This window comes from Nocardia sp. NPDC051463 (assembly GCF_040681975.1).
Lineage (GTDB): Bacteria > Actinomycetota > Actinomycetes > Mycobacteriales > Mycobacteriaceae > Nocardia.
On the sequence record NZ_JBFBAB010000002.1, the window covers coordinates 1 to 55888 of the forward strand.

The 55888-nt window shown below is 63.8% G+C and carries 61 protein-coding genes and 1 tRNA gene (1 of these 62 cut by a window edge); 29 read left to right on the forward strand and 33 right to left on the reverse strand.

Annotated features, from left to right (window positions below; all coding sequences use genetic code 11):
• Window positions 1-96 precede the first annotated feature (96 nt).
• The gene (locus tag AB0M74_RS05555; protein ID WP_364902013.1) at window positions 97-1059 is read right to left on the reverse strand and encodes a threonine/serine dehydratase; all 963 of its coding nucleotides are present in this window, start codon (window positions 1057-1059) and stop codon (window positions 97-99) included.
• Between the two features lie 69 nt (window positions 1060-1128).
• Window positions 1129-1941: a dienelactone hydrolase family protein gene (locus tag AB0M74_RS05560; protein WP_364902015.1), complete on the reverse strand. Its 813-nt coding sequence runs from the start codon at window positions 1939-1941 to the stop codon at window positions 1129-1131.
• Window positions 1942-2213: 272 nt separating this feature from the next.
• Here AB0M74_RS05560 and AB0M74_RS05565 point away from each other — a divergent pair, with 272 nt between their 5' ends.
• Window positions 2214-2702: a hypothetical protein gene (locus tag AB0M74_RS05565; protein WP_364902017.1), complete on the forward strand. Its 489-nt coding sequence runs from the start codon at window positions 2214-2216 to the stop codon at window positions 2700-2702.
• Window positions 2703-2812: 110 nt separating this feature from the next.
• Window positions 2813-3526: a DUF6597 domain-containing transcriptional factor gene (locus AB0M74_RS05570; RefSeq protein WP_364902019.1), complete on the forward strand. Its 714-nt coding sequence runs from the start codon at window positions 2813-2815 to the stop codon at window positions 3524-3526.
• On the opposite strand, the gene AB0M74_RS05575 is transcribed toward AB0M74_RS05570, so the two are convergent.
• The 3 genes from AB0M74_RS05575 to AB0M74_RS05585 form a co-directional block, all read right to left on the reverse strand.
• On the reverse strand, window positions 3516-3917 hold the full coding sequence (locus AB0M74_RS05575) for a VOC family protein (protein WP_364902021.1): 402 nt from the start codon (window positions 3915-3917) through the stop codon (window positions 3516-3518). The genes AB0M74_RS05570 and AB0M74_RS05575 overlap by 11 nt on opposite strands.
• 70 nt (window positions 3918-3987) lie before the next feature.
• A complete protein-coding gene (locus AB0M74_RS05580; RefSeq protein WP_364902023.1) occupies window positions 3988-4401 on the reverse strand; it encodes an arsenate reductase ArsC in 414 nt (137 codons plus the stop codon).
• Between the two features lie 303 nt (window positions 4402-4704).
• Window positions 4705-5616: an oxygenase MpaB family protein gene (locus AB0M74_RS05585; protein ID WP_364902025.1), complete on the reverse strand. Its 912-nt coding sequence runs from the start codon at window positions 5614-5616 to the stop codon at window positions 4705-4707.
• Window positions 5617-5830: 214 nt separating this feature from the next.
• Between AB0M74_RS05585 and AB0M74_RS05590 the strand changes: the two genes are divergently transcribed.
• Complete coding sequence (locus AB0M74_RS05590) at window positions 5831-6577, forward strand: Sir2 family NAD-dependent protein deacetylase (protein ID WP_364902027.1); 747 nt, start codon at window positions 5831-5833, stop codon at window positions 6575-6577.
• Between the two features lie 14 nt (window positions 6578-6591).
• On the opposite strand, the gene AB0M74_RS05595 is transcribed toward AB0M74_RS05590, so the two are convergent.
• Complete coding sequence (locus AB0M74_RS05595) at window positions 6592-7890, reverse strand: D-arabinono-1,4-lactone oxidase (RefSeq protein WP_364902029.1); 1299 nt, start codon at window positions 7888-7890, stop codon at window positions 6592-6594.
• Between the two features lie 57 nt (window positions 7891-7947).
• The gene (locus AB0M74_RS05600; RefSeq protein ID WP_364902031.1) at window positions 7948-8622 is read right to left on the reverse strand and encodes a TetR/AcrR family transcriptional regulator; all 675 of its coding nucleotides are present in this window, start codon (window positions 8620-8622) and stop codon (window positions 7948-7950) included.
• A gap of 117 nt (window positions 8623-8739) precedes the next feature.
• Here AB0M74_RS05600 and AB0M74_RS05605 point away from each other — a divergent pair, with 117 nt between their 5' ends.
• Window positions 8740-10239, forward strand: coding sequence for an MFS transporter (locus AB0M74_RS05605; protein WP_364902032.1), 1500 nt, complete (start codon window positions 8740-8742; stop codon window positions 10237-10239).
• A gap of 67 nt (window positions 10240-10306) precedes the next feature.
• Here the strand turns inward: AB0M74_RS05605 and AB0M74_RS05610 are convergent, their stop codons facing one another.
• Window positions 10307-11413 (reverse strand): lipase family protein, encoded by a 1107-nt coding sequence (locus tag AB0M74_RS05610; RefSeq protein ID WP_364902678.1) that lies wholly within the window; start codon window positions 11411-11413, stop codon window positions 10307-10309.
• A gap of 417 nt (window positions 11414-11830) precedes the next feature.
• On the opposite strand from AB0M74_RS05610, the gene crcB (AB0M74_RS05615) reads away from it, so the two are divergent.
• From crcB (AB0M74_RS05615) to AB0M74_RS05645, 7 genes are all read left to right on the forward strand, one after another.
• Window positions 11831-12220: a fluoride efflux transporter CrcB gene (gene crcB / locus AB0M74_RS05615; RefSeq protein WP_364902034.1), complete on the forward strand. Its 390-nt coding sequence runs from the start codon at window positions 11831-11833 to the stop codon at window positions 12218-12220.
• Window positions 12221-12248: 28 nt separating this feature from the next.
• Window positions 12249-12623: a DUF190 domain-containing protein gene (locus AB0M74_RS05620; protein ID WP_364902036.1), complete on the forward strand. Its 375-nt coding sequence runs from the start codon at window positions 12249-12251 to the stop codon at window positions 12621-12623.
• Window positions 12620-12982, forward strand: coding sequence for a fluoride efflux transporter CrcB (crcB, locus tag AB0M74_RS05625; RefSeq protein ID WP_364902038.1), 363 nt, complete (start codon window positions 12620-12622; stop codon window positions 12980-12982). The genes AB0M74_RS05620 and crcB (AB0M74_RS05625) overlap by 4 nt, the downstream gene beginning before the upstream one ends.
• Window positions 12983-13029: 47 nt before the next feature.
• Window positions 13030-14670 (forward strand): phosphoglucomutase (alpha-D-glucose-1,6-bisphosphate-dependent), encoded by a 1641-nt coding sequence (gene pgm / locus AB0M74_RS05630; protein WP_364902040.1) that lies wholly within the window; start codon window positions 13030-13032, stop codon window positions 14668-14670.
• The gene (locus AB0M74_RS05635) at window positions 14663-15997 is read left to right on the forward strand and encodes an MFS transporter (protein ID WP_364902042.1); all 1335 of its coding nucleotides are present in this window, start codon (window positions 14663-14665) and stop codon (window positions 15995-15997) included. The genes pgm and AB0M74_RS05635 overlap by 8 nt, the downstream gene beginning before the upstream one ends.
• Before the next feature lie 75 nt (window positions 15998-16072).
• Complete coding sequence (locus AB0M74_RS05640; RefSeq protein WP_364902044.1) at window positions 16073-16810, forward strand: thioredoxin domain-containing protein; 738 nt, start codon at window positions 16073-16075, stop codon at window positions 16808-16810.
• Between the two features lie 27 nt (window positions 16811-16837).
• On the forward strand, window positions 16838-17227 hold the full coding sequence (locus AB0M74_RS05645) for an MmcQ/YjbR family DNA-binding protein (protein ID WP_364902046.1): 390 nt from the start codon (window positions 16838-16840) through the stop codon (window positions 17225-17227).
• A gap of 61 nt (window positions 17228-17288) precedes the next feature.
• On the opposite strand, the gene AB0M74_RS05650 is transcribed toward AB0M74_RS05645, so the two are convergent.
• Together AB0M74_RS05650 and AB0M74_RS05655 are read right to left on the reverse strand one after the other, a co-directional pair.
• Window positions 17289-19223: an MFS transporter gene (locus tag AB0M74_RS05650; protein ID WP_364902048.1), complete on the reverse strand. Its 1935-nt coding sequence runs from the start codon at window positions 19221-19223 to the stop codon at window positions 17289-17291.
• A 245-nt stretch (window positions 19224-19468) separates the two neighbouring features.
• Window positions 19469-20965: a DUF222 domain-containing protein gene (locus AB0M74_RS05655; protein WP_364902050.1), complete on the reverse strand. Its 1497-nt coding sequence runs from the start codon at window positions 20963-20965 to the stop codon at window positions 19469-19471.
• A 121-nt stretch (window positions 20966-21086) separates the two neighbouring features.
• Here AB0M74_RS05655 and AB0M74_RS05660 point away from each other — a divergent pair.
• Window positions 21087-21159 (forward strand) — tRNA-Ala (locus AB0M74_RS05660).
• A gap of 236 nt (window positions 21160-21395) precedes the next feature.
• A complete protein-coding gene (locus AB0M74_RS05665) occupies window positions 21396-21575 on the forward strand; it encodes a hypothetical protein (protein WP_364902052.1) in 180 nt (59 codons plus the stop codon).
• Window positions 21576-21605: 30 nt separating this feature from the next.
• Here the strand turns inward: AB0M74_RS05665 and AB0M74_RS05670 are convergent, their stop codons facing one another.
• Entirely contained in the window at window positions 21606-23066 is a 1461-nt protein-coding gene (locus AB0M74_RS05670; RefSeq protein ID WP_364902054.1) for a hypothetical protein, read from the reverse strand.
• Window positions 23059-24051 (reverse strand): hypothetical protein, encoded by a 993-nt coding sequence (locus AB0M74_RS05675; protein WP_364902056.1) that lies wholly within the window; start codon window positions 24049-24051, stop codon window positions 23059-23061. The genes AB0M74_RS05670 and AB0M74_RS05675 overlap by 8 nt, the downstream gene beginning before the upstream one ends.
• Before the next feature lie 864 nt (window positions 24052-24915).
• Here AB0M74_RS05675 and AB0M74_RS05680 point away from each other — a divergent pair.
• Window positions 24916-26709, forward strand: a complete 1794-nt coding sequence (locus AB0M74_RS05680) for a TerD family protein (protein WP_364902058.1) — start codon at window positions 24916-24918, stop codon at window positions 26707-26709.
• Between the two features lie 118 nt (window positions 26710-26827).
• Here AB0M74_RS05680 and AB0M74_RS05685 read toward each other — a convergent pair whose 3' ends face one another.
• Window positions 26828-27130 (reverse strand): hypothetical protein, encoded by a 303-nt coding sequence (locus AB0M74_RS05685; protein ID WP_364902060.1) that lies wholly within the window; start codon window positions 27128-27130, stop codon window positions 26828-26830.
• On the opposite strand from AB0M74_RS05685, the gene AB0M74_RS05690 reads away from it, so the two are divergent.
• Complete coding sequence (locus tag AB0M74_RS05690) at window positions 27120-27365, forward strand: hypothetical protein (RefSeq protein ID WP_364902062.1); 246 nt, start codon at window positions 27120-27122, stop codon at window positions 27363-27365. The genes AB0M74_RS05685 and AB0M74_RS05690 overlap by 11 nt on opposite strands.
• Before the next feature lie 74 nt (window positions 27366-27439).
• On the opposite strand, the gene AB0M74_RS05695 is transcribed toward AB0M74_RS05690, so the two are convergent.
• Window positions 27440-27625 carry a hypothetical protein gene (locus tag AB0M74_RS05695; protein ID WP_364902064.1) on the reverse strand — a complete coding sequence of 62 codons (186 nt, stop codon included), beginning with the start codon at window positions 27623-27625 and terminating at the stop codon, window positions 27440-27442.
• Between the two features lie 65 nt (window positions 27626-27690).
• Complete coding sequence (locus tag AB0M74_RS05700) at window positions 27691-28782, reverse strand: hypothetical protein (protein ID WP_364902065.1); 1092 nt, start codon at window positions 28780-28782, stop codon at window positions 27691-27693.
• A gap of 413 nt (window positions 28783-29195) precedes the next feature.
• On the opposite strand from AB0M74_RS05700, the gene AB0M74_RS05705 reads away from it, so the two are divergent.
• Both AB0M74_RS05705 and AB0M74_RS05710 read left to right on the forward strand, forming a co-directional pair.
• Window positions 29196-30356 (forward strand): ImmA/IrrE family metallo-endopeptidase, encoded by a 1161-nt coding sequence (locus AB0M74_RS05705; RefSeq protein ID WP_364902067.1) that lies wholly within the window; start codon window positions 29196-29198, stop codon window positions 30354-30356.
• A complete protein-coding gene (locus AB0M74_RS05710) occupies window positions 30353-31564 on the forward strand; it encodes a hypothetical protein (protein WP_364902069.1) in 1212 nt (403 codons plus the stop codon). The genes AB0M74_RS05705 and AB0M74_RS05710 overlap by 4 nt, the downstream gene beginning before the upstream one ends.
• Here the strand turns inward: AB0M74_RS05710 and AB0M74_RS05715 are convergent.
• The 3 genes from AB0M74_RS05715 to AB0M74_RS05725 all read right to left on the reverse strand — a co-directional run bounded on the left by AB0M74_RS05715 (window position 31539) and on the right by AB0M74_RS05725 (window position 32943).
• Window positions 31539-32174, reverse strand: coding sequence for a hypothetical protein (locus AB0M74_RS05715; RefSeq protein ID WP_364902070.1), 636 nt, complete (start codon window positions 32172-32174; stop codon window positions 31539-31541). The genes AB0M74_RS05710 and AB0M74_RS05715 overlap by 26 nt on opposite strands.
• On the reverse strand, window positions 32171-32491 hold the full coding sequence (locus tag AB0M74_RS05720; protein ID WP_364902072.1) for a hypothetical protein: 321 nt from the start codon (window positions 32489-32491) through the stop codon (window positions 32171-32173). Before AB0M74_RS05720 ends, AB0M74_RS05715 begins: the two co-directional genes overlap by 4 nt.
• Window positions 32492-32691: 200 nt before the next feature.
• Complete coding sequence (locus tag AB0M74_RS05725; RefSeq protein WP_364902074.1) at window positions 32692-32943, reverse strand: hypothetical protein; 252 nt, start codon at window positions 32941-32943, stop codon at window positions 32692-32694.
• On the opposite strand from AB0M74_RS05725, the gene AB0M74_RS05730 reads away from it, so the two are divergent.
• Both AB0M74_RS05730 and AB0M74_RS05735 read left to right on the forward strand, forming a co-directional pair.
• Window positions 32942-33280 carry a hypothetical protein gene (locus tag AB0M74_RS05730; protein ID WP_364902076.1) on the forward strand — a complete coding sequence of 113 codons (339 nt, stop codon included), beginning with the start codon at window positions 32942-32944 and terminating at the stop codon, window positions 33278-33280. The genes AB0M74_RS05725 and AB0M74_RS05730 overlap by 2 nt on opposite strands.
• 29 nt (window positions 33281-33309) lie before the next feature.
• Window positions 33310-34287: a DUF4272 domain-containing protein gene (locus tag AB0M74_RS05735; RefSeq protein ID WP_364902077.1), complete on the forward strand. Its 978-nt coding sequence runs from the start codon at window positions 33310-33312 to the stop codon at window positions 34285-34287.
• A 457-nt stretch (window positions 34288-34744) separates the two neighbouring features.
• Here the strand turns inward: AB0M74_RS05735 and AB0M74_RS05740 are convergent, their stop codons facing one another.
• From AB0M74_RS05740 to AB0M74_RS05780, 9 genes are all read right to left on the reverse strand, one after another.
• On the reverse strand, window positions 34745-35683 hold the full coding sequence (locus tag AB0M74_RS05740; RefSeq protein WP_364902079.1) for a phosphotransferase: 939 nt from the start codon (window positions 35681-35683) through the stop codon (window positions 34745-34747).
• Window positions 35684-35796: 113 nt separating this feature from the next.
• On the reverse strand, window positions 35797-36258 hold the full coding sequence (locus AB0M74_RS05745; RefSeq protein WP_364902081.1) for a GFA family protein: 462 nt from the start codon (window positions 36256-36258) through the stop codon (window positions 35797-35799).
• A 349-nt stretch (window positions 36259-36607) separates the two neighbouring features.
• Window positions 36608-36874 (reverse strand): hypothetical protein, encoded by a 267-nt coding sequence (locus tag AB0M74_RS05750; protein WP_364902082.1) that lies wholly within the window; start codon window positions 36872-36874, stop codon window positions 36608-36610.
• A 105-nt stretch (window positions 36875-36979) separates the two neighbouring features.
• Complete coding sequence (locus AB0M74_RS05755) at window positions 36980-38359, reverse strand: EndoU domain-containing protein (RefSeq protein WP_364902084.1); 1380 nt, start codon at window positions 38357-38359, stop codon at window positions 36980-36982.
• Between the two features lie 6 nt (window positions 38360-38365).
• Window positions 38366-38659, reverse strand: coding sequence for a WXG100 family type VII secretion target (locus tag AB0M74_RS05760; RefSeq protein ID WP_364902086.1), 294 nt, complete (start codon window positions 38657-38659; stop codon window positions 38366-38368).
• A gap of 53 nt (window positions 38660-38712) precedes the next feature.
• Window positions 38713-39039 (reverse strand): WXG100 family type VII secretion target, encoded by a 327-nt coding sequence (locus AB0M74_RS05765; RefSeq protein WP_364902087.1) that lies wholly within the window; start codon window positions 39037-39039, stop codon window positions 38713-38715.
• Between the two features lie 1694 nt (window positions 39040-40733).
• Window positions 40734-40889 (reverse strand): hypothetical protein, encoded by a 156-nt coding sequence (locus tag AB0M74_RS05770; RefSeq protein WP_364902089.1) that lies wholly within the window; start codon window positions 40887-40889, stop codon window positions 40734-40736.
• A gap of 72 nt (window positions 40890-40961) precedes the next feature.
• On the reverse strand, window positions 40962-41795 hold the full coding sequence (locus AB0M74_RS05775; protein WP_364902091.1) for an ABC transporter permease: 834 nt from the start codon (window positions 41793-41795) through the stop codon (window positions 40962-40964).
• Window positions 41792-42400 (reverse strand): ABC transporter ATP-binding protein, encoded by a 609-nt coding sequence (locus AB0M74_RS05780; RefSeq protein ID WP_364902093.1) that lies wholly within the window; start codon window positions 42398-42400, stop codon window positions 41792-41794. Before AB0M74_RS05780 ends, AB0M74_RS05775 begins: the two co-directional genes overlap by 4 nt.
• 543 nt (window positions 42401-42943) lie before the next feature.
• Here AB0M74_RS05780 and AB0M74_RS05785 point away from each other — a divergent pair.
• The 3 genes from AB0M74_RS05785 (at window position 42944) to AB0M74_RS05795 (ending at window position 45085) form a co-directional block, all read left to right on the forward strand.
• On the forward strand, window positions 42944-43159 hold the full coding sequence (locus tag AB0M74_RS05785; protein WP_364902095.1) for a polyprenyl synthetase family protein: 216 nt from the start codon (window positions 42944-42946) through the stop codon (window positions 43157-43159).
• A gap of 177 nt (window positions 43160-43336) precedes the next feature.
• A complete protein-coding gene (gene uppS, locus AB0M74_RS05790; RefSeq protein WP_364902097.1) occupies window positions 43337-44050 on the forward strand; it encodes a polyprenyl diphosphate synthase in 714 nt (237 codons plus the stop codon).
• Window positions 44051-44095: 45 nt separating this feature from the next.
• Window positions 44096-45085: a terpene synthase family protein gene (locus AB0M74_RS05795; protein ID WP_364902099.1), complete on the forward strand. Its 990-nt coding sequence runs from the start codon at window positions 44096-44098 to the stop codon at window positions 45083-45085.
• Window positions 45086-45295: 210 nt separating this feature from the next.
• Here the strand turns inward: AB0M74_RS05795 and AB0M74_RS05800 are convergent, their stop codons facing one another.
• Window positions 45296-46495, reverse strand: coding sequence for a hypothetical protein (locus AB0M74_RS05800; protein WP_364902101.1), 1200 nt, complete (start codon window positions 46493-46495; stop codon window positions 45296-45298).
• Window positions 46496-46502: 7 nt separating this feature from the next.
• Here AB0M74_RS05800 and AB0M74_RS05805 point away from each other — a divergent pair, with 7 nt between their 5' ends.
• On the forward strand, window positions 46503-46790 hold the full coding sequence (locus tag AB0M74_RS05805; protein WP_364902103.1) for a flavoprotein: 288 nt from the start codon (window positions 46503-46505) through the stop codon (window positions 46788-46790).
• Window positions 46791-46940: 150 nt separating this feature from the next.
• On the opposite strand, the gene AB0M74_RS05810 is transcribed toward AB0M74_RS05805, so the two are convergent.
• Window positions 46941-47531 carry a hypothetical protein gene (locus AB0M74_RS05810; RefSeq protein WP_364902105.1) on the reverse strand — a complete coding sequence of 197 codons (591 nt, stop codon included), beginning with the start codon at window positions 47529-47531 and terminating at the stop codon, window positions 46941-46943.
• A 392-nt stretch (window positions 47532-47923) separates the two neighbouring features.
• On the opposite strand from AB0M74_RS05810, the gene AB0M74_RS05815 reads away from it, so the two are divergent.
• Window positions 47924-48394, forward strand: a complete 471-nt coding sequence (locus AB0M74_RS05815) for a hypothetical protein (protein WP_364902107.1) — start codon at window positions 47924-47926, stop codon at window positions 48392-48394.
• Between the two features lie 61 nt (window positions 48395-48455).
• Here the strand turns inward: AB0M74_RS05815 and AB0M74_RS05820 are convergent, their stop codons facing one another.
• Window positions 48456-48929, reverse strand: coding sequence for a GNAT family N-acetyltransferase (locus AB0M74_RS05820; RefSeq protein ID WP_364902108.1), 474 nt, complete (start codon window positions 48927-48929; stop codon window positions 48456-48458).
• 508 nt (window positions 48930-49437) lie between these two features.
• Here AB0M74_RS05820 and AB0M74_RS05825 point away from each other — a divergent pair.
• The 4 genes from AB0M74_RS05825 to AB0M74_RS05840 all read left to right on the forward strand — a co-directional run bounded on the left by AB0M74_RS05825 (window position 49438) and on the right by AB0M74_RS05840 (window position 52631).
• Window positions 49438-49860, forward strand: coding sequence for a hypothetical protein (locus AB0M74_RS05825; RefSeq protein ID WP_364902110.1), 423 nt, complete (start codon window positions 49438-49440; stop codon window positions 49858-49860).
• A gap of 618 nt (window positions 49861-50478) precedes the next feature.
• Complete coding sequence (locus AB0M74_RS05830; protein ID WP_364902112.1) at window positions 50479-51336, forward strand: helix-turn-helix domain-containing protein; 858 nt, start codon at window positions 50479-50481, stop codon at window positions 51334-51336.
• A 180-nt stretch (window positions 51337-51516) separates the two neighbouring features.
• Entirely contained in the window at window positions 51517-51870 is a 354-nt protein-coding gene (locus AB0M74_RS05835) for a serine hydrolase domain-containing protein (protein WP_364902114.1), read from the forward strand.
• 80 nt (window positions 51871-51950) lie between these two features.
• On the forward strand, window positions 51951-52631 hold the full coding sequence (locus tag AB0M74_RS05840) for a DUF998 domain-containing protein (RefSeq protein ID WP_364902116.1): 681 nt from the start codon (window positions 51951-51953) through the stop codon (window positions 52629-52631).
• Between the two features lie 160 nt (window positions 52632-52791).
• On the opposite strand, the gene AB0M74_RS05845 is transcribed toward AB0M74_RS05840, so the two are convergent.
• The 3 genes from AB0M74_RS05845 to AB0M74_RS05855 form a co-directional block, all read right to left on the reverse strand.
• Window positions 52792-53412: a hypothetical protein gene (locus tag AB0M74_RS05845; RefSeq protein WP_364902118.1), complete on the reverse strand. Its 621-nt coding sequence runs from the start codon at window positions 53410-53412 to the stop codon at window positions 52792-52794.
• Window positions 53413-53772: 360 nt separating this feature from the next.
• On the reverse strand, window positions 53773-54387 hold the full coding sequence (locus AB0M74_RS05850) for a class I SAM-dependent methyltransferase (protein ID WP_364902120.1): 615 nt from the start codon (window positions 54385-54387) through the stop codon (window positions 53773-53775).
• A gap of 300 nt (window positions 54388-54687) precedes the next feature.
• Window positions 54688-55020 carry a hypothetical protein gene (locus AB0M74_RS05855; protein WP_364902122.1) on the reverse strand — a complete coding sequence of 111 codons (333 nt, stop codon included), beginning with the start codon at window positions 55018-55020 and terminating at the stop codon, window positions 54688-54690.
• A 723-nt stretch (window positions 55021-55743) separates the two neighbouring features.
• Between AB0M74_RS05855 and AB0M74_RS05860 the strand changes: the two genes are divergently transcribed.
• Window positions 55744-55888, forward strand: partial view of a hypothetical protein gene (locus tag AB0M74_RS05860; RefSeq protein WP_364902124.1) — the 5' end (the start) only. The gene runs 158 nt beyond the window's last position; 145 of the gene's 303 nt are visible here — the first part of the coding sequence; it begins with the start codon at window positions 55744-55746; its stop codon lies beyond the right edge, outside the window.

The following is a 55888-nucleotide window of genomic DNA, read 5'->3' on the forward strand; positions in this document are numbered from 1 at the left end:
TACCTGGCTACACACCTACAATCATCACCGCGGCCACACCGCACTCGGCGGACATCCACCAGCCAGCCGCGTTCCCAACCTCTCAGGTCAGTACAACTAGCTCAGGTCCGAGGGATCGGTGTTGGCACCGCACAATACAACGCAGATCTTCTCGTCCGGATCCGGTCGGTACGCCCGGCCGGGGCGCTGATCTTCGCTGGTCAGGACGGCGAGCGCCGTTGCGGCGGCGTGTTCGACGGCTAGCCGGCGATCGTGCCACAGCGCGCGACGGGCGGCGACGATCTCGTTGTCGGAGACCAGCATTGATGCGACGTCGTAGTGCTGAGCCGCGTGCAGCGCCAGCTCTGTGACGCGCCTGGCGCCGAGGGAATCGGCGGCGACGGAGTCGACGGGACCGTCGACGACGTGCCCGGCGTCGATCGCGGCCCGGAGCGCGCGGCAATTCTCCGGCTCCACCGCCACCGTGCGGATGCCGTAATGATGTGCAGCCGTGGCTATCCCAGCGAAGAGGCCGCCGCCGCCGACCGCGACGACGATGGTGTCGAGCCGGGGGAGTTGCCGCTGGATCTCCTCCATCAGAGTGCCCGCGCCCGCGGCGATGAGTGGATTGTCATAGGCGTGTGACAGCAGTGCGCCGGTGGCGTCGGCGTAGTCCAGGCACGCGGCGAGCGCGTGCGCGTATTCGTCGCCCACCATCCGCACCTGCGCGCCGTAGCTGCGTAGCTTGTCGGCCTTCACTGTGGGCGCTGTCGTCGGCAGGAATACCGTCGCGGTCACGCCCTGCTGCTGCGCCGCCCACGCGCACGCGAGGCCCGCGTTACCGCCGGAGGCGATGGTCACCCCGGCCGCGGGTAATGTGCCCTCGTCCCGATGCGCCTGGATGAAGTTCTGTGCGCCCCTCGCCTTGAATGTGCCGGTGTGCTGCATGAATTCGAGCGCCAACCACAGCTCACCCGAGATCGACCCGGCTGCGCGATCCTCGGGCGCGAGGGCGACCGGCCGTACCCGCCCGGCGATGCGGTCGGTGGCTGCCTTGATGTCGCGGTAGGTCAATTCCATTGCGCTCCTCGTGCCGTTCCGGTCTATAGGTGAGTTTTCCGCGGGGGAGGTGGCCCGCCTGCTGCCGATCTACGCGGTCCCGTTCGCGAACGTACGATCCAGCAACGCCAGCAGGGCGTGCAGATGGCGTTCGTAGGCTGCCTCGCTGAATGCGGGAGTGTCGCGCATGGTGAAGCCGTGCCGCGCATCCCGATACACCGCCGAGGTGAATCGAACTCCCGCGACGTCGAGCGCCGAGTCGAGCAGGGTGATCTGGTCGGCGGGCATGGAGACGTCCCGATCGGCGTGGGCGATCAACAGTTCCGCGGTGATGTCGTTCGCGGCGTGGTGCGGGCTGTCGGGTGCATCCTCGACGGCGAGGCGTCCGCCATGGAAACTGGCCGCGGCGGCGATCCGGCTGCCATAGGCGCCTGCGGTGCGCAGGGCGAGTCGTCCGCCCATGCAATAGCCCGTCACGGCCAGTGCGCCCGGTGCGACGAACTGGCAAGCGCTCAGCCGGTCCAGGTAGGTTTTCACATCCGCCATCGTGTTGTCCGGCGTGAGCTGTTGGCGCACCGGGGCCAATGCCGCGAAGAAATTAGTCTGGCCGTCCGGCTCGGCAGGGTTCGGTAGCGGTAGCAGCGGTGCTCGTCCCGAGCGGTAGAAGATATTCGGTGCCAGCACGGTGAAGCCGTGCGCGGCAATGGTTTCCATCATCTCGCGCAGCCATGGGCGCAGGCCGAAGGCGTCCATGAGCAACAGCAGGCCGGGATGGGTGCGCCCGTCATCGGGCCGGACCAGGTAGGAATCGGCGTCGCCATCGGCTGCGGCGATGTCGAAAGTGTCGAATACGACGGGCAACGTCATCGGCGTCCTCTGAACCACGGTGATCACTTCGGTCACCGCGATCCTAACCGGCGATGCGAAGTTGAACCGAACATGTTCGGTTGGGCGCGAATTGCCGTCGATAGCATGCGGATACACGAAACAATTCTCCGCGCAGGTGTGTGCTGCTTTCTCCTTGCTCTCGAACTCGGCCGCGCGCACCCTATTTGCCGATCAATTGCCAACTTTCATGCAATGTAGTCTGCATCCGTCTCGGAAGCCGTCATACTCTGTTCGATCGCTGATCCGTACCGACGCCTGGTTAGTGGGCGCGAAGAGAGGTTTGACCTGTGAAACTGATCTGGATTACGGCGTCCGCACTGGTGGCCGTTGCCGCGGCGGGGTGCTCTGATGACGAGCCGTCGAGTTCCGCTGCGACGTCGACCGTTGCCTCGTCGGTGAGTTCGATGACCGCCGCTCCGGAACCGAGCGTCGCTGCCGAACCCGGCGGCGGCGTGCGGATAACCCTCGGGGAAACCGAGAAAGTGCTCGTGCCAGCCGATGCCGTCATGGATATCAAAGTTCCGGCCGAGTGGGGCGCCGCGGCATCGGGCCTGCGCTGCACGGTAACCGACAGCACCGGACGAAACGAAGATCTCCGCTCGTCGGATGTGAAGAAACGGGAATCCATCGCAGGCAAGGACTGGACCACAATCTGGACTTTTTCGTCACCACCCGCGGCGGAGATCAGTGTCGGATGCAAGGACCCCGACGCCAAAATCACTGCCACCGATATCGACTACATCCGCGTCGCACCCCGCGGCCTCAACCCGCGCTGAGCCCGGTATCGCTGCGGCGCCGGGCCCGGCGCCCAGCCACCGATCCCCGGTTGTCTACGGCGTAGATCCTCTCGACGGAGTCGCTGGCGACACCGAGGTAGCCTCGGATCGTGGCACAGGCAATGGCGGAGCTCGGATACCGTGAGCGACCGTCACGGTTCGACGGTGCTGTGGTGTGGACCCGCACTGTGACTTGCGATGATCTCGACCTGCCCGTACTGCCCGATGGGTGTATGGATCTGTTGTGGACCGGCGGCACGCTGTCGGTCGCGGGTCCGGACACCGGTCCCTACCGCCCAGCCGTTCCGGTGCGAACCCGCTTTGTGGGGATCCGATTCTTTCCCGGTAGTGCGCCCGCGCTGCTCGGGGTGCCCGCACACGAATTACGTGATCGACGCGTCGAGCTCGCGGATCTGTGGCCGTCGGCAACGGTCCGGCGGCTGACCGCGCAGGTCGACGACGCCGACGACCCGATCGCCGCGCTCGAGGCGATGGTGCTGCGGCGGGCGGCCGACACCGAACCGCCGGATCCCGTCCTGCGCCGGATCGCGGTCGCGTTGGATGCGGGGTGGTCGGTGGCGCAGACCGCCGAAGCGGCCGGTATCGGTGCACGGCTATTGCATCGCAGGTCCCTCACGGCCTTCGGATACGGGCCGAAAACGCTCGCTCGGATATTGCGGCTGCAGCGGGGCCTGGCGGTGGCGCGCAGCGGAGTGGCGCTCGCGGACACCGCGGCACGCACCGGTTACGCGGACCAGGCTCATCTGGCTCGCGAGGTGCGGGACCTGGCGGGAATGTCGTTGCGCGAGTTGCTCAGTCGGTAGTGGGCAACGGGGCGTACAGGTCGACGCCGTTGCCGTCGGGATCCGCGAGCGAGGCGTAGCGCTGACCCCAGACGGCGTCCCACGGCTTCAGCTCGCCGTGGTAGCCGGCGTCGACGAGTTCGGCGAACACCCGATCGACCTCGGCGGGATCGGCGCACCGGAAGGCGAGTCCGGTCCGACCCGCGGAGGTGGGCGGCTGCCACTGCGGATGAAATGACTTGATCACTGCCTCGGTGTCGAAGGCGATGCGCATTCCGCCTCCGATCGCGGTCTCGACATGGGGCTTGTGCTCGGAGCCCTCCGGAAAATCGAGGCCGAGGCGTCGGTAGAAGGCGAGGGTGGCGGCCATATCGGTGACCACGATGCCGATGAAGTCGAGTTGTGGAGTCATGATCGGCAGCCTAAGCGGGCTCGGTGCAGCCGGTCTTGAACAAATCGGACACCACGCACGAGGGCGGCGATCAGCCGGCGGTAGCCGGAATGAGTTCGGCGATCAGGTTATCCACGAGAATGCGGATCCGGTCGCGGATCGAACGCACGATGGCGATGTCCTCGTCCGACGGGTCGGGCAGCACCCAGTCCCGGTAGCTGATTCCTGGGAAGAACGGACAGGCATCGCCGCAACCCATGGTGATCACGACGTCGGACATGGCGACCGCGTCGATGGTCAGCAGCTTCGGCGCTCGGCCGGAGATGTCGATGCCCGCCTCGGCCATGACGGTGACCACGGCAGGGTCGAGCGCATCGGCCGGTACGCTGCCCGCGGAGCGGACCTCCATGCGATCACCGGCGAGCGCACCGAGAAATCCGGCGGCCATCTGCGATCTGCCCGCATTGTGGACGCAGACGAACAGCACGCTGGGCTTGTGAGCCATGTGCGGGAATACCTTTCAACTGGGTGAATCGAGCGATGCTGGACGCGAGGTCGGGCGATGCGGGATGGTTCGAGCCGGGTCGGGGCGCCCGAATGGCGCCGTAGGGTGCGTGATACGTATACCAGGACGCGCGCGGGCCAGATGCACGCTCACCAGGTCGCGGCGCATGCGGCGCCGCCGAATTCGATCATCAACACATCCGAGAGTTGTTGCAGCGCTTCAGGTATGTCTCGATAGTAGACACCCGAAAAGACCCGCGGGCGCCGGGCAGGCACCCACGGGCCGTTGCCGTGGCTCACAAAGTCACAGGGGGCGCAGGTCGATGATCTTGCGCAGGCGGGCGCGGTCGCGCTCGAGGCGGCGGGCCTCGTAGGCAATCGGGAAGTAACGCAGGCGTTCTGGGAGCAGTGGAACGGTGCGGCCGATCACCCTGCCGAGGAGGCGGAGCGTGCGTTCGTCGGCCGCGGTCCAGGTCAGGCCGAGCTTGCGGCGGGCAGGCTCAGGGGTGGTGCCGATGGTGAAGAAGTATTGCAGCTGTCCGATGGGTGCGACGGCGCGTCGCCAGATCGGTCGCAATGCGCGTGGGAGCTGCTGGGGTGGTGCGACGGATCGGATCACCCGCAGGTAGTCGTGTGCGGTGTCGGTGTCCTGGAGGTGGTTTTCCACCATGTCGTCGAAGAACTTCTCGAAAGCAGCGTAGTTCTCCGGAATCTCCTTCGGCGCTACCGAGAAATTGCGCATCAGCTGTACCACCTCCTGGTAGTACGCCTCTTTATCCGCCGCGGTCAGCGGTCGGCGGGCGAAGTATTTCGAGCCTTCGGTGAAGGCGAAGGTGCCGGTATGCAGCACCCAGGCCCACGGCCCGGATGACAGTGCCTTGTGCCGGACACCTGCGGCATCGGTGGTGTTGAGCGATGCGTGCATCGCGCGCAGGCGATCGGCTTCGGCGAGCGCTTCGTCGCCGCCGTAGATCCACATCATCACCGAGCCGAGGCTGCGCACGGCGCGGCCCATCGGGTCGGTGCGAAAGGTCGAATGCTCGTCGACGACGGCGGAGATGGTCGGCTCCATGGTTTGGAGCAGGAACGCCGAGCCTGCGGTCAGGGAGAAGGTGATCAGGCCGGTCTCATCCCACATTCGCGTGCCGGGCTCGATCGGGCGGCGGGCAGGCAGCGTGTGCGAGCCGGTGGTGTCGAGTGCGACGGATGCCGTCATTGCGATCTCCTTTGATCGGCCTACTCAATAGCGTGAGAGATTTAGAGTACCAATCTCTCATCATCTTGGCACGCTCGAGAGGGCTGCCCCGGACGTGGGAGGTCGAGGCCACTGCCGATCACGCGCTGCAGCTGCGCTGTGCCGAGGTGAAACGAGCCGTTGGCAAGCGCACCGGCCGAGTGCGCGCCTGTGGTGGTGCCCCTACGCTTTCGATATGACGACCGAATGGCGTAGGCGTTCCGGCCGGATCGGAGTCCTGACGGGCGCGGGGATATCCACCGATTCCGGAATACCGGATTTTCGCGGGCCACGCGGGGTGTGGACGAAAGACCCCATCGCTGAACTGTTGTCGACCTTCGACGCCTACCTGGCCGATCCGTTGCTGCGGCAACGATCCTGGCTCGCCCGTCGCGACAACCCGGCGTGGCGGGCCGAGCCGAACGCCGCGCACACCGCGCTCGCGGATCTCGAGCTGGCCGGGCGCGCCGTCACGATCATCACTCAGAACATTGATCGGCTCCATCAGCGTGCGGGTTCCCCGCCGCATCGGGTCATCGAAATCCACGGCAACATGTTCGAGGTGGTGTGTGTCGAGTGTGATTTCGAGACCTCCATGGCCGCGACCCTGGAACGCGTCGCGGCAGGCGAGGCGGACCCGCCCTGTCCCGAATGCGGCGGCGTGCTGAAAGCGGCCACCATCATGTTCGGCCAGCAGCTGGACTCGCGCACGATCACGAAGGCCGTCTCGACGGCCGAGACCAGCGACATCTTCCTGGCGGTCGGCAGCTCACTGCAGGTGGAGCCCGCTGCCTCGATGTGCGCGCTCGCGGTCGACAACGGTGCCGACCTCGTCATCGTCAACGCCGAGCCGACACCCTACGACGGCCTGGCCACCGAGATCATTCGCGACCCCATCGGCACGGCACTGCCTCGGCTGGTCGCCGAGATCCTGGCCGACTGACCTGCGTCGAGAACTCAGCCGATCGGGCCGAGCACCCGGTCCAGATACGCGTTGCTGAAGCGGCCCTTCGGGTCGAAGCGGCGGCGCACCTCGGCGAAGCGGTCCCAATCGGGGTAGCGCGGCCGGAGAGTCTCCGCGGTCTGGAAATGGCGCTTGCCCCAGTGCGGTCGGCCGTCGTAGCGGTCGAAGACCGCTTCGCAAGCGCGGAAGTACGGCTCGAAATCCATGCCGCGGTACTGGTGCACGGCGATGTAGCAGGTGTCGCGACCGCCTGCGGGGGAGAGGAACGCGTCATCGGGGGCGACCCAGCGCACCTCGATGGGCATCGGCGTATCGAATGTCGTGGATAGTTGCTTGATTTCGCGGATTGCGGCGACCGAGTGTTCGCGTGGGATCGCGTACTCCATCTCGGTGAAGCGAATCAGGCGGGGCGAGGCGAACACTCGGTAGGAGCGGTCGACCTGGCGGCGGTAGCTGCCCGCGTACGCGGCGCCGCGATGGATCCACGGCACCAGGCCGGGCTGCCATTTGCCGAGGCGGCAGAGCAGGTCGAAGGCGTAGTTGGACATCAGGATATCGGCGAACCAGTCGACGGCCTTGCCGCGCGGCTGTTCGGGCAGCTCGACCGGGTTGTTGCGCTTGGTCATGGCCAACGGGCTGTGCGCGAACATGTAGAACTCGAAGTGTTCGTTGCCCTCGACGTAGGAATCCAGATCGGCAAGGATGTCTTCGACCGGTACCGGTCGCTCGATGCCTTCGAGTACGAAGGACGGAACCAGCTGCACGGTGGCGGCGGTAACGACGCCGAGCGCGCCGATGCCGACACGTGCGGCGCGCCAGCCCTCCGGATCGGTCTGGGCATTCAGTTCTACCCGGCTGCCGTCGGCAAGCATCAGTTCGATGGAATGCAGTGCGGCCGAAAGGTTCTGCAGTGTGGCGCCGGTACCGTGGGTGGCGGTGGCGGTGGCGCCCGCGACGGTCTGCACGTCGATATCGCCCAGGTTGGGGAAGGCGAGCCCGTGTGGGTGCAGCGCATTGCTCGCGGCGTTGAGGGTGATGCCCGCCTCGACCCTGGCGCGGCCGGTGGTGGTGTCCACCTCCAGGACGCGGTTCATGTTCGCGAGGTTCAGTAGCACGCCGTCGGTGAGGACGGTGTCGGTGAAGGAATGGCCCGCGCCCGCGACGCGTACCGTCTGTCCGTTCGCGGCGGCGCGGCCGAGGACTTCGGCCAGCTCATCGGTGTTGCGCGGGGCTGCGATTGTGGTCGGCGCGCACTGTTGATCGCCGGCCCAGTTCACCCACGAGTTGGTCATATGTCCAACTGTAGGGGATCGTGTGTGACCTGCGCTACTTGTGTCCCTTTTTTGCGCTCAGCGCCTGCGGCCCGCGCAGACGTGCGACTTGGCCAGCTCGACCTCTTCGTCGGTCAACGCGGGCACGGTGAGCGGCTGGCGTGGCATGGCGTCGGCGCGCACCCCGTTGAGCGCGATGGCCATATACCGTTGCCAGACATTGGGATTCACCGGCCTGGAGAACTCGGCGAGTGCGTCCACCATGTGGATGAGGGCGAAGAAGTCCGAGGCCTCCACGTCGGGGGCCAGGGTGCCCGCGTCGCGCGCTCGGTCGATGACGGCCGCGACCGTCGGCTTGAGCCGGTCGCGGACGGCGGCGAAACGCTCCATGTCGTTCTCGAGCTCGAGCACTACTTCGCTGAAGCCGCGGTTGGTGGCCAGATGTGTGCACGCGTACTCGAAGAACTGGACGAGGCCCTGCCAGGGGTCGGGATGCGCTAAGGCGGCATCGGCGGCGTCGCCGAACTCTGACATGTTCTGCTCGAAGACCTCGGCGATCAGCTCTTTCTTGTTGGCGAAGCGCCGGTAGACGGTGCCGACGCCCACTCCGGCACGTTCGGCGACATCGTCGAGGGTGATCTCGAGTCCGTGGTCGGCGAAGAGCTCGCGCGCGGCCGCGACGATCCGCTGCTGATTGCGCGCGGCATCGGCCCGCAAGCGCCGAGGTGGAGAGAGGGCCGTGGCGTGATTCACATCCACATCCTATCAAGTATCGGGATTAAGTGGAGGCATTACCTCCGTTACCATGGTAGCTTCTTTCGTAAGCGGAGATGAGTTCTCCGCATCAAGACTCGAGACAAAGGGGACAGCATGACTACGGTGGTCGACCGTGGGGCACCCGCCCCCGAGACAACGGATAACGGCAGGCGCGGCTCGCACGCGCTGCGTTGGTGGGTGCTCGCCGTCCTCGGCGTCGCGCAGCTCATGGTCGTCCTGGATGCGACGGTCGTGAACATCGCGCTGCCCGCGGCGCAACAGGATCTCGGTTTCAGTGACGGTGACCGCCAGTGGGTGGTCACCGGTTACGCATTGGCCTTCGGCAGCTTGCTGCTGCTCGGCGGGCGACTCAGCGACCTTTTCGGTCGCCGCAATACCTTCATCATCGGACTGATCGGCTTCGCGGGTGCCTCCGCGGTCGGTGGCGCGGCCACCAGCTTCGACATGCTCGTTGCGGCCAGGGTCGGGCAGGGTGTGTTCGGCGCGCTGCTTGCGCCCGCCGCGCTGTCGCTGCTGACCGTCACCTTCACCGAACCGTCCGAGCGGGCGAAGGCCTTCGGCATCTTCGGTGCGGTGGCCGGCGCCGGTGGCGCGATCGGCCTGTTGCTCGGCGGCATGCTCACCGAATGGGCGTCGTGGCGCTGGGTGATGTTCGTCAACCTGGCCTTCGCCGCCGTCGCGCTGGTCGGGGCGGTGCTGCTGCTGGCCAAGCACGTGGTCACCGAGCGGCCCAAGCTCGACATCCCCGGCACGCTCGTGGTGACGGCCGCGCTCTTCGGCATCGTCTACGGCTTCTCGCACGCCGAGTCGACCAGCTGGACCAACTCGGTCACCCTCGGCTTCCTGATCGGCGGCGCGGTGCTCCTCGCAGTGTTCGTGTGGCTGGAGACCAAGGTCGCCCACCCGCTGCTGCCACTGCGGATCGTGTTGGACCGCACGCGCGGCGGTTCGTTCCTGACCGTGTTCGTCATGGGCATCGGGATGTTCGCGATCTTCTTGTTCCTCACTTACTACATGCAACTGAGCATGGGGTACTCGCCGATCAAGACCGGACTTGCCTTCCTGCCGATGGTGGCGGGCATGGTCGCCTCGTCGACAACGGTGCCCTCGTTGTTGCTGCCGAAGGTCGGCCCGAAGATCGTGGTCGCAGGCGGCTTCCTCGTCGCGGCGGCGGGCATGGCCTGGCTGACCCGGATCGGTCTGGACAGCGGGTACGTCACCCACATCCTGCCCGCGCTCGTTCTGATGGGCCTCGGCCTCGGCGGTGCGATGTCGACCGCCTTCCAGGGTGCGACGGCCGGTGTGCACCACGAGGATGCGGGCGTCGCCTCGGCGATGATCAACACCAGCCAGCAGGTCGGTGGTTCGATCGGCACCGCGCTGTTGAGCACCATTGCCGCATCGGCGGCGACGGATTACCTGTCCTCGCATCAGCCTGGTCCGATGGCCGTGGCACAGGCTCAGATCGAGAGCTACACCACCAGCTTCTGGTGGGCCACCGCGATCTTCGTGGCCGGCGCCGTGATCACCGCATTCCTGATGCCGAACGCGGTGCCCGCTCCCGCCGAGGGAGAACCCGTGCTCGCGCACTGAGCTCGACCGAAAAGCACAGCGCCCGTGTCACTTCGACGCGGGCGCTGTGCTGTGCCGTGCGCGAATCTCAGCAGTTGCTCGGTGCCGGGATGCCTGCGAAGCGGTCGGCGAGGTAGCCGTACGCGCGGGGAGCGCCCAGTGCGATCGCGGTGCCGTGGTCGGCGCCGGGGATAGGTTCGAACAGCACCGGAGTGCCGGAGTGGCAGTACCGTCCGGCCACTTCCTGCGCCAGTTGCGGCGACACCTGATCGGCCGCACCATGCCACTGGTAGAGCGGGGCGCGGGGGACTCCGGCGAAGGTCTCGAGGCTGTTGTCGTGCAGGACCCGCACCGTGGTGGGATCGGTGTCCATCGGGACGGTGAAGACATCGTCGAGACTCTTGTTCGCCCCCGCGTCGATGATCTGAGTGGCGCAGGCGTTGGCGATCTGCGAACGCAGTGCGAACCCGGCGGGTTTGAGAATCCGCTCCATGGACAACTGGGACGGGTACTCGCGTTCCAAGCCGACCGCGGCCGCGAACCCGAGACCGAACAGCGGGCTCGGCCGACTGCCGACATCGCGAGCGAGCTTGCCGATATTCACCGGGACCCCACCCATGGCCACCCCGACGATCGGCAGTTCCGGCGCGTACTCCGGTGCGAGCGCCGCGGCGAACCCGGTGGCCATGCCGCCGCCGGAGTATCCGGCCATACCCACGGGGCTGCCCGCGAGACCGGCAGGCGCGAAACGCTTTACCGCGCGGATCCCGTCCAAGGTCAGTCGGCCGCCGAGCCGAGCGGCGCCATAGGCGCTTGTCGGTCCGAGGTGGTCGGGAACCGCGACCGCCCATCCGCGGGCAAGCAGCAGATTCAGTGCGGGGCTCTCCTGCATGCTGCCGTTGAAAATGCTGTGCGACGGCGCGCATTCCATGCCGAGGGAGTTGACGAACGGCTGGTAGGACACCAGTGGCCGGTCGCCGCCGCCACCCGCGGGCAACAGCAGCGTGGTGACCGCGGCGATCGGTGCGTCCGCCGAATTCGTCGAACGGAACAGCAGCTGCCATGCCGTGGCGCCCGGGTAGGCCGGGGCGGACATCGGCCTGCTGCGGATCACGTCACCGGGCTGGAAGTCGCCCACATTCGGTGGCGCGAAATAGAAGCCGTCGCCGTCGGGAAGCGGAAAAATCGCCGCCATCGCGGCCTGCGGCAGGTAGGCGACACTCGCCGCCGCGACCGACAGCGCCGCGATAGTGAGCCGCCGCAGTGATCGACGGCCGCCGAAGATGATCGAGTTCCGTCTGCCGAAGGGTTGCTGATGCTCGGGTCGGCGCGGTTTCGTCGCCGCCCGATGGATCGTGGGTGCTGCTCGTCGTGCCGCCATCATCGCTCCCGACCTGAGTCTGTGGGGGTGGGGTGGAACCTCGGCGAAACCTTCTGGGCATTCGTACGTCGTCCGTGCGCACATGTCAACGAACGGCACTGTTCGTAATTTGTGCCGCCGTCCCGGCCGAACAGACCGCGCGGTACAGCCGATAGCATTGCCCCGGCGGCATTCGGCTCGGCAGGAGGTCAGCGCGTGGGTCAGCGAACCGACGGCCCTGCCGTCGAACCGATGGTGCTGGTGGTGATCTCGCTCGGCGGTGCGATCGGGGCGATGCTGCGCTTCGGCATCGGCGTATGGTGGCCGCCGCGACCGGGCCACGTCCCCTGGTCGACATTCACAATCAATGTCGTGGGATGCTTTGCGATCGGAATTCTGATGATTCTGATAACCGAAGTGTGGGTAGCCCACAGACTGCTCCGCCCGTTTCTCGGCGTCGGCCTGCTCGGCGGCTTCACCACTTTTTCCACCTATAGCCTCGAGGTTCGTAGACTGCTCCAGTCGGGTGCAACGGTCGAGGCGCTCGGCTATCTGGGGGGAACGGTGGTGGCGGCGCTCATCGCGGTCGTGCTCGGAATGAGTGCGACGCGATGGATGACCGGACGGGCTCGACGGACATGATGACGGCACGACGGAAGGGGGTCAGACGATGAATGATTCACCGGCGGGCGCGCGTCCGACGGCAGGACAGTGGAAGCGGGCCGCACGGCTGACGGTGCTGCTCGACGAGGACGACAAATGGAAACACGGCCCCCTATATCACGAAATCGTGCAGCGGGCCCGCGACGCCGGATTGGCAGGGGCGAGTGTGTGGCGTGGAGTCGAGGGCTACGGCGCCTCCTCGCGCATCCACACCAGCCGGATCCTGGATCTGGCCGAACACCTACCCGTGCAGGTGATGGTCATCGATGATGCTCAGCGGCTGCGGTCGTTCGTCGAGCAGAACGCCGAGATGCTCGCCGCGGTGAACGTCACCCTGTCCGACGTCACGATCTGGCAGCCGGGCGCAGGGATGCTCGGATGAACGTCGCCTTCGTCGTGCTCGGCGCCATGCTCGGCGCACCCGCGCGATACCTGGTAGACCGTGCTGTCGCAGCACGTTTCGGATCTCTGCTGCCGTGGGGCACCCTGACCGTTAACATTGTCGGTTCGGCGTTGCTCGGTGGTCTGGTCGGCGCGGGTGCGAACAGTTGGCTGCTCACCGCTGCCGGGACCGGTTTCTGCGGTGCGTTCACGACGTTCAGCACCTTCGGCTACGAGACCGTCAGGCTGATTGCCGACGGCGCCTACGCCTATGCCGTAGGCAACGTCGTGATCAGCGTCGTGACCTGTCTGGTCGCGGTCTTCGCCGCGGCATCCGCGACACAGTGGTTGTGGACATGATTCTGATGACGAGCCGGGCGCAGCCGATCCGGAAGGGAGACCCGAGCATGGCCCATGATCGAGCCGGGCGACCCGCGCGACCCACCGACCTGGAGGACATCGCGCATCTGGTGACGGCCTACTACAGCCGCCTCCCGGATCCGGAGGATCCCGCGCAGCAGGTGGTCTTCGGCACCTCGGGGCATCGTGGCTCCAGTGTGGACACCGCGTTCAACGAGGCGCACATCCTGGCCATCACCCAGGCGATCATCGAATACCGTGCGACCCGGGGCATTACCGGCCCGGTGTATCTGGCCCGGGACACACACGCGTTGTCGGAACCCGCGTGGACCACCGCGCTCGAGGTACTCGCGGCCAACGACGTGACCGCGATCATCGACGCCCGCGACCGGTACACCCCGACCCCCGCGCTGAGTCATGCAGTGCTGCGTCACAATCGCGGCGGTACCCGCCACCAGGCCGACGGCATCGTGGTCACCCCCTCGCACAACCCGCCGCGTGACGGCGGCTTCAAATACAACCCGCCGCACGGCGGTCCCGCCGACACCGTTGCCACCGACGCCATCGCGGCCCGCGCCAACGAACTGCTGCGCAGCGGACTCGCGAGCATCCGCCGCACCACGTTGCAGCATGCGTTGGACACCAGCGTCGAGCGTTACGACTACCTCGACCACTACATCGCAGACCTGCCGAACGTGTTGAACCTCGACGCCATTCGTGGCGCGGGGATCCGGCTCGGCGCCGACCCGATGGGTGGGGCGAGCGTCGACTATTGGGAGGAAATCGGTCAGCGCTACGACCTCGAGCTCGAGGTCGTCAATCCGTTCGTCGACCCGACCTGGCGATTCATGACTCTCGACAGCGACGGCAAAATCCGAATGGATCCGTCCTCGCGCTACGCCATGGCCTCGTTGATCGCGATCAAGGACGACTACGACCTCTCCACCGGCAACGACGCCGATGCCGACCGGCACGGCATCGTCACCCCCGACGGCGGGTTGATGAATCCGAACCACTTTCTCGCGGTCGCCATCGAATACCTCGTGGCGAACCGGATGGGCTGGGACGCGCTGACCAAGATCGGCAAGACGGCGGTGAGCTCGTCGATGATCGATCGGGTGGTCGGCGTGCTCGGCCGCGACGTGCACGAGGTGCCGGTCGGCTTCAAATGGTTCGTGCCCGGATTGTTCAGCGGTAGTTTGGCTTTCGGTGGCGAGGAGAGCGCAGGCGCGTCCTTTCTCCGAATGGACGGCACCGTCTGGACCACCGACAAGGACGGGCTGTTGCTCGCACTGCTTGCCGCCGAGATCGCGGCGGTCACCGGCCAGAGCCCGTCGGCGCGCTACGTCGAACTCGAGAAGCGCTACGGCAGCCCCGCCTACGCGCGGATCGACGCCGCCGCAACCGGGGAACAGAAAGAGCTGCTCGCCAAGTTGACGCCGGACATGATCACCACACAGGAGATCGCGGGCGAGCCGATCACCGCGGTGCTCACCAGGGCGCGGGGCAACGGCGCACCGCTCGGCGGTCTGAAGGTGACGACGGAGAACGCATGGTTCGCCGCGCGCCCGTCCGGCACCGAGGACAAGTACAAGATCTACGCCGAATCGTTCCACGGCCCCGAGCATCTGGCGCAGGTGCAGGCCGCCGCGGAGGAGATGGTCGGGCAGGCGCTGTCGGGTGAGTAGTAGATCGAAGGCCCTGCCCACCGAGATCTGGGTGCTGGTCGGGGCCGCGTTCGTCATTGCCATCGGTTTCGGCTTGGTCGCACCCGTGCTGCCGCAGTACGCGCGCAGTTTCGGTGTCGGTGTGGCGGCAGCGTCGGCGATCATCAGCGCCTTCGCCTTGATGCGGCTGTTGTTCGCCCCGGTGAGCGGCCGACTGGTGCAGCGCTTGGGGGAGCGCTCGGTGTATCTGAGTGGGCTGCTGATCGTCGCGGTGTCGACGGGTGCGAGCGCGCTGGCCCAGAGCTATTGGCAGCTGCTGGTTTTGCGCTCGGTCGGCGGTATCGGGTCGACCATGTTCACCGTTTCCTCCCTCGCACTGGTGATTCGGCTGTCGCCGCCCACGCAGCGCGGACGGGTGTCCGGGCTGTGGTCGACCAGCTTCCTGATCGGTTCGGTGAGCGGGCCGCTGGTCGGTGGGGCGCTGGCGGGGCTCGGGCTGCGGGCGCCGTTCGTGATCTACATGGTCGCGCTGCTGGCCGTCACTGTGGCCGTCTACCTGAGCCTGCGGAATTCGACTCTGGCCGCGCCGGAGGTGACCGGTGCGGTGCGGGTGCTGACCTTCCGGCAGGGCTGGGAGCGGCCGGAATATCGCGCGGTGCTCTGGTCGAACTTCGCCAACGGCGCCGCGGTGTTCGGCGTGCGCATGGCGTTGGTGCCGCTGCTCGTGGTCGAGGTGTTGCGGCAGCCGTCGGGGATGGCAGGCGTCACGCTGACGGTGTTCGCCGCGGGCAATGTGGCGGTGCTGTTCGTGTCGGGCCGGCTGTCGGATCGTTGGGGCCGCAGACCGTTTCTGATTGTCGGATCGCTGGTGTGTGCGGTCGGCACGATCGGGCTCGGGTTCGCGCCGAACCTGTTGTGGCTGATGGTGAGTTCGGTGGTGGCCGGGCTCGGTTCGGGCATGCTGACCCCGACCCAACAGGCTGCGCTCGCCGATGTGATCGGTCCGAAGGCGCGCGGCGGGCCGGTGCTCGCCGGCTTCCAGATGGCGGCCGACCTGGGCACCGTCATCGGCCCGGTCGCGATCGGTGCGCTGGCGCAACACCTTTCCTACGGGGTCGCGCTCACCGTCACCGGTGCGCTGCTCGCCGTCGCCGCAGTGGTGTGGGTTGTGGTGCCGGAGCCGTTGCACTCGCGGCTCCGACCGCTCGACACCGATCGGTCCGATCACGTGAGCGGCGTGCCGTGCGACGACGCCGAATACCAGCTCGCGCATCGTGCCGCGGAGTCGTGCGGGGATGCTGCGCGGCAGCGAGTTCTCGACGCCGCGGAGGGACGCAGCAAGGTCTAGCCCGGGCGGTGCGACACTCTGGTTCGCACGCACCCGGCGCGGGTCGACGCGGACGGTTGCGGCAGAGTGTTCGGGGTGAGCGAATCGCGTTCGAACTACACCCCGCGGCCGATGTCGAGTAAGACCACCTACGCCCTCGGCGGCGTGGCTCTCGCGCTCATCGTGTTGATCGTGATCCTGGTCATGCGGTGGGGACGAGACGAACCCGCGGTGCGCAATGACGGGTACGGTCCGGTGCACAACTCGGCGGTGGTCGCGACGCTACAGCCCGACGGGATGATCCTCGTCGGCCGCCCGGACGCGCGCAAGACGATCGACGTCTACGCAGACCCGCTGTGCCCGGGCTGCGGTTCGATGGAGCGCGTCTACGGTCAGGAAATCGCGCAGCGGCAGGACGAAGGCCAGCTCGCGGTGCGCTACCACCTGGTCAATTTCCTCGAATCCAAGTCGCGCAGCAAGGACTACTCGACCCGCGCGATCGCCGCGAACGAGTGTGTCGCCGAGGCCGGTTCCGGTCCGGTCTACTCGAAGTTCCACGCGCTGTTGTTCACCACCAGTCAGCCCGACGAGGGCGGCGCGGACCTCAGCAATGAGGAGTTGGCCGCGGTGGCGCGGGAGGCGGGCGCATCCGATCAGGTGGCGCAATGCATCGCTTCCGGCGCGAAAGTCGATGCTGCGCGAACACACGCCAGGGTCGCGCTCGGCGCGCTCAACGAACTGCTCGACGGACGCGCGTCAACCCCTTCGGTTTTCGACGGCAAGACCAAGCTGGACGTCAACAATGAGGAGTGGGTCCTCGACATCGCCCGCTGATCGAGAGAATCGGCTAGCGTCGTAGAAGTGGCAACCCTGGACGATGCCGCTGAGATCGCTCTTCAGCTCCCCGAGGTCACCGAGGGCCTGCGATTCGACAGTCGAACATGGTCGGTCGCGGGCAAGGCGTTCGCGTGGGAACGACCGTTCAGCAAGGCTGATATCAAGCGATTCGGCGACACCGAGCGGCCCGAGGCGCCGATCCTCGCGGTGCGGCTGGCCGATCTCAACGACAAGGAAGCTGTTCTTGCCGAGGACCGCCCCGGCGTGTTCACCATCCCGCATTTCGACGGTTATGCCGCGGTCCTTGTCGAACTGAATCGCATCACCGGCGAGCGGCTGCGCGAACTCCTGCAAGACGGCTGGTTGGCTTGCGCCCCAGCGCGTTTGGCCGACAGCTACCTCCACGGTCGCTGAGGGCCGGAACATCGATACGTCCGGTTCGGGCGCCGCGAGCGCGCCGCCCGAACCGGCTGCGTCACATCGTCGACAGCGTCGCGAGCTCGCGCTCGACGAGTTTGTCGTGCTCCTCGGCCTCCGCCGCGGCCTTCTTCGGGCTCCAGTGTCCGGCCATCAGGAAGACGAACGGCAGGAACGCGACCTGTGCGATCAGACAGATCCACCACCAGCGCTTCCACTGCGAGGGCGAATCGGCTTGCGCCTGCTGCACTTCGGTGGCGTGCTCGGCCAGGTAAGCCTGGTCTTCTACGGGAATGGTGCCGACCGCTTTCAGCTTCGCGCTCGCCTGCTCGAGTTGCGGGCCGACCTTCGCGGCCACGGCGAGTTCGCCGGGTGGAATCTGCTGGACGGCGGTGAGGCGGGCAATCGCCTGGTCCGGCGGGATACCGAACTTCCTGGCCACCTGACCGACCGCGGCGAGCCCTGCATTCGCATCGGTGGGGTTGGTCGCGAGCGCCGCCAACGTGGCGGGATCGACCGCTTGCACGGTCGCGATTTCCTGCGGGTATTTCATGCTCAGCCCGAAGGCCGCCTGAATCTCGGCCGCGGTGGCGCCGGTGAGCTTCGTCATTGCCGTGAGCTGTGCGGCCTGGTCGTTGGGGTTGGCTTGCAGCGCCGCAAGGGTTTCCGGTCCGACCTGCTGGATGGTCGCCAGCTCCTGACCGAATCGGTGCTGGATTTGCTGGAGCTTGGGGCCGTAATTGACCAGCGGGCCCGCCGCGTTCACCGCGATGAGCAAACCGAACAGGACGACGGTGACGACGCTGCGCAGGGTGCCGCCCCACACCGCGAGCCCGACGGCGGTGGCGGCCGGGTTCCTGTCCTCGACCGTCTCGGTGAAGCTGGCCATCCAGGTGGAGTAGGCGATGCCCGTGCCGACCGCGATGACCACGAAAACCGTGGCGAACGCGTAGTAGCCGGTGTCGGGTTTGTCGGTGTAGCCGATGAAAACGAACATGCCGACGATACTGATCAGCGCGCCGACGACCATGAACGGTTTACGCACCTTGAGTTTGTCCGACGCGATACCGGCGAGCACCAGCGCGATCGCGTTGGCGGTCCAGTACCAGTTGCCGAGCGCGTTGGCCTTGGCCGGACTGAAGCCGAAGTTCGTGGCCATGTAGACCGGTAGGAACGACACGATCGTGTAGAAGAAGGCCAGGAACAGGCTGATCCCGAGGGCCGATCCCACGATGTTGAGGCGCAGCATCTGCCGCCACTGCCCCTGCTCCAGCTTGCTGACATCGATACCGCGGGCGCGTGCTTCGATCAGTGCTCGGTCGCGCAGCGACACCATGATCTGGTCGCGTAGTTGTGGACTCAGCTCGCGCAATCCGATCACTGCGATCACGGCGATGACGAGGCTGATCGCGCCACAGAGTCGGTAGTGGTACTGCCAGTCGGGATGCGCGTCCAGCGTACGGGTGGAGATCTGGGTGGTGACCAGGGCGCCGATGACGGGTCCGAGTGTCCAGAAACCCATCGCGGATGCGCGGTCGAGCTGCGGCGAGAAGTCGCGGATCAGCGCCGGTGTCGCCACGAGGACAGCGCCCTCGACGATGCTCACCAGGATGTAGACGACGAGGTATGCCTCTTTCGTAGTCGTCGCGGGTACCGCGAACAGCGTCAGCAGCGAGCAGATCACCACGCCGTAGGCGACGATATTCGCCCGCCCCCACCGATCGAGCACACCCGCGAGCACCGAAGCGACCGCGCCGAATGCGGCGCCGATAATGAAGATCCACACGAAGTACGCGAAAGAGAGATCGAAGTACGCGATGAGCTCATTGCCCACCGCGCCGGTGACGAACAATTGGTAATACAGTGCGATCGAGGCGATGACCACTACGGCCAGGTACCAGGAACGGGCGGGCGTATCGGGATAGTGCGATAGTTTGCGCTGCCACAACCCGGTGATCAGGGTCGGCGGAGGCGTAGTCGTGATCGAACTCATGATCGAGATGCCTTTCTGGCCACGGCATCTCGCAGGAGACTGAACCATCCGCGGTTCAGGACGAGTAGCCGGGTGGAAACAATGTAGCGACCGGCCGTGATTTGCATCACTGTTCTCGAAACAACTGCTTGTTTTGGTTGTTGTCGCCGGGTCCTCGGTTACCAGTTCGATATCAGAGGTCTGCACAGCGAATCGTGCGGAATGGGTGCCGATTGGTTCATGGCGCGAGCGCTGACCCCGAAGGATTATTGCGGGCAATTTCGGGCTGGTTCGGGTCTGTCGTCGGGAATGTCGTCTTCGGGTGGGATCCGCCGAAGCTGTCCGTGGACGACGACGTAGCCGTTCAAGGGGTACGCCATGTCTTCGGCGGTCGGGCGGTCGGGGAGGGCTAGGGGCGAGTCCATCACCTGCTCTGATCGGTGAGGGCCGAGGGCGGCAGGTGCGCCGGTGTCGGTGCGTGGGAAGAGATATCGGGCGCCCTCGCGGGCAGTCGTGTGGATATCGCCCGTCGGTGCGGTCCACTGCAGGCGCTCCAAGTCCGCGCGCCAGATCGCCCAGGGGAGCTTCTTCTTGTCCGCCAACGTCTTCAGGCGATGGTGTCGACCGCAGAGCGCGGCGAGATTGGTGCGGGCCGTCGGTCCGCCGCGGGCTGGTCGCTCGCGGTCGAAGGGGCGGTTGTGGTCGAGTTCGGATTCGGCGGCAGGCATCGCGCAGCCGGGGAAGCGGCACAGTCCGTCCACTGCACGGACTTCACGTTCCAGCCGCGGCGTCGGTCGCCACTGCGCCGCCTCCTCGGTGGTAGCCGGGTCATCGATGTCCGACGGTTCCGCAATCACTTGAAAGTGCGCATTTTCGGCCAGTATTCGCGCCAGCGTCGCATCGATGGGCCCGTAGCCGGCCAGGAATGCGGGCGACTCCTGAATCCCGAGCAGGGTATCGGCGGGGATGCCTATCTGAATGAGCGCGCGGCGCGGCTGCCCGATCGGCACGCCGTCCTTGGGGCAGCGCGCGCCGCGCCCGCACTGACACCGCAACCGCCCGGACCCATCGGCCAGCGCGACCAGCGCGTCTGCACGCCGCTGCGGCATCGTCCGTGGATCCGTCGCACACACCTGCATGCTCATTTCCCGCAGCCGCATCGCCACCGTTTGGGCCCCGGGAGCGGGCAGCAGCCCATCGAAAACCGCCATGCTGTCCTGGACCGCGCGCAGCCGGACATCGCGTTCTTCCTGGCGCCGCTCGCGCCGCCGCCGCGTGCCTCCGGGATCGAGCCGAGCCGCCCATCGTCGCGCCACTTGCCGCAGCCGTAGCGGATTGGTCCGCCCCGCCGCCTCCAGTAGTCGCGGCTCCAAATCCGCCAGCACCTCCCGCGTCACCGCACGCGTGTTGTCGACAATCACCCGCACCTTCGCCAGGTCGATCCGCCCCGCCGCGAACGCCGCTCGCGTGTGTGGCAACGCATCCTCCAATGCCATGCCGATATCGATGAGCGCCGCCGTGGTCGCTTCGTCGACCTGCAGCGCCATCGCCGCCTCCGTCGCCGCGAATTCTCCGCCCCGTGCCCCACCCGGCCCCGGATCCGCACAGTCCGCACGCCGCCGCCGATAGAGCTCCCGCACGGCGAATACCTCCGCCGCCTGCGCGGCCGCGGCCGCCCCGTGCGCCGTCCGAAGGGCGTCGATAAGCCCCTGGTCACTAATGGCACTGAAGTCCACCGCCGAGAGATCATCGCTATCGAACATGTGTTCGATTCTACGACCCTTCAATCTCTCCGTCACCCCCCGAATCAAGGCGATTTGGTTGCTGACGCGCCGGTGGTGTAACTTCGTTCAGGCAGTCAGGGAAACCCGACAGCGACAATCAGGGGCTATGGCGCAGCTGGTAGCGCACCACACTGGCAGTGTGGGGGTCAGGGGTTCGAGTCCCCTTAGCTCCACAGAAATAGCAGGTCAGGCCCGGTCTAAGACCGGGCTTGACCTGTTTTTGTGTCTGGCCCCGCGTTTACCCCCCGTTTTGGTCCTAGATCCTGTTTGCCGAAATCGATGTGGTCGCGTGTGCAGCTGTGTCCACCGAGGCCGGACCGGCGGATTCGATAGCAATCGTCCTGCCCAACCGTCTTGGATGCCGCGTGGCTGCGATGGAGCTGTCGATTGTCGTCGAGGGACGGTGGTCGTGCCACGGTTGATCGCGCTGGACACGGCAGTCGACCTGGGTGGTGCCAATCCGACTTACGCATGCAGACTCACCCATCCCAACGATGTGCGCCCGGCCAATGGCAGCGCCCTGGTCGAACTGCTGCGCCCCTGTCTCCCCGTTGTGCACGCCGCCCCGCAGCGCAAGTTGAAGGGGTAGGTTGCCGCGTCGGTTGTGGCCTCGTTCTCGCTAGTCGAGGAAGTAGGCGTCGACTTTCTCATCGGAATCCAGGATCTCGTCCGATGTCACGCCGAGTTCCGCCGCTAGCTCGACCGATCCGATGAGCGCGACCTGCACGTCGGGCGAGAAGGCTCGTTCGAGCAGCCCGAGATAGTTCGACATGCTCTGGTCCAGCTTTTCCAGTGTGGCCTGGTATTCCGCGGCGAGTTGTTCGTCGAGTGTGCGCTGCTCGTCGAGGTAGCGCTCGATCAGCGCCGCCTCTTGCTTCGTCAATGACGATGCGACGACCTTGTACATCACAGTGCCGACCGTGGTGCCGATGACGGCGCCGAGGACCGGGATGGGGATGGTCGCCTGGCCGACGAAAGAGGCCAGCGCGCGTATTGCGGCCTCCAAGGCGATGAGCTCGGAGTTCTCGATGAACTCGAGTTCGTCGATCTGGCCCCGGCGCAGCTTGTTCGCTTGTTCTGCGATGCTGAAGGCTGTGGTGACGATCGAGCTGGCGACGGCTGCGGAGGTCGCGGTGAAATTCGTGAGCGCGTAGATGCTCAGTCCTCGGACGCCGCCCTTGCCGAAACCTGAGCCGGTCTCGCTTGCGAGGTCGATCCAGTCGCGCCCGCTGAACTCGTTGAGCCGCTTGCCTTCCCGACGTTTGGCGGCCACGGCCAGTACGAACGCAGTCCCGCCCGCGGTCGCGACGGCGGTGAGTGCGGCCGTGCTTCCTTCGCGCAGCGTCGGCCGGCTGCGCTGGTAGGCATCGTCGCGCAGGGACCGGTTCGTGGCGCGGAGCAAGTCCTTTTCAGCCGCCATGGTCGAGGCGTAGACATCGCGCTGCACTTCGTTGTACTCGAGCGTCGAGGGTTCAAGCGATTCGAAGCCGACCGATCTGTTCTGGAAGAACGCCTGGACCCGCTGCCAGTCTCTGAGCGAAGGTCCGTCGCCGCTGCGTGACAGTAGCTTGCTCGCTTCCTCAGGCGACAAGGCATGTAGGCGCTGGATCACCTCGAAATGGTCACGGGGGATCTGGTATTTCCCACCGTTGCGCACGTATTCGGGATACTTCTGGAGGTGCTCGGCGATCGCGCCCAGTGAGAAGCGGCCACCCGCTGCGACGAACTTCTGCTGGATCTCGACACTTCCGCGCATCAGGTCGACAGGTCCGTTGTCGTTGACCCACTGGTAGACGGCCTCGTGGCCGAGGATCTGCTTTCGGGCGTTACCGATCCCGACCTCGGCGATCTCGGCGATGAAGCCGTGCATGCCATGCTGTCCGCCGCGGTTGGCGGCGACAACCTCGAGATCGATCTTCCTGACGGCTTCATCGACACTGGTGAGCGCGTCCCGAAGGTGCTCGTCCTGCTGGCTGAGCGCGCTCAGAAGGTTGTCTATGCGGAGCTGGTTGAGATAGCTCACCCAGGAAGCAACTGCCTGCTCCTGGGCGCTCGTGACGAACTCGGCAGCGTCACTCATTCTCGGCATCCTGTTCGATGCGCATGCTCAGCATGGTCGCGCACGACTTCGTGTTGTTCACCAACGTAGCGAGTGTCGACCGCTCGGCAGGGGCGAGCGCGTGGAAATCGGCGCGGAAGTGCACCAAGGCTTCGCCGTAACTCTTTACCAGCCCTTCGCGGAGCGAGGTCGTCCGCTGGAGGAGGTCGTCGATCTGAGCATCCATGCCTTTGACGAGGGTGGTGTTGTGCTTTATCGCAGTCAGCGCTTCGTGCTTCGCCTCTCGATTCTCGAACTTCTTCTTCGCGAACAGGGCGATCGACGCGAGTAGGGTTGCGCCCGCGATTGTCCAGCCGATCGGGCCGGCAAGCGCGAGCAGTGTGGTGCCTGCCGCAGTGCCGCCGCCACCGGCGGCCAGCGCGCCGCCACCGAGCCACGCCAGTGCTGCCTGGCTGGCTGCCGCCCCGGAAAGGGTCGAGATCGCGGTGCCGGTCGACGCTGTCCCGAAGGTGGTGGCGACCCACATCGCCGCCGACGGTGCCAGGCCCGCTACCGCGGTGCCCGCCGCGAACCCGGCGCCGGCGCCGGCAGCCGACAACCGCGCCGCTTCCAGCTCTTTCTGAGCGAAATCCTCCGCGCTCGAGAACCGTTGCCGATGTACCTCGATCTCGTCGAAGTCGGTATCGAATGATTTCGGGGTGTTGGCGATGCTGTTCACCAACTGCTCGACCAGCTCGATCAGGTCCGTCGAACGTTCGCGCTGACGCAACAGAGACAGGCCCCTGTCGGCCATCGCCGTGAAGACGCCGTTGTAATCCGCTACGGCCACTTCGTAGGGGTCCGGCCCTTTCGCAGTCAGCTTCTCGACCCTGCCTCTGGCAGCGTCCTTGACGTTGCCGACCTGCCCGGCGAACTGCGATGAAGCGGTTCGCGCCGCCTTGCCGATACCGTCGACGGTCCTGCCGATGCCCTCCTTGGCGTTGCCTACATCGCGCTGTTCTATCATCGCACCCTCCAACACCATTGCGGCTCAACTAAGTAACGGAGAATATCGACCACACGTGACAGATCGGACGGGATGCACACTCCGATCCACCCAGGGCAGCGGCCCCCGGGTTGACTCACCGACTGCCTTCGCCGGTCCGCTCCACGGCTTGCCCTCGTAGGGCCAGCCCCCGCCGGGCGTCGTGCTCCTATGAACGAATCGAGATACCCACCGCCGCAACAATGGCAAGGTGGCAGGAAGAGTTCCTTGGCTGGTCCACGACCATTTCGTGACGAGAAGGTGTAGTTCAGCGTGACGGTTCGCTCCCGCTATCCGCCACGCCTTGGTAGCTAGTAACTCCCGGCGGCCGTCGCTGCGGGCCCTCCACGACCTGCCGGAACTGGACCTCGAAGTTATCGCCGAGATTGATCACTTCGCCTGTGGTCTCCACTTAACGTCGTCCCGCCCAGGTCGATCCTTCTGGCGGATCTCCACTGCGCCACCACCGGTCGGGCGATGGCGCTGCTCGGCCATGCGCTGTGTGTTCGCTCAGTTTGCCCATGCCGCGGCAAGGTCTGCGAGCGCCCAACTTAGCAGGTTGACCCCCGGCTGGGCGGGTGAGGTGGCTGAGCACCATCCCTGCGTCCTACCTCGATGGACGGACGCTCATTGAATCCTTGAGCCGGGTGATCTCAGCGGGGTCGGTCGGCCGGGCCGCCGGTATCGCGCCCGCGGCGGTGACACGTGGCTAATCTTGTCGGCCGTGGGAGTGGAAGGCCCGAGAGATTGACGAGTCCGGACGGGCCTCGGCGTGTCCGCTAGCGTGTCATCCAACGCTGCAAGTGTTAGTGCAACGTTCGCTGCTTGTACGCCGATCATCAGGCTGTGCAAGGTAATTCGACTGTATACTCAGAACCGCTCGCGGCGGGTTTTGGCGCCTACACCGTTGTCGATGTGGAGACATCCGGGCTGCGGGCGGCCGAGCATCGGGTGTTGTCGGTGGCAGCGCTCGCGCTGGACGCAGATGGCCGTGTGGCCACCGAGTTCCACACCTTACTCGACCCGGGGTGCGACCCGGGGCCAGTGCATATTCATGGGCTGACCGCCGAGATACTGTGCGGCTCTCCACGATTCGAGCAGGTACACGAGGCGCTATCGTCGCTGTTGGCCGGACGGGTGATGGTCGCGCACAACGCGCAGTTCGACTACGGATTCCTCGCCACCGAGTTCGGCCGGACCGGCGCCGATCTTCCGGTGGGGCGTCGGCTTTGCACTCTCGCTCTTGCGCGACGGGTCGCGCCGCCCACGCCGGACTGCAAACTCGACACACTCGCTACCTATTACGGTGTGCCGCGAGCGCGAGCCCATGACGCGCTGGACGACACCAGAGTTCTGGTCGGTGTACTGCGGGCGCTGGTCGCGGATGCAGCTCGGCTCGGCGTCGCGCCGCCTCTGTTGCGTTGTCCTCCGAAGGAGAACTATCAGAGTGCGTGGGGGTTGCCGACCGAGCGCACCGGTCCAAAGCCGCCATGTCCGTACGTGTATCCGGGTCGGCTCGAGACCGGCGGTGTTCTGGTGCAGGGTATGAAGGTCGCGTTCACCGGTGACACCTTGACCGATCGGGAAACACTGGTCGCGCGTGCTGAGGAGGCCGGACTCGAAGTCACCAGCGCGGTATCCGCTCGCACCAGCGTGCTTGTCGCCAACACACCCAATGCGGTAACCCGTAAGGCGCGCAAGGCAGTTGAGGCAGGCACCCCCACTGTCGCCGAGGGAAGGTTCTTGCTGCTTCTCGAAAACGTGGTACCAGGTCGGCGCAAAGGTGAGCAGGTCTCGGTCGCGCCGTCGCAGGTGCGAACAGCGCGTCGGCCGGTCACGCACACCGGTCCACTGGCCGGACGACGAGTACTGGTCGTGGGCGGGACGCACGATCAGGCTGCCACCGCGCGAGGACGCATCGTTGAACTCGGAGGGTTGGCGGCGGTGAACATGTCCGCCAGCGTGACCGACGTGCTCGCGTTACCGGGTGGAGAAGCCGACCGCCGATGTGAGAAGGCAGCCACCATGGGGATACCGATCCATGATGTCGGGCTGCTGGTGACGCAGGCGCCGCCCGCGTCTGCGCCGGCGGCGGAATCCCCGGAAATCCAGCCGGTGTCGCTCGCTCGTGGCCAGGTGATCGACCTGCCGGTTGTCGAGCACGGTGAGAGCTGGATGATCCGCGCGTCTTGGGTGCAGAACGCAAGTTGGGCAGTAGATCTGGTCGCATTCCTCGTTGACAGTGACGAACACGTCGAGGATGACGGCGACTTCATTTTCTACAACCAGCCCGAGTCCAGCGGTGCGCGGTTGACCGTAGACGGGCCAAATGAACAGTCCGTCGCCGTCCGGTTGGACCAGTTGCCCAGGCACTGTCGCCGTATCGTGCTGGCCGCGGCTCTGGATGGCGCTGGTGCCACCTTCGGTGAGGTCGGTGCCCTCGAATTAGAGGTCGCGCCCGGTGTCGATGCCGGCATAGTCGCACGGGCGACCTTGGATGCCGCTACGGAGGAACGCACGCTGGTCCTTGCCGAGATATATCTGCGCGGCGATATCTGGCGGCTGCGCGCCATCGGTCAGGGGTACCCGACCGATCTCGCCGCTTTGGCGTGCGCCTATGGCGTGAACGTCGACGAATAGACTGGCTTGACGGTCTGGTTGCCGGGAGCGGGAGCTAGTGATCAAATTCGGCGGTTGCAGGTCAGGATGTTCTCTGGTCAGCAATAATTCGAAGTTGTGCCCTGGCAAGAGTTCACGATCAAGATCCTATGAGCGCCTTGGCTTGGGTTCGGGTGCCGGTGGTGATGATGTCGGCGATATGGTCGGCGATGCCGTCGAGCGTGGCCGGTTCCGGGGCTGTGGGTTCGTTGGCCAGGGTAGCGGTGAGTTGGTCACGTCGGGTCGCGAGCTGGGTTGTCTTGGTGCGCAATTCGCCGAGCCGTCCGGCGAGGAGTTCGGGGTCGAGGGTGCCATTTTCGAAGGCGTTCAGATAGCGGTCGATCGCCTGCTGGGTCTTGGCAAGTTCAGCGGTGACAGCCCTTCCTCGGTACGTGCCTGGCAAGGGCCGTTTCGACGGCGGATTCGATCTCGATCCGCTGGTCCGCGATATCCGTGTACCGGCGGCCGATTTCGAGGAGGGGCTCGTGTTGACCTTGTACGGCAAAGTGCTGCGGTGGGGGCCGGGCTCGTGGATCCACCAACCGAGCGAGACCCGGACCGGCGAACAAGGGGCGATCGCGGCCCAGCTCCGCCGGATCGAAATCGCCGACCCTTCGCGAGGACGCCGCCGGAACTGACGATCCTATGTGGTCAGATCTGTAGTTCGGGTGCTCCTGAGAGGTTGGGACTCAGGAGCGAATACGGCTCCTGCTCAAAGAATCTCAGAAAGAGCGTGAAGTACTGCCGGGCGCTCCGCACCCGGCACATCCTTGATGGCTTCGCGAAGAAGCCTGATCTTGTTCCTTGTGACGACGACCTTGGCAACTGCGGCTGCTACAGACACGGTTACGCCGGCCGCGGTGACGCTGACCGTGATAGCGAGTGCGTTGGGGTCCACAGTTGCGCATCCTCTTTCTGGTGACAGGGAGCCGAGATGGTGAGATCGGGGTGTAGATGGTGTGGTCATTGATGATTCCGGACAGCATGACGACGTCGGGCTTTGCCCAGGATGTCCACTGCGGTGGAAAGGATCTCAGGGTTCCGCATTGCCGCTGCGAGGTCGTCGGTTTTCGCTATCCCGGCCGCGTTACATATGAGGGCGCCGACGATGTATAGCAATTGGGAATCTTCGGACAGATCACGAGAGAGCAGTTCGTCACCCTCGATCATTCGTACGATGGTGCGTCGTCTGTCCCTGCTGAAATCCGGCCCACCCGCGCTACCTGCAGGGAGATTCGGGCCTGGTGCCGCGACTCCGCGTCGACCCGGCTCTGCCGGAGCGAGGAAGCCTCGGCGTCTGGCTGCGGCGATCCAATCGCGAATGGTCGGTTCTGGACGGTCGAACGTTTGCGCCAGGCGTCGGATGGCTCCACGCCCTTGAGGAGCCTCGGCGATGTATTCCTCTGCTATCTCGATGAGTAGCTCGTCGTCGAGTTCCGGACGTCCACGACGGCGTGTGCTGATCGTGGTCAGATTTTCCAACGCCCGACGCTGATCAGCGGTGAGGTCCTCGGCGTTCAGCGCCGACCCCATTAGCACCGGAATTCCCTCCGTACGCCACGATTCGTCCGAGAGCTCCTGCTCGACGCGCGTGAGAATATCGCCGAGTGGGATTCGGCGCAGAACGTCACTGCTGATCAGGACAGCAGGATCGTTGACAGGCCGACGTTGCTCGTCGGGATCCAGGTAGTTTCCGTCTTCATCCTCGCAACCCCAGCTTTCGCGGAACAGCTCAAGCTCGGTAATCTCCAGTCCGCGACCGCGATTGAGCAACACGGCATACACCGTGACGGGCAACTCCTCGCTGCGGTAAATAATGTCGCAGACATAGTCGGGTCCGCGAGTCTTCTCCTTGATGTAGATCTCGATCCTGTCCCTGGGCCAATCCTCGTCATCGACGGGGCTGCTGTAGTGGCTCAAAGGACCCAACCCCGTGCTGATGAACGATCCCTTGTTCAAGTCGACCAGCTGGCGCATTCGGCCGCGGCTGTAGGACAGGTCGCAGATGCGTGGGTCCGGATGGGTTATGTAGTCGCTGGACTCGGTGTCGGGCACGAAGCCAGATTAAGACAGCAACACAGCTGGTTGGCTGGAAAAAATGACTGAGTAAGGCTGCGGAGTAAGTCATCTCAATACGCTCGGCGTGCTGGACGCTCTGTCGTGGTGTCCGCCTCGCTGCTCGACGAGCGACACGCCGCTGGCTGGGCGATCTCAGCCGAGGGGTAGGCAAATCACGTCGCGCAGGTCCCACGGCCGAAGGGTCGACTCGTCGCCGAGTTGATCTGTCGGCGTCGAGTGGGTGGTACGAGGTCGCTCGGATGAAGTGACCTGCATGCTCGGTACCCCAGTGAGACTCCTCGGTCGGCGGGATCCCGCCGCCAACCTCGAATCAACTAGAGAAGCGGTGTCGCCACGCATCCAATGCGGAATATTTTGTGGTAGATTTTTGAGGCATGGAAGGAGGCGAGATGGACGCTGTTGCGCATCCGCCGATGCTGGTACTCGTGAGGGAGTCTCGGTCGCTGACGCAAGGGCAGTTGGCCGAGGTGATGCAGAAGCTGGACGGCTCGACGAGCCGGATCAGCCAGGGGTACGTGAGTCGCGCTGAAGGTGGGCGATTGGCCGTTACGGGTGATCGGCTTGAGCTATACGCGCATGCACTGGGGTATCCGGTGACACTGTTGTGTCTCACCGAGCAGCAGGTCGGAGCGGGCGCCGGACTGGTGCATCACCGCAAGAAGCAAGCAGCGGCTGCGGGTGACCTGAAGCGGATTCACGCGCTGCTCAACCTCACCAGGATCCAACTGAGAGGTCTATCCGCCGGTGTGCCTCAGCCCTATCGGGCCGGAATTCCTCACATCGAGGTCGACGATCTGACCACCCCGGCCGATGCCGCGCGAGCCATACGCACGGAATTTGGCGTCCCGCCCGGTCCTCTGGGGTCGGTCGTTAAGTTGCTGGAGAGCGCTGGGGCGTTGGTGGTCTGCCGTGAACTCGTCGCTCCGGTGCCCCTGGATTCGGGTACGGAATCGGTACCGGTGGATGCTGTTAGCTGTATGCCCGGCGACGAGGATCCGCTGGTGCTGCTGAATTCGGGAACCCCCGCAGAACGGCAGAGATTTACCCTCGCTCACGAACTGGGACACATGGTGATGCATCGGGTTCCGCACGCCGACCAGGAGCCGCAGGCCAACGCCTTTGCTTCTGAACTGCTCATGCCGACACGGGACATCCGTAGTGATCTTCGGGCTCAACCGCTTTCGGTGCAGCGGTTGCTGGAGTTGAAGCTGCGCTGGAAGGTTTCGATGTGGGCACTTCTGCGGCGTGGGCACACTCTCGGTGTGATCAGTGACTGGCAGTACAGAACACTGGCAGTGGAGATGTCCAGTCTCGGATATCGCACCAGCGAACCGGGTCCTCTCAAGGAGGACCTGCCGACCGCAGTCAAGTCGATAATTGCATGGCATCTTGATCAGGGGACCGAGATCGCCGAGTTGGCCCGTTCGGCATACCTGACCCCAGATGAGTTCCTAACCCAGTACGCAACTGGGCAGGGAAGTGTCGGGGCACCTTGGGATAATCGTTGTTCCACACCGACAGCCACGCGAGTGGGGGAGGTTGTTCGATGACCTGGCCGGAAGAACCGAATCATCGCTCTGAAGAGCTTGTCGCCATGCTGCCGGATATTGCGCGCCGGCCGGGACCGAAGGCCTTGCCCAAGCCAATTTCAGTGCTCCAGGATCAGATCCTGCTGCATACCAGCGCCCTCACCGCCCGTGAGATCACCCCGCTGCCATCGAGTATTGCGGGGCTGGTGCTGGCTGGGAAGACCGCGGCTGCGGGCATCAAGGACCTTCGGCGCAGACAACCTGAGTTGCTGTTGCTACGAGACCCGGAGGGCTATCGCACAGCCTTGGCAACCGAAGACGAGCCGTTTGTGCTTGAGGACGACGAAGAGTCGCAGCCATTGTTCCCGCTGACGCTCGATCAACATCTCCAGGCGCAGCGGGACTGTGGAGCAGACTTGGCTCTGACGCCCACCGGCTATCTCAGCGTTGGTGACAGCGATGCACTCAGAGCAGTGGTCCGAACGGCGGCGTCAATAGAGCGCGACGACGTTGTTATCAGCGTGCCTTTGGATATCGCCTGGCTGAAGGACGACCACATCAACCACGTAATTGCGGTGTTGGCCACGCTCGACCGGCCCAAGGCGGTGTTCCTGGGTGGCCAGTTCGATCCGATGGAACGATACAAGGCGGCCGTCCAAAATCTGCGTCGTTTGGTCGCCGAGGCTGATAACGTCGCCGTGCTACGGACAGACCTCACTGGATTCGATGTCATGAGCCACGGTGCGTATGCGACCTCAATCGGTACCGGCGGGAGCATGCGCCACATGATCCCGTTCGGAGAAACACCGTTTGCGCAGCAGAAGGATCCCTCGCCGAGCGTACTATTCGAACCGCTGATGTCCTTCCACAAGGGATCGACACTCGCCCAAAGATTTGCCAACACCCCTGCACCGGTGTGCCATTGTTTGTCCTGCCAGGGGCAGCCCATAGATAGATTCCTCAGCCGGGACGACCGTTTCGATGCGCATCGCCATAGCATCAATGCATGGGCCTCATGGGCGAACGACTTGCACAAGCAACCTACCCTGGCCAACAGAGCCACCTGGTGGAAGAACCGGTCACGAGCCGCAGTCGCCTACGCCGAGACCGTCAACGTTCGAATTAACCAGCCCGATGCATTCCAGGCGTCGAAGACTCTGCAGGCGTGGGCAGAGTTGCCGCAGTGGTGGGCGAGGGCCGGAGCTAACCAGCAAATTCGGACGCGTTGACCTGCTCATACAGCTTCTCGGCGAACCACCACTGACCACACGAATGTCGCTGCCGCACATACGGTTGCGGATCGACGAGCATCCGCAACCCAACGCTGGTGAACACACAGATCCCGATCCCGAAAAACGACGCCTGCACCCGTGCGTCATCGAGATCTTCCGGTACCGATCGCAGCAACATCGCGCGGCTGCAAAACGGCGCGAACTGGCCCGCCGAGCGCAGTCCTTCCTTCCACGACCGACTTGCTACCACCACGAATTGTGCTGACACCGGCGCGACAACGCGGCGAGTGCACTGCCCGGCGCTGACGTCTACGACACCGGCGGGGGCACGCCGGATAATCCGGCGTTCACGATCGGTGAGATCGCCAACGGGTACTGGCAGCCCGGCAGGCAAGCCCATCAGGGCATCCAACAGATCCATCTGAGTAACCGCCCCCAAGCCAAGAGCTGCGCGCCGTGCGACCTCATCGACGTTTGGTAGGTAGGCAACACCCGCGGTCACATCCAACATCCGGACGACGGCAGTCGAGCCTTGCTCCAGCAAGTCGGGTATCTGCTGCGACGTAGCGACAGCTCGGGCTGCCTCGGCCACGCCAGCACGACTCACGACGCCTCCACCTCAACTTCCGCCAACTCCTGTGCCAGGGTCAATACAACATCCCAGAACCTGTATTCGCAGCGTCGATACCAACGCCGACGATCACCCGCAGTGCGGCCCAACCGCTCGACCAAGCCAGCGTCCAGCAAATCACGGATCGGACCGTAGTACACGCTGGGGGCTACAGTCCTCGCTTCGGCGAGCTCGGACAGATTCACTCCCTGCTCGCCACTCTCGGCGAGCGCCACCAGCAACTCGAGCCGATAGCGGTTGCCGAACATGGCCGCCGACATCAGTCGATCGGGCGGACAGCCAGCCAGAACCATGTATTGACATTAGTGATTAACGAATCATGAATCAACCTTTCTTCGAGTTGAGTGAGCTGATGTTGACCATGTCAACCGGCCACGACATGGATCCTCCGATCGGGACGTCGAAGAGGCGGTCACTGTGGAACTGTTAAGCGCTCGGTTCGGTAGGCACCCGTAACTGTCGGCGCATGAAAGTTGTTCCAACACTGCATAATTCATGATGATTCGCATGGCAGGCGCGTTTGGTTGCGATGGGCGGCTAGGGCACAGAAGAAGCCGTTGACACCCAAACGGTGGCCGAGCGTCGGGAGCAGGCCAGTCGCTCCAAACTGAGGGCGTAGGCGGCTGGGGTGGGTGGTTTCTGGGCGCGTTGGGGCGGCGATGAGGCGTGCGCCGGGATAGCCGAGGGCGTGGCGGGTTTGGCTGGTGCCGCCGCCGTAGAGGGATTCGCGGAAGGCGAAGAGCATGCCGATCTCGCGGAGTTTTGCGCAGGCGGTCCTGTGCCCTGCGGACAGAGGCGAATTCGAGGGCGGCGATCTGATCGGTGGTGAGGACCTTGTGTTCGGCAAGGAGACAGAGAAGCCGTCGGTCACGGTCGAGGAGGCGGAACCAGGAACCAGCGTCGGGGTGCCCGCCTCGGCGCACGCAGCGTCCGCCGCGCGGCCCCACGGGGGAATATCTATGAATATTGATATTCATTCTGGATTTCGCCCCTTCAACTCGATCCTGCCCCTGAGCGGCGCGGATACGGTTGGCGTGTTCGGCGTTTGGGGTGGCGGCCATAGGACGCCGAGCAATATATGACGCAGAGCGCACCCACCCGGTTCCACACTGTGGCATCACTGGACAGCTCGGCACCGACCGTCTGCCCGCACCGCGCTCACCGCCTCGTAGCTGATATCGATCATGTGGTGCTTGTCGGTCAAGCGCCCATGGCTTCGGGTGTGGACGTTTCCGACCCGCTGGGCTGCGAGGCCAGATCGACTGTCACTCGGTTGCTCTGCGCAACGCAGCCGGAGTCGCAGAAACTCAGAAAACTCACTAAACTTCACCACGCACACAGCGGCTTTCACAACACGGGGGTTCACAAGAGAGTGTCCGAGAAAATGGCGACTTCGGTAACGGCTCGCGCGCGACAGCATGGCCTGGAATACGAGTTCCTGGCCCCAGTCGAAGATTCTTTCGATATCCAGTTTCGTAGCTCAACCACCGTGGCCAGGAGAATTCTGGCATTACATGGGTTGCTCGGAGTTCTTTTTCATTCCGACCCCCGTGAAATCGTGGAGTGGATGCGGGCGGAAAACATGATATCTGAATTTACCGCGCAGGAAAGGCAAATATTGGCTATTGTCGAGCTTCCGGAAGGCGAAATGTTCTGGAAACAAAGAGCATTCCATCAGCATCGACTCACATGGCGCGCTGAGTCGCTGAATATCTTGTTATGGGCTACGGGAAGGTTGGGCAGAGTGCCGGCGGCCGATGAACGCGCAGACCTGACGGAAGCGGACGATCACCTGCCGGTGCTGGGTGAACGACTACAGCCATTCGTCGACAATGCGGTACTTCGATCTCGCGACGAAATCCTTGCTGAGATGCATTACTACTCGTGCCTCGCGGGTCATTTCGACACGCTCCGCTCCTTGCAAGAGTTCGCTCCGGACGAAGCCGAAGAATACGAAGAACGCATCCTCGGTGTGCACGAACTGCTCACCGAGGAACGTTTTCACTCGTTGCATTGGATAGCGTGTGCCGGCGAATCGGACTGGGATACGGGCGACACTCGCGTAAAGGAAACCCTTTGGCTGGCTTGATCTGTCGGCCCATGCGCCGGCGAGGCCCGACTCGGATGAGGTCCCTCGACCGGTATTTATCGGAGGGTGCGGCGGCCGGGCAGCACATCCCTGGTGCGCAGGAAGACTTCCCGCGCACCCTGCGCATGCGCAACCTCAGCTGCTCCCGGCGTCTCAGGTCGCCTCAGCTCGTCGTGCGTGACGAGGTTTCGAGACTGGGTCGCGGTGCTTGCCCGAATTCGGCCGGGTGAGGATGGGCACGGGCTTGACGGATTTGCTCGGCGGTCATGGCTGGTGGCGTCACCGGCCGAGGCAGCGTCCGAACTCGCCCCTCACGCTTCCCCGATCACTGCCGCACATGGTTTCCCGACTCGCCGGACCTGTGGCAACACGACATCCCGATCCTGCGCAGCCTGAACTCCGCCCGCGCCGACACCGTGTGGCCGAACTGCTTGCCGCCTGACCGCGCGAACTCGCGCTAGGACCAGCCGATCCGAGACTTGAGCCAGGACAGCGACGTCTGCGCCGCACGCGCTTGATAGGCCCGCAGGCCCGGCGACCGCGGCGGCCCCGTCAGACGAGACTGCGCGCTCCAATATCCGGCGATCGCGCACAAAATCGAATCCACCGCCACCGGGTCGAGGTCTCGCGTCGCGGGCTGCTGGGCGAGGATCGGATCAGGATCGACCCCAGCGGCTGAGATCGCCGGAGCCAGAAGCGCCAGATCCACCCAGGCCGCCCCACGGCAGGGCCATGCCCAATCCACCACGGTCACCGCCCCGTCGGCGGTGACCAGGAGGTTGTCCGGGCGAAGATCGGTATGGAGCAAAGTCTCACCAGCCGCCCAGTCCGGCCAGCGCGGCTCGAGCTCGGCCAGCCGATCGAGATTCCGGAATGCCCATGGGGCCAGATCCTGCGGCGGGCCCTGCTCGGCGAATCCGCTCCAGCAACGCAGCTTGGGCCCGTAGACCAGCGACACCGAAGGGACGTCCGGAAGCGGGCTGGGCGTCAAGATCTCGGCCATCCGCTCGAGCTGCGCCAACACCGAGTGCAGCTCATCAGGTCGGTCCAGACGAGGGTGGTGGCCGGTAACGGCTTCGAACACGACAACGAACCAGCCGTCACGCTCCACGGTGAACAGCACCGCCGGGGTCGGCACGACCTTTGAAAGACCCTGAGCAGCAGCAGCTTCCGCACGATACGCTTCCGCAAGCCCGTCGCCGGTGCGCACTGCCTTGCCGAATGCCCGCTGCCCGTCGGCGAGCACCAGCACTGCGGCCATTCCGTGACTGAATCCGCCGCGCTGGTTGACCGCCGAGACCACCCGACCCCCCAGCCCATCGGCCACCGCCTCCCGCACCGGCACCGGGAGGTCTCGCCATTCATCGCGCTGAGCCACGCCTTCGAAGACGATCACCCGCACATTCTGCGACCGCGCCCTCCGCACAGGCAACGCTATTTCGAGTGGGCGCGCCGTTCAGGGTCCAAATTCCGGTACGGTGCTGGGTTCGCGGTAGCCCCGGGACCCGCTCAGTCCTGTGCTCCGACGATCGGAAGCCATGGGACGGCATTGGGGCGAAAACTCTGCCGCTCGGGTACCAAACCGGTGTGGTCATCGAGACTCATCATCGTGACGCCGACCAGCTCCGCGTCACCGTCGTCCTGGGCGGCCACAGAACTTCCGCACACGCCACAGAAGCCGCGCTGGGAATCGGGGAAGGTGTTATACCAGACCGGCTCTCCGCCCGGTCCGGTCCACTCGAATCCCTCGCGGGGGAAGTCGACCCACGACATCACCGGGCCACCAGACAATTTCTGGCAATGGGGACACGAACACAAGTGCGGGAAAGTCAGCTGACCCGCCGCCTGATACCGGATGTTGCCGCTTCTCTGCACTATACAAGTCGACTCGCCGTCGACTGCCGTTTTGCCAATCGTCCGACTATCGACAATGGCTGATGCTCCCAGGAGAACATATTCCAGATTGGTCACGCTGGCTGATCATGGCCGCCTGAACCCGCACCGATGAGCGCATTCGGAACGTAGGGCCGGAAAGTCGACACACTCGTCAGCGGCATGCCGTGTGGCTGGGGAATGCTGGCACTATGAGCGACCTACCGCGACGCTGGGATCCGACGATGTCGGTTCCGCACGATCTCGACGACTTCGCCCACGGCGGCGAGAAATGGGAGGGCACGCACTGGATGAACGTGCCAGGCCCCTTTTACACGGGTCAGGCCGATAACTGTTGGACCGGAAGGGTTTACGCGCCTCGGAACGTTCTCTACAGAGGCTCTTTCGAAGATCCGCCAGCCGACGAGCCGCAGATCATCGCGGCGTATCAGGTAGCCACGTTGAGCTTGGAGAGCACGCCGTCCGGGTCGCTGATGTAGGGGTATCCCTCGACCGGCGGATTGAACTGGCCGAGCAGGTTGGCCACGAGGTCGCGCTCGACCTGCGTGATCTTGATCTGGCGCTTGACGAGAATCGCACACAGCTCGTCGACCAAGTTTGCCCACTCCCCAGCGTCGCTATCGCTCCGGCAGGAGGCGACCAGGTCCAACGGCAACCGGTCGGCGACGCTTTCAAGGAGCTCGCGCGAGTCCATGTTCAACTTGTTGAGCCGCTGATTACGGGCTTCGACGGCTTGGGGATCCCGCTGTCGCCTCCGGGCCTCTCGCGCTGCTCTGTCCGAATTCATTTGAAGTCCTGCCTAATTGATCGGTTGAGGGTTGCCTTGCGCGTCGTTTCGGGTTACCCCCTTACCTCCGAGCGGGTAGGCGGTGATGACGTTGCCGTTGGAGTCGACGATGACCTTAATTTCCACGCCGTTTCGTGTACCAATGCACGCCCAGTTGCCGTTGTTCTGCAGGACCGGCGGCTGGTCCGGGTTCTTGGCGACGTCCAATGCCCGGTCGATGATCTGGTCGTCGTCCCACACCTTCTCGTCGTCGGGGAACTCGGTCTTGCCTGGTATGCCTGTCCCAGGCGCATGCCCTCCGCTGTTAACGTCGTCGCTCCCGTCTCCGTCGAGGATATGGATTCTCCGTCCCTGGGTGATCGAAATGCTACTCGGAACAGGTCCTGTTACCTTACTCCACTGGTTACCGAGGCCATTGGTTGGTTTGGAAACAGATTTCTTGAGGTCTATGATGCGTCGAAGATTTGTTCGCGCTGGACCGAGGTCTCGAGATTTCTTGACCCCGGCCGCAATACCCTTGGTGTTGGTCCATTCTATGACAACCTTGCCGATGCCATCAGCCATCTCCTTGACCCGATCAGCACTCAATTTCGCAGCCGCGCCCTCCGCCCCCACCAATACCAGCACGGCGGCTCCTGCTTCAACTACAACCGTGACCCCGGCATCCTTCGCGACATCTTCTATCGCCTTGGTGATGTCATCCCGAAGTTGTATCAATGCGGCACGGTGATCGCGGCACGAACCGGCGAGTTCACCACACGCGTGTTGCAGGTCAATCGCAGCGTTGTGGAGTTGCTTCAAATCCTCCATCACCGCAGTAGCATCGTCGGATTTCTGGTCTTCGAATGTGCCGGGTAATTTTTGTAGCTTGTCGATATTGGTGACAATCACGTCGCCAGTGGCCATCGTTTCCCACACGGTGCGTGCAAGATCAAGTCTTTCGATATTGCCGTCGGGGACACTGACCCCAAGCTTCTCGATCAACCCGATCGCAAGCTTGTCGACCAACCCATTCCCTGGGCCGCCCGCTGAAGGAGGTGAAATATGCACGACACCTTTGAGGACCGGGAGTGCCTTCGGTGGGTCATCGTTATTGGGATTGTTGTCCGCAAGGGCGTGAACATAACCCAGGTTGGTGACAATATTACTGTAATTAGACAGAGCGCTGACCAAATCAGCAGCAAGGGCAGTCAGTTCACTGGCCCGATCATCATACGATCGCGACCAATCACTGGCCGCAGCAAAACTACCACCCATCTTCTCACACTCGATGAGCCCACCCATCGCGAGAGTAAAAAAAGCATCGAACGCACCCGTAGCATTAATGCAATCAGTGCCGGCGTCGTAGAATGTTTTCGGAGTAACGGCAACTTCTTTATCGCTCGGTGCCACGAAATTTTACCGCAACCCCAACGTCCGTAAGTTCGTTTCCACCGCGTCGATATAACTAGTATGCGCATCCGCAGAGGCATCACGCATTGCCGCAATCCCCTCAGCGACCTCATTCGCAGCCGTCATCCACTGGGTAAACGCTTCACTCTGCGCAGTAGCTGCATCACCCGACCACGTCTGATGCAGGGCGGCCATGCGCTGCTGTAGACCCTGCAACGTTTCAGTGAGGAAGCCCGAGAATCCCCGCATCCGCGCCGTAATCTGCTCCAGCTCACCAAGGTCAACCCGATAGCCGTCCATCGGCCCCCTCTCGTTGTTCACCAACCCCGCGCAGCGTCACCAGGTTCCGACGATCAGGGAAGATCCAACGAACTGGTCTGCTGCGCGTTATCAGAATCAGTGTCGACATAGGCAGCGCTGGTCACACCCAACGTCTCCGCCATCTTCGCCAGTGACGCAAGCACTTTCAGTGCCCCCTGCTTAGTTTCGTCCCACCCCTCCCGATACGACTGCGCCCGCCCACCCTGCCATGACTCCAGCAACCGATCCACATCCGCATCCAACGAATGCAAACCGGTCACCAACGTCTCCGACACTGCTTGAACGAACTTCCCCGCATCGGAAACCTCTGTCGGGACCACCCAAAGCTCTGAACCGCCATCACCGGCCGCCGTGGACATGGACAATCCCCCTAGCTCCGATAGCGACTAAACGGACAGTATATGACCGAGGTTGACCTCGGCCAATCATGGTAGCGGCTCGCGCTCCTCCGGGGATGATGAAAGATGTTCTGACCTGCGCTAATTCGACTTGCGAAGGTGGAATTACCTAGGTTGGGGCACCTGATCAGTTCCGGGAGCACCACCGAACATGGTTGGCTCCCAACGGTAGTCGCCGACGGGTGAGCACACGGAGCGCCGGGCCCCCAAGTCCTTCAGAAAGACCGTGCCCCCATAAGGAGCGCTTGCCATTATCGAATTCACCGTGTGCCCCGCTGTATGCAGTCGCTGACTCAGCGGACGCTCTCACCGGACACCTGCAGACTGTGCCTGCAGAGCGATCCGCCGACCGATGACAACCCGCTCGAGCAGTACGAGGTTCGCCAGCCATCCGGGGGTTGTCGATGAGCATGAAGGCAGGGTAGGCGGTCTCGGGGTGACGCATTGCGACGGCGAGCAGAGAACACCAGTAGGCGACCTGGGCGGAGGTGGTCAGACCGCCCGAGAGTTGGTTCTTCTTCGAGAAGATCTTGCCGTTCAACACGGGCAGGTAATTCTCGCCATCGATCCACGCTGAAGTTATTCCGGGCACTCCGATCTCGCGGACGATGGCGTCGAACTCCGCCAACACACCAAATCGGCCTGGGTGCCCCCTTCGTGGAGCACAACCGGTCGGTTGCTGACAGCAGTCGACGATCTTGAGGAACAATCTCGACCGTCCTGGTGGAGACTTGGGCTGGCCCCCGGTTACCCCGCACTTTCGGTCGCCGAGACGGTGTCTGGTGCTACCGATGGCTGATTGACTGCGGATCTGAGCGACATTGGCGACGGCCGCGCTTCCCTGATCAGGCCCCCTTTTTTGGCGTCGCCGCCCATCTCAGTTGTAGTGGATAGGGACGACTGCGGCGCCGTCAATGGAATTTGACGTTCTGACTACTGGTCATGGGGGTTCGATGCCCAGCGCGGTGTCCATCGGCGCGGCCCCGAGTGGAAGTCGTACTGTCCGCTCCTGGCTGAAGTGTCTGCAACGCGGAGTGTAATCCATTGTCGCTGAACCTGATTCGATGCAACTGCCGCCGGGTCGATCTGGGGCACATCTGTCGCGTATCGGAGAAGATCGTTGGTGTGGACGCTGAACTTCGATCCTCGCCAGCCCGAATGAGCTCATGACGCTCTATGTGGGGGTCAGGGGTTCGAGTCCCCTTAGCTCCACTGAAATAGCAGGTCAGGCCCGGTCTAATACCGGGCCTGACCTGTTTTTTTGTGTCTGGCCCCCGTTTACCCCCCGTTTTGGTCCTAGATTCTGTTTGCCGTAATCGACGCGCGCGTGTGTAGCTGTGTCCACCGAGACCGGACCGGCGGATTCGATAGCAATCGTCTTGACCCACCGCCCTGGATGTCGCGTGGCTGCGATGGAGCTGTCGATTGTCGTCGAGGGACGGTGGTCGTGCCACTGTTGATCGCGCTGGACACGGCAGTCGACCTGGGCGGTGCCAACCCGATTTACGAATGCAGACCCAGCCATTCCAACGACGTGTGCCCGGCCAATGGCAGCACCCTGGCCGAGCTGCTGCGCCCTTGCCTCCCCGTTGTGCACGCCGCCCGCAGCGCAAGTTGAGGGATAGGTTGCTGCGTCGGCTGTGGCCTCGCTCTCGCTAGTCGAGGAAGTAGGCGTCGACCTTCTCGTCGGAATCCAGGATCTCGTCCGAAGTCACGCCGAGTTGTTCGTCGAGCGTGCGCTGCTCGTCGAGGTAGTGCTCGATCAGCGCCGCCTCTCGCTTCGTCAATGACGATGCGACGGCCTTGTACATCGCGGTGCCGACCGTGGTGCCGATGACGGCGCCGAGGACCGGGATGGGGATGGTCGCCTGGCCGATGAAAGGCTATCTGGACTTCGTTGGTCCCGGGATTCGAGTTCCGAGGGCGCGGGGTCCGGAAATACGGATCCATGTCATGGGTCGAAGCGATGAGCGGGTACGCAGATGGAAAGCGACCAGTCCGGCCACCGCGCTGGCGGCGAACCAGGCCAGTTGCATCGCGAAGCCCCCGAATGGTGTGACGTCGGAGAAACCGGCCGCGGTCGAAGCTTGCATGGCGCCGTAGGAGGGTAGCCAGCGCACGAGTTCGCTGTCAGCCCCGGCGCTGGCGATGGGGTTCTGTACGGCCAGGTCGACACAGCTGATCATCGCGATGGCGAACATGCCCTCCACCTCGCGGCGCAGCAGTGCGCCGAGGGCGACACCCAGGGCGCCGTAGGTCATCGCCGCACCGAAAAGCGCCGCGGCGAGCAGGACAGGCTGCCGAGGCGACCAGTAGCAGCAGATGACAGCGGTTGCGTACGCGCACACCACAAGTGAGGCCACGACCAGGCAGGCGATCTTCGCCAGAGCTAGTGCGACCCGGGGGTATCCGGCCATCGACAGTCGTCGGTCGAATGCTCCGCTGCTGAAAGTCGCCGCGAACATCATGAACCCGATGATCAGGGTGACCCCCATGATGGCGCCGCTGATCTGGGCGAGCTGATTACCGTTGGCGCGCAGCACGAGACCGGTGTCGCGGAGCCGGAACGGTACCTCGATGTCGGTGACGGCCACGCGCGCCAGAGTGATCAGTATGGGGACGAAGGCGGCCACCAAAACCATGGCGAACCGGTTACGTGCGTGCTCGATGAGGCCATAGCGGGTGGCGATCAGGAACAGCCGAATACCGTTGCTCATCGGAGGTTCTCCTGTGTGCTGTGTAGGACGCCGTTGTGCAACCGCCACACCTGATCGAGCTTGTCGATGTCGTGGGCCAGATGCGAGACGACCAGGACCGATCGGCCGGTGTCGCGGAATTCTGTGACCAGATCCCAGAAACGCAGATAGGTTTCCCAGTCGAATCCCTGGTAGGGCTCATCGAGCAGCAGAACCTGCGGGTCGTGCATCACCGCCAAGGTCAGGTTGAGCTTCTGTCGGGTGCCGCCACTCAGCGTCGAGACCCGCTCATCGCTGTATTCGGCGAATCGAAGGATCTCCATGGTCTGCTCGGCCCGCCGCAGATCCGGGATCGCATAGGCGGCGGCGAAGAAGTCGAGGTGCTGGCGAACGGTGAAGGCGTCGTTGAGGACCACCTGCTGCGGGCAGTAACCGAACCGCCCGCGGTGCCGGATCGTTCCCCGGTCCGGTCGCAGCCCTCCGGAGAGGACCTTCAACAGCGTCGACTTGCCCACCCCGTTCTCACCGACGATGCCGACCAGCATCCCTGCGGGCAGCACGATGTCGATGCCTCGCAGCACCGACCGTCTGCCGTATGAGTGGTGGAGGTTCTCCACTTCCATCATCGCCCCTTGCCTGCCGCCGATGTCATGGCCCGGCTACGGTAGGCATGCTAGCAATCGTTGACGAAAGTCTGTGCCAGGAAGGCTGATTCGTGGCACGCACAGCCTTCGGCAGTGCTGTCGGTGTTCAGGTGCGGTACGTGCTCGAGGTGAAGGCAGGTTTGCCGTCGGTGGTGGTAGCAGTCGTGACCGTGGTGCCAAAATTGTTTGATAACAAGATCATTCGCCGTGTTATGGTGTCAAATTTGATCGGCGTCAACGGTGTTGATGGTCTATGCCGTCAAGGAGGAGTGTGCGTGTGTCCGGTGAGTGCGATTCCGCTGTTTGCCCGCATCTGGATGCGGACCTCGACTGTGTCCGGGATGTGCTCGGGCCCATACAGTTTCGGGGCCGTCCTGAGCTTGACCGCGCTCACCGACGAGGGGCCTGAGACGTCTCGTCGGATGGTGCGTCCGACGTTGACCCTGTTGCCGTACTACCTGCTCACCGATCCCACGACCCCAGCGGACGAGCGGGCGGTGCGCGCCGCCGCCGGGGTGGAGTTGCTTGCATCTGGGGTCGCTTTATCACGACGACGTCATCGACCACGCCGACCAGCTCCGCGGTCGCCCCAGCGCCAACGCGGTATGGGGTCCGCACCTGGCCGTGCTGGGTGGTGACTGCGTGACGTCCTCGGGCGTGCGCACGCTGCTCGAACTCGGTCAGTGCGAAGGGTGGGATCGCTCTCCTCGAGTCCGGACAGGACGATACCCAACACGGTGATCTCTCCCCACCCCGCTCGCCTATTCGGCGTAGCCCGTGTCGGTGAGACTTCAGGCGGTCTTGAAGAAGTCCGACACGCCGAGAGGCTGTGAGTGTATGCGCGGCGCATTCGCATCGACACCCCGATTCGACACGGAGTTCATAATGCAGAGTAGATCACCTCTCGACCCCGCTAATATGCCTCGGCATGTCGCCTGTATTCCGGATGGAAATGGAAGATGGTCCCAGCTGCGCAACGGCTCCCGGATCGGCGGGCATAGCCAAGGCGCACGGGTAATTCACGATCTCATAATAAGCGCGTCCGATCTGGGAATCGAATGGTTCACAATATACGCGTTCTCCACGGAGAACTGGCAGCGTCCCGAGATCGAGGTTAGATTCATTGCAAGTACGATCGAACGAGCAATCTACCGGTGGCTCGACGATTGCAGTCGGCACAATATACGGATCCGATGGATCGGGCGCGCGGAAATGCGCATACCACGCGCTCTACGCAGGGCGATCGACTACGCGACAGCGACGACGAAGAACAACACCGGAATGACAGTGACCGTGGCATATAATTACAGTGGCCGCGATGAAATCGTCGATGCGATCCGCAAAATAATCGAGAACGGCGTGGATGCTGCGGATCTGAATAGCGAGCTGGTGAGTCGACACCTGTACGCGCCAGATATGCCCGATCCGGATCTCGTTATCCGGACATCGGGAGAGAGCAGGATCTCGAACTTCCTACTCTGGCAGCTCGCTTACAGTGAACTGGTGTTCACACCTGCTCTGTGGCCGGATTTCACTGTTGATCACCTGGTAGATGCAATCCAAGAGTATCAGCGACGAGATCGAAAATTCGGAACCGTCAACGACGGCAAAAAATTGGATAGCCAGCGATAATCGACCCCGGGTAGACATCTCACCACCTCGAAGTTGGAGATATTTATGAGCATTGATTGGGTAGCTAAACTCCCGAACCTACCGTTCGGGGATTCCTATATCGAGGATTCCCGCATCAGCCCCTTCTGGGAGCAGGTCGACGAGAAAGCGCGGTCATTGCGTACCGAATGGTTGGGGCCGCTCACGGCTATCGAAGAAGAACGGTTGCGCGGAGTGGATTGCGCAAGAGTCGCGTGTCAGGTATTTCCGGACTCCGATCTAGATGACCTGGTCGTATTTACGATAGTTGGCGAATGGAGCTTCCTGTTCGACGATCGAATTGGATTCGATGAATACGACTCATTAGAGGATCTTCAAAGCGATATTTCTCGCTTCGATCGCATACTCGAAACAGGGCAGGTTGAAACAACCGTCCCCGGGATAGAAACCACGCTCGCCAAGTGTCTGCAGCGAATTTACCCCAGGCAATCGCACAGCTGGCGGAGACGAATAAGGCAAAACTTTCTCGACTGCATTCTGGCCATGGGGATCGAACTCGACAACCGGCGACACGGGCACGTCCCGGGTCTGCAGGAGTATATTTCGATGCGCCGAAATACGGTCGCCATGTACCTCTGTTTGGATCTAGCCGAATTCATGCTCCGGATCGAATTATCAGACACGCTGTACGATAGTGTCGAAATGTGTGACTATCGCGAAAGTTGGGTTGACATTGCAGCCTGGGTGAACGACATGGCATCGTATCACAAGGAAGACGCAGCCGGTGAAGTGAACTTGATACACGTCGTTCGAGCAGAGAAACATCTGTCACTCGAAGCGGCATTCGATGAAGTGGCTGATATGATCGAGTCTCGCGCCACTGATTTGATTGAAGCCGAACGCTCATTGAAAGGCGGTGCTTTGTATAGAAATAGCACCGCCGGAGAGCGCGACGCGGTCGACATCTTGGTACAAACATGCCGAAACGCAATCGGAATGTACATGCGACTTCACCGAGAATCGCCGAGATATGCCAGCCAGGACCGCGGGGTGTAAATTATTCTACTGGTCCGAAACGGTCGAGTTGCCCACCCGAAAGTATATGAACCAGCAATAACGTCCTAGCGTCGACGGCAACGACACCGTTTCGGTTCAATAACAAGGGAAAGGCCAACCAGGCCAGCGGCTACCAGCTGTTTACAAATATGTCTTCGATCCTCCTCGATGCCGGTGCCGCAGAATGCATCCACCGCCTTCCGGGATGAGTCACCCTGCATATCGGTTCCGCGATTTTACCGAGTATGTGCCGATCGCCCAGCGATCGGGTTTCGGTGGCGTGCCGTTGATCCAGCGGACGCGGAAGTTCCGCTCGAGGACGGTCCCCAGGTGGATTCCGGCCCGGTCGATCACCCAATTGCCGCGCGGAATGTGGTCGATGGTGGGCAGCCGTGTGAGCAAGAGTTGTTCGGCCCGTTGGAGTCCATCGAGGCTGTCGGTGTGCGGCGGTATCACGGGGACGTTGTGAGAGAAGAAGATGCCGACGAAATGGGCAAACCGGTCAAGACGGCTCTGTACGAGGGCATCTACACGCTGCCCGTGATCCGCGCCGCTGCCCGCGACCGAAGTCTCCGCCTGCTCGGCCAACAAATGACGCGTGAGGACGCCGCACGTGCCCGTGCGCTTGTGATCGCCTATGGCGTGATAGACAAAGCACAAGAGCTCGCTGATGAATTCATGGACTGGGCTCACGATCAGCTTGCCTGTCTGCCCGTCGATCCTCGTTTTCGGCATGCGATGACTGGTTATGTCCGATCGGTACTGGATCGGCGAACGTCCCGCCTGGCCGTCTCCGCGCCCTCGACGCCGCCACCGGAGGCCGGCAGCGGGGCGGTCTCGCCGCAGGTCATGTCGTGGCTGCGGAACTGGATGGCCGACACCGGCCTTGTCGCCTCTCCGGCTGAGTTCGATCACCACCACCGGTGGACAGGGGAGTGCCGGTTGCCGGGCGATGCTGAAGCTGGCTCGGTCAGCGGTGGTGCCGGTGGTCGCGCTGGCGTCGGTGATGGCGATGCGCAGGGCTTGATAGGTGACGAGTAGGGCGTAGATCTCTTGAGCGATGCCGCCCGGGGTGCGTGCGCGCAGCACTCGCCCACCGAGGATGGTGGATTTCAGTTCCAGGTAAGAGGTTTCGCTCTCCCATCGCTGGTGATATAAGGACAGTACTGGGTCGAGGTGGGGCGTGCAGCCGCGTCGCGTCGTGACTACGCGACCTCGCTCGACGCGCTGCTGCGAGCCGAAAGCATTGCACCAGAGCAGGTTCGGGGCATAGATACGGTGCAAGAGGTGGTCGGCCAGATGATGCACAAAGCCAATCGCGGCCTCACGACTGGCGATCTGGGCAATCTTGCTCAGCGTGTAGGCGTAGTGATGGTCTAGCTCGGGACAGACTCTGTGCGGGGCTGCCATGGGGCTCATGACTGAGCGCACTCGGGTGCTGTATGCGATCGTGACCGGTGCATCACCGGCTGACACGATTGGTGAGCTGGTGGAATTGGCGCAGGCTGACAGCTGGGACGTGTGTGTTGTGGCCTCGCCCAATGGTGCCCGATTCATCGATGCCGAGGCGCTGGCGGCGCAGACCGGGTATCCGGTGCGCTCGGAGTTCAAGGCGCCGGGAACCGGTGACCTGCTGCCTCCAGCCGATGCCATCATCGCAGCTCCCTTGACCTCGAACTCGCTGGCGAAATGGCCACAGGCCTAGGTGACACTCTGTGAGTTGCCGAGACTGCCGTGCCGGCGACGGACTGCCGGCGCACCCAGCTGGTCGCCGCGGCGGCTGTTTGCGGGACGCTGGTCGTCATCCACGCCAACGCCATTCCGACACCGATGCCCCCTCCGGCGTGGATAACGACTATGCGGCGCAGCCGATTTCACGCCCTGCCGCCGCCGGCACGCCGTGCCTGTTCACGCAGTCGAGGCCCTCGCCGACATCGATCACGTGCCAGAGCATGTTCCCGTTCCACGCGGAGTACTGGAACAGATACATGACCGGATGCAGGGTGCCCTCCGGTTGGCTCATCGCCGAGGCGTAGGTGCCGCTGCACCGTGCGCGCTGGAGGTCGGCCAGCGGATACTTGGGCGTCCCAGTCATTCTCAACGAGGTGATCAGAAACTCGCGGGTAACCAGGGCGCAGGGTTCGTCCGCTGACTGTGTGTCCGAAGGTTGGGGTGCCGCCGAGGTAGCTGTGCTCTTGGTGGCAGGCGCCGTGGTTTCTGCGCTGGGCGCGGTGGTTTCTGCGCTGGGCGCGGTGGTTTCTGCGCTGGGCGCGGTGGTTTCCGCGCTGGGTGCGGTCGTCTCGACGGTGGACACCGTGGTCTGGACGGTTTTGGAAACGGTACTCGATGCCGAGGACCCGGCATTGGACGCGCCCTCACCGCCACACGCACTGAGGGTCACCGCGGCGGTGGCCGCAATGGCCGCGAGCAGAATACGTCGGGTCATATCGTCTCCCCGGGTAGGGGCCGCCCTCATTGGCGGCCGCTCCCAGATCATCTGGCCGAGTCAGGATTTCGTTTCATCCGCGAACTATGGCAGGTCTCACACCCGACACCAGTATCGCTACGGCCGACGTGACCGATTGGCCGCGAACGTGATTCAGCGTTCTCCTGGATTGCCGAGGTGGTCGGCGGCATCTCGGTATTCGTCGTCGGTGAACGTGCTCGAGCCAGGCGACGTCGTCGCCCCATGGCACCCGTGGTCGGCGCACGTACTGCGCGGTGAGTGAGGACACCGTCGATGACACAGGTGCCTTGTACTGACACATCGCCCAATCGCGACTGCCCGCACGTGACCGCGGTAGGTTCGCGCGAAACGAGCAGAGGATTGGTTGCCGAATGAACGACCCGCACGGTCAACCGGAGTTGCCGAAGCCCGACCTGCGGGGCGCAACCGCGGCCTTCATCGCGCTGATCCTCGGTCTGTTGACTGGAATCGCCGGAATCCTGTGGGTCCTCTATGTAGTGGCCGGCATCGAAGATCGCGCTCGCGATTCGTCAGTCGAGATTGGCCACACCAACCTGATCATGGGGATCGCCGCCGTGGCTATCGGCCTGCTCTGGTGCGTTGGCGGATTCCTGCTGCTGGCGGAAAAGACCGCGGGCCGAGTCCTGTTGATCCTTGCGTCCGGGGTGGTGCTGATCGCGAGCAGCGCGCAACTGTTCAACGGGGGTTTCGCCTACTTGTTCATCCCGACCATGGTGAGCCTGCTGATTCTCCTCCTGTGCGTGGTCCCGGCAACGGGCCGCGGGATCGCGGCGGACGAATCCGAGCCGAATCCGCTCGCACACGGCCAGGACCAGTACTGAATTCGCCCACCCGACGGCGAGATCGGCGCTACCGGAACCCCGAGAATCCGTCGAAGCTCGTTCAGTGGCGGGCCGGAGGGTGGGTACTGATCTCCATCAGCGGTAGCTCACGTCCGGGGATCGAGCTGGATTCGGTGCTACCGATTCGGTGTGCGCCCATGGTCCGATAGAAGGGCTCCGCGTGCGGATCCGAGGTGATGACCAGCTGTTCGAAGCTGGCGGTGCGCGCGGCGTGGACCGCGTGTCGGAATAGTTCGGCGCCGATACCTTTGCCGATAGCCTCGGGCGCGACGAACAGCATTCCCAGTTCCCCAGCAGGCGGGTCGCCCTCGATGGTGACCAATCCGACTACGGTGCCGTCGAGTTCGGCGACGGCGGTGCGTCGGAGAAGTATCTCTGAGGGGGTGAGAGTCAGCTCGGAGCGAAAGGATTCGAGGAGGCGTTCGCTGTAGCCCCAATGTCCCTTGGACCGCAGGGCCAGCTCGCTGAGTAATGTCGCTTCCTCCGGCCGACCGGGCCTGATCGCAATAGCCATGTCGCCAGTCTGCCGGTGGGCCGGGGTTTGTGGCTGTGGACGGAAACATCGTTGGATTTTCGGCAAGTTCTACCGGCACCTATGTTGGACGCGCCAACTGCGGTTCTGGTTCCAGGAGGGGCGGCCGCCCCTGAAGTCCGCGGCAGCTTGCTTCTTTACCGCGGTTAAGACCTGTCACCAGGTCGCTCTGGGTGGCAATTCAGATCTTTACCGATGTGCAGATGAAAAATGCAGGTCCCCTCTGGCCAGTTCGGTTCGTAGTTGGCGCGCACGACTTCTCGTGCTTGTTCGTAGCTGATCGCCATTGCCCACCCTCCAGAGGAATCCGCGCGATCCTTTCGCGTCGGCGCCAACGATGCTCTGCGGGGTTCTCTCGGCGATCTGTGACGGTCGCCCACCGGTAGAAGTCGACGGCGCCTCGGATCTGAGGGTTTTCGTATCGGCGAATTTTGACGTTGTGATGTTGGTTGTGCGTGGTGTTCGGCTGCCGTAGTGCACAATTGGGCGTATGGCACGGTCTCTGCCCGAGGGCGAATCACTGCTGGTGCGTACGGACTTCACCGACGACACGGCGTGGGCCCAAACCCTCGCGGCGGTCATCGCGTCGTACGACGAAGACATGATGACAGAGCTGACACCCGTCGACGACGTGGCCTTCGACGGGCTGACTCCCGCCGACCTGGCTGATCTGGTCGACGGCCAGACCTATGTGTTCCTCGCCGACGCCACCACGATGACCGACCCCGAGCATCCACTGCTGGCGGTCGATACCAGCGACGAGGATGCCCGAGGGGACGGCGACCCGGTGTTTCGGATCGCGCCGATCGCGATGGCCGAGGTCGAGGTCAACTTCTCGCTCGCCAACGTGGACTTCGAGGATTACGCCGGCAGCGTCGACGACGACGGTGTTTTTCGCGGCTTCGATCGGTGAACGCGGCCGGCACCCATGACCGGCCACAGGTCCATCCCGGTGGAGCTATGGATGGACGACTTGCCCCACGCTGAACGACAATGGGCCGGTACCGGCCGCCCGCAGCTGCATATAGTTCCAGCGTCGGGCAACCGGCCGCCACCGGCAACAATCCAGATACAGGCCAACCGATGCGGCCTCTGGCCAGCACTCCGGGTCCGATACCGTCCGGCGTTGCCGGTCAAGTGGCCAGCGCTCAGCCGGCCGCGCGCGTTCGCTGCCGCAGGATGAGATCCGCCACGGCGGCTGGTCGGCTGAGGTAGGGAAAGTGGCTGGTGTCCCATGTCTCCGTACGAGAGCAGCGCGGCGAAGCGGTCCGGCAGTGGGCTCGCGATGGTTCGATCCTGCTGCCCTCGGAGGTAGATCGACGGCGTGTCCCGCCAGCTCACCCGAACGGGCGTGGCGGCGAAGATCGACGGAGGTTCCGGACGCAGCAACGCCACCGCACGCGTGGCCACTGATTCGTCGACGCTCTGCGAACTCGTCGTGGATAACCCTCCTCTGAACGTGCCCGACTACCATCGCACTGTTGCGTGTGGGTGCTGCGCAACGGTTTCACGTTTCCGTAGCCTGGACGGGGTGGGAGTTGCGGATATCGGCTGCGGGCCTGGTGTGGGTTGGGATTTCGCGGGTTCGTCCGCTGCCGCGCCTTTGGGTGCCGCAATTATCGGATACCGCGATGTGGGTGGCGCTGGGCTGGACTTGCGGGTTGCCGCGACGACGGCGGTCGCCGTGGTGATCGAATTCGGGGGTCGCGAACTGATTGTCGACGACGTGGGTGGTCGGCAGGCATTGGGCGGTTTCATCGTGGGACTTCCCATGGCGGCCATGCGCGTTCGTAGCGGGCAGGTCGAGTGCGTGGAGGTTCGCTTATCGCCGATCCGGGCGCACTCCCTGTTGGGTATTGCCGCAACCGATCTGGGCCGTGGCGTTGTCCCGTTGGAGGAGCTGTGGGGATCCGAGGTTCGGCGACTACGGGAGCAACTCGCGGACGCCGGGACCTGGGAGGAACGGTTCGCACTGACGAAATCGTTTCTGGCACAGTGTGACAGGCCGATGCGGACGCCGGACCCCGAGGTGATCGCCGCCTGGCATCGCCTACTCGCCTCCGGTGGCCAGGTGAAGGTCGGCGAGCTCGCCGAATCCCTCGGATGGAGCCGTAAACGGCTGTGGGCGCGGTTCGAATCCCAGATCGGTCTGACACCCAAGCGGGCGGCGATGCTGGTCCGATTCCGGTGCGCGGTCAACGGTCTGCTGGCGGGCCGGCCCGCCGCCGACGTCGCGGCGGTGTGTGGGTACACCGATCAGGCTCATCTGTGCCGGGATGTGTCGATCTTCGCGGCCCGCACACCCGGGGCGCTGCACGCGGACAATCTGCCTGCCATTGCCCTGGATCGGTACCGGGCCTGGGGAACATTTTTCCAATCTCTGGGGTGACCGATCGGTCGATAGTGGTGTTCACCTCGGGTGCGGTCGGCGAGCCGAACGCAACTCGAACCCTCACCCCGATCGACGACGAGAGGACACGTGTCGTGCCAGACACTCTCGGCCCTGCGAAGCTACAGACCGCCCTGGAGGCGTTCCTCGCGCGGGCATGCCCCGGAGCTGTTCGCCGAGGTGTGTGATGGTGACTGGATCTTGTGTGGCGCAGCCGCAGTCGCCACCGGCTGCCCCGCCATCGACGATATGCGACACCGTGTCTGCAGCATCACCAAGACGTTCACCGCCGACGCCGTGGCGCGGCGGGTCGACGGTGGTGAGATCGGGCTCGAAACCTCGATCAGTCGATACCTGCCACGCCCGGTTCCCGGCGAACGCGGCGCGCCGATCACGATCCGAATGTTGATCAACCGCAGTGGCGGCCTCGCCGAATACCTCCCGGATGCCTACTCTCCCTCACTGCCTTCCCCGACGCGGCGAATGCCACACCGCAGAGGCCGGAACGACAATGGCGAGCTCGTAGGCGGCTGATTGCAGCGGGTCCGTCGAAATGCTCATAAAGAAACACGCGATCGTAACAGCCGTATTCTTGCGGCAAAGGAGAAAATCATATGGATACCTCAGCACAAAGTGCCGGAGGGCAGTCAGCGGCGATGAGACTGCTGCTCGCTTGCGGTGTCATTGCTCCGCTGCTCAACATTGTTGTCGTTCTCATCCTTGGGGCCATACGCCCTGGCTACAACGCCTGGATAGTCCCCGACAGCAACCTCGAACTGGGGCCTGGTGGGTGGATGCAAATCACCAACTACATCGTCACCGGAGCGCTCCTGCTCGCTTTTGCCATCGGGATGAGGCTGCGTCTGCGTACAGGACGCGGTTCCACCTGGGGGCCCATCCTGCTCGGCATCTATGGCCTCACCTTCGTCGCCATCGGGCCTATCCTTCCCGACCCGTCGCTAGGTTACCCACCAGGAGCGTCGAGCGCGCTAACCATTCACGGCGCCATTCATAGTCTCTTCGGTCTGCTTCAGTTCACTTCGCTGATTGCGGCTTGCTTCGTGCTGGCACGGCACGATGAGGAGCTCGAAGGGCGTAGCTGGTCCTGGTATTCGGTTGCCACTGGTCTGCTGGTCGCCGCCTCTTATGTCGCCTTCGTTCTCAGTGCCAAATTGTCAGACGGGGGACCAACAGGGCTTATTGAACGAATTGGGATCATTGCCGGAGGAATTTGGATTGCTCTGTTGGCTATCCGCCTGATGAGCAGACCGGCCTCACGCGTGTCTGTCAAATAAATGGGTCTGTCAAAATTCGAGTTCCTCCTGGTCCTACTCCTACTCGGGAGTCACCAATTGTCTGGTTCCAACGCCGTAGACCGTTCGGAGACCACGGCAGATCAATCGCACGATAATCGGCACTTTCACGCATTCAAGATCCTCGACCCCGCGTGATCAGCTAGCCGATTTCGATGACTCGCGCCCACGTCGGTGGTCTGTCCGGAACGTAATCGTTATTGCGTTCGCTTCTCGAAGGGGCCCGGCAGAACAGGCCCACGACGGTGCGGCGACACGGCTCGGTGATCGCGCCGGTGCGAAGCAGTTCCAGGTCGGGTGGTTGCCAGGTCGCGGCGTCGGGCAATACCGGAAGCGCGGAGACAGCTCCGGCCGGATATGTCGTCGCGATCCGCAAGCTAGCAGGCCCCAGTTCGGCAATCACCCGTTGCCGGGCACCCAACCGCACAAGAAACGTATTCTCCTGCGGCCCTTCGGAATCGAGCAGGATTCGCGCCTCGGCGCCCCAGCGATCAACGGCGTAGCCGCGATCCCGCGGCACTATCTCGAGCAGAGCCTGGTCCAGCGCCGACCGGTCGGCGCCCGGTTCGGCTCCACACCGTACGCCCAGCTCCTCGGCCCTGCGTGCATCCCAGAGGTGACGGTGCAGGTCCATCCGGAAACGCCGGTCCGGCCGGGGATGCGGATGCAAGCCGGTTGCGGTACCGGGTCCATCCCACAGCGCGAGGCCGACCCGCTGCCGCGAATCCGCCCAAGCCGGCGGGGTGCGGACCACTAGATGCACGAAACCGGCTCTGTCACGAGGGTAACGAGCGAGCGTGATCGTCAATCCCGGCCGGAGCAAACCATCTGGAGCAACCCTCGGCAGGTGCCAGCGCAGCAGATCCGGGGCCAAATGCCGGAGATCGGACCGGACGTCGGCCACCAACTCCTGGCCGTAAGCCCCTGTCGTAGAACGTAAATCGACATCGACATCGACATCGAAACCGAGCGTGTCGCCGAGCCTCGCCGAACACGGGCCGGGGAAACAGGCTCCCGGCGGCCGGTTCGATCACCGTGGGCAGCGACCATAGCGGGTGTTCGGTGCTGCAGAGGAACGGATAGAGCCCAGTCGGGTTCGGGATCCCCTGGGGCTGGGCATGCTTCAATCCGCGCGCGAGAACACGGCCACCAGGAAGTCGGACTTGTCGGTGAATGGGCGTAGGTCCCACGTCGAAAGCCGCAAATCCATTGTGAGTCCGGCGTCCTCGGCGTCGGCCAGGAACTGCGGGAACTCGTAGCCACGATCGGCGCCGAACCCCACAACCACCCGACCGGCTGAGGCGAGGTGACGGGCGAACCTGGCCAGCACGGACTCCCGAGTGGACGGCGCCAGAAATGTCATCACGTTTCCCGCGCACACGATGACATCGAAATCGCCGGCGATCCCACGGCCCGGCAAGTCCAGTTCGGCGAGATCACCGACTATCCACGTCGGACCGGGATAGTCCTGCTCCGCCGCAGCGATCAACACCGGGTCGACGTCGACGCCCACCACGACGTGACCAGCTCGGTGCAAATAGCCACCCACACGTCCTGGACCGCACCCCGCGTCCAGGACTCGGCTATTGCGGTCGAGCATCGCGTCGACCAGCCGCGCCTCCCCGACGATATCCGTGCCCTCGGCCGTCATTGTCCGGAACCGCTCCACGTACCACGTCGAATGCGCAGGGTCAGCCGCAGTGAGCTCCTCCCACTGACTGGGGGTACGGCCGCTCATGGTTTGTCTCCTCGCTCGTGCACGCCTCTGGTTCACTGTGCCACCATCGTGCCGATTGCGAGCACGCGGCCTGAACGTGCCCGCCGCCGGTCCAGGCCTGGCCGTGCTGCTCACGCCCGGCCCAAGTGCGGCCACGAGGTTGCCTCGGCGAAATCTGACGTCGTGATCTTGCGTGACAACCGCCCCGAGGTCGCGTCGAACTGCGCGCCCGGCGGACTTCTTCGGGTACCGACAGCGGTAGTCCCGCCCACTCCGGGGCGGGACTAATGGCCCAGACGGCTGTGTGGTTCGTTGATGCGGCTAGGACTCTGCGAGACAGGATCGAATGATCTCTCCGGCAATCTGGTCGAGAAGCTCCTGGGGAACAGCGTCGGGGAGCGCTCGGAGCCAATCATCGCTCGGTTCCGATGGCATGACCTTGGCACTGTTCAACAGCGAATTCAGTTTGGCTTGTTGATCAGACGACAGGATCAGCGGCGCGGTCGGCAGCAAGGGGTCCACGACCTTCTTGATCTCCGCCCAGTGCATCTTGGCGCACTGCAGCGTGCTGTCGCTATGCCAGTCGATATCTTGCGCGGCAGCTGTCCCCCCGCCACACCACAGCCCCGCGCACACCATCACCGTTACCAACACCCCACCTAGTGCACGACTACGAACTCCCATGACGGGTTTCCTCCTATCGCGACGGCAACGACTAGGAACTTTTGGCTGGTTGGCACACTATCCGCTCCACGTCCCCGCTCATGACACCAACACCACGTGTTCGAGGTCCGAATCCGCGGCCGATGCACACTCGTCGGCATCAGAGCGCGGTCAACAGACGCGCCCAGTTGGTGAGATACTCGCGGTCCGCGACCTCACTTTTGCCGATACGAACCGATCTCAGGTCTCGCCGACCGACGCCATAGTTCGCCGATAGCCGACGTCGAAATTCACCGGCATAGCCGCGGCGGCAACCGCGAACACATTCACGCACTTCCAGGCAAGTCGTGGATCTCGCGATGCAGCAGCGTACTTCGCCCCTTCCAGGCGGTGGCGCGAGACTGAGGCAACCATGCCCGTCGATGCCCGCACATACTGCTGTCCGGTTCTTGCCCACCCCGGGCCTGATGCCGCTGGCCTATCGGCGGATCAGAAACGTTTTCGAGATCGATGGAACCGATCCGGAGCCTGCGGCGTCAAAGATCAGTGACGCAACAGATCTCGGAGGCAGGGGGACCGGATGGGGACCATCGAGCCCGACATGACTTGGTCATCACCGTCGATGCCAGGATGTCGACAGGGCTTGCCTCAACACGACTCGATGTTGCGAGTCGATCTGAGCATCAGAACCTGTGGGAGGGGATTGTCGTGGAGATGAACGCCGAAGGCATTCGGCTACTGGCTGGTGCGCAAACCCAGTCGAGTCAGTTGCTTTCCGGCAGTGCGGGGCGATTGACCAGCGCTGCTGCGGAGTTCGCTCCCGCGCAAGCGGGCCGGGACTACCAGGCGTACGGAAAGC

Coding starts and splice junctions, on each gene's coding strand:
- AB0M74_RS05825 (WP_364902110.1), top strand. CDS start 49,438: ATGGCACGGTCTCTGCCCGAGGGCGAATCACTGCTGGTGCGTACGGAC.
- AB0M74_RS05595 (WP_364902029.1), bottom strand. CDS start 7,890: ATGACCAACTCGTGGGTGAACTGGGCCGGCGATCAACAGTGCGCGCCG.
- AB0M74_RS05805 (WP_364902103.1), top strand. CDS start 46,503: ATGACTGAGCGCACTCGGGTGCTGTATGCGATCGTGACCGGTGCATCA.
- uppS (WP_364902097.1), top strand. CDS start 43,337: ATGCCTCGGCATGTCGCCTGTATTCCGGATGGAAATGGAAGATGGTCC.
- AB0M74_RS05555 (WP_364902013.1), bottom strand. CDS start 1,059: ATGGAATTGACCTACCGCGACATCAAGGCAGCCACCGACCGCATCGCC.
- AB0M74_RS05725 (WP_364902074.1), bottom strand. CDS start 32,943: ATGCTCTTCGCCTTCCGCGAATCCCTCTACGGCGGCGGCACCAGCCAA.
- AB0M74_RS05675 (WP_364902056.1), bottom strand. CDS start 24,051: ATGATAGAACAGCGCGATGTAGGCAACGCCAAGGAGGGCATCGGCAGG.
- AB0M74_RS05795 (WP_364902099.1), top strand. CDS start 44,096: ATGAGCATTGATTGGGTAGCTAAACTCCCGAACCTACCGTTCGGGGAT.
- AB0M74_RS05765 (WP_364902087.1), bottom strand. CDS start 39,039: ATGTCCACGGCGGCCGGTGATGGCGGTTCAGAGCTTTGGGTGGTCCCG.
- AB0M74_RS05620 (WP_364902036.1), top strand. CDS start 12,249: ATGAATGATTCACCGGCGGGCGCGCGTCCGACGGCAGGACAGTGGAAG.
- AB0M74_RS05750 (WP_364902082.1), bottom strand. CDS start 36,874: ATGGACTCGCGCGAGCTCCTTGAAAGCGTCGCCGACCGGTTGCCGTTG.
- AB0M74_RS05820 (WP_364902108.1), bottom strand. CDS start 48,929: ATGGCTATTGCGATCAGGCCCGGTCGGCCGGAGGAAGCGACATTACTC.
- AB0M74_RS05710 (WP_364902069.1), top strand. CDS start 30,353: ATGACCTGGCCGGAAGAACCGAATCATCGCTCTGAAGAGCTTGTCGCC.
- AB0M74_RS05580 (WP_364902023.1), bottom strand. CDS start 4,401: ATGGCTCACAAGCCCAGCGTGCTGTTCGTCTGCGTCCACAATGCGGGC.
- pgm (WP_364902040.1), top strand. CDS start 13,030: ATGGCCCATGATCGAGCCGGGCGACCCGCGCGACCCACCGACCTGGAG.
- AB0M74_RS05720 (WP_364902072.1), bottom strand. CDS start 32,491: ATGGTTCTGGCTGGCTGTCCGCCCGATCGACTGATGTCGGCGGCCATG.
- AB0M74_RS05670 (WP_364902054.1), bottom strand. CDS start 23,066: ATGAGTGACGCTGCCGAGTTCGTCACGAGCGCCCAGGAGCAGGCAGTT.
- AB0M74_RS05650 (WP_364902048.1), bottom strand. CDS start 19,223: ATGAGTTCGATCACGACTACGCCTCCGCCGACCCTGATCACCGGGTTG.
- AB0M74_RS05610 (WP_364902678.1), bottom strand. CDS start 11,413: ATGGCGGCGATTTTTCCGCTTCCCGACGGCGACGGCTTCTATTTCGCG.
- AB0M74_RS05730 (WP_364902076.1), top strand. CDS start 32,942: ATGCCGATCTCGCGGAGTTTTGCGCAGGCGGTCCTGTGCCCTGCGGAC.
- AB0M74_RS05590 (WP_364902027.1), top strand. CDS start 5,831: ATGACGACCGAATGGCGTAGGCGTTCCGGCCGGATCGGAGTCCTGACG.
- AB0M74_RS05585 (WP_364902025.1), bottom strand. CDS start 5,616: ATGACGGCATCCGTCGCACTCGACACCACCGGCTCGCACACGCTGCCT.
- AB0M74_RS05800 (WP_364902101.1), bottom strand. CDS start 46,495: ATGGCAGCCCCGCACAGAGTCTGTCCCGAGCTAGACCATCACTACGCC.
- AB0M74_RS05840 (WP_364902116.1), top strand. CDS start 51,951: ATGGATACCTCAGCACAAAGTGCCGGAGGGCAGTCAGCGGCGATGAGA.
- AB0M74_RS05810 (WP_364902105.1), bottom strand. CDS start 47,531: ATGACCCGACGTATTCTGCTCGCGGCCATTGCGGCCACCGCCGCGGTG.
- AB0M74_RS05775 (WP_364902091.1), bottom strand. CDS start 41,795: ATGAGCAACGGTATTCGGCTGTTCCTGATCGCCACCCGCTATGGCCTC.
- AB0M74_RS05815 (WP_364902107.1), top strand. CDS start 47,924: ATGAACGACCCGCACGGTCAACCGGAGTTGCCGAAGCCCGACCTGCGG.
- AB0M74_RS05605 (WP_364902032.1), top strand. CDS start 8,740: ATGACTACGGTGGTCGACCGTGGGGCACCCGCCCCCGAGACAACGGAT.
- crcB (WP_364902038.1), top strand. CDS start 12,620: ATGAACGTCGCCTTCGTCGTGCTCGGCGCCATGCTCGGCGCACCCGCG.
- AB0M74_RS05655 (WP_364902050.1), bottom strand. CDS start 20,965: ATGTTCGATAGCGATGATCTCTCGGCGGTGGACTTCAGTGCCATTAGT.
- crcB (WP_364902034.1), top strand. CDS start 11,831: ATGGTGCTGGTGGTGATCTCGCTCGGCGGTGCGATCGGGGCGATGCTG.
- AB0M74_RS05705 (WP_364902067.1), top strand. CDS start 29,196: ATGGACGCTGTTGCGCATCCGCCGATGCTGGTACTCGTGAGGGAGTCT.
- AB0M74_RS05780 (WP_364902093.1), bottom strand. CDS start 42,400: ATGATGGAAGTGGAGAACCTCCACCACTCATACGGCAGACGGTCGGTG.
- AB0M74_RS05760 (WP_364902086.1), bottom strand. CDS start 38,659: ATGGACGGCTATCGGGTTGACCTTGGTGAGCTGGAGCAGATTACGGCG.
- AB0M74_RS05850 (WP_364902120.1), bottom strand. CDS start 54,387: ATGAGCGGCCGTACCCCCAGTCAGTGGGAGGAGCTCACTGCGGCTGAC.
- AB0M74_RS05575 (WP_364902021.1), bottom strand. CDS start 3,917: ATGACTCCACAACTCGACTTCATCGGCATCGTGGTCACCGATATGGCC.
- AB0M74_RS05770 (WP_364902089.1), bottom strand. CDS start 40,889: ATGTACAAGGCCGTCGCATCGTCATTGACGAAGCGAGAGGCGGCGCTG.